Source organism: Neoroseomonas eburnea (genome assembly GCF_018129005.1).
Taxonomy (GTDB): domain Bacteria; phylum Pseudomonadota; class Alphaproteobacteria; order Acetobacterales; family Acetobacteraceae; genus Neoroseomonas; species Neoroseomonas eburnea.
This window is the reverse complement of record NZ_JAAEDL010000003.1, coordinates 110,801-164,950: the sequence shown is the minus strand read 5'-3', so window position 1 is coordinate 164,950 and position 54,150 is coordinate 110,801. Positions and strand designations below refer to the sequence as shown.

The 54,150-nt window shown below is 72.2% G+C and carries 56 protein-coding genes and 1 riboswitch (2 of these 57 only partly in view); of the genes, 30 read left to right on the top strand and 26 right to left on the bottom strand.

What is annotated here, in order from left to right; all coding sequences use genetic code 11:
* On the top strand, window positions 1-333 hold the 3' portion of the coding sequence (locus tag GXW74_RS04710; protein WP_211845123.1) for an RtcB family protein. 1,011 nt of this gene lie to the left of the window's left edge; 333 of the gene's 1,344 nt are visible here — the last part of the coding sequence; its start codon lies off the left edge, out of view; it ends in the stop codon at window positions 331-333.
* A gap of 262 nt (window positions 334-595) precedes the next feature.
* On the opposite strand, the gene GXW74_RS04705 is transcribed toward GXW74_RS04710, so the two are convergent.
* Both GXW74_RS04705 and GXW74_RS04700 read right to left on the bottom strand, forming a co-directional pair.
* Window positions 596-2,167 (bottom strand): hypothetical protein, encoded by a 1,572-nt coding sequence (locus GXW74_RS04705; protein WP_211845122.1) that lies wholly within the window; start codon window positions 2,165-2,167, stop codon window positions 596-598.
* Window positions 2,164-2,862 (bottom strand): cysteine hydrolase family protein, encoded by a 699-nt coding sequence (locus GXW74_RS04700; protein ID WP_211845121.1) that lies wholly within the window; start codon window positions 2,860-2,862, stop codon window positions 2,164-2,166. Before GXW74_RS04700 ends, GXW74_RS04705 begins: the two co-directional genes overlap by 4 nt.
* Window positions 2,863-3,136: 274 nt before the next feature.
* Between GXW74_RS04700 and GXW74_RS04695 the strand changes: the two genes are divergently transcribed.
* Window positions 3,137-4,072, top strand: coding sequence for a hypothetical protein (locus tag GXW74_RS04695; protein WP_211845120.1), 936 nt, complete (start codon window positions 3,137-3,139; stop codon window positions 4,070-4,072).
* A 147-nt stretch (window positions 4,073-4,219) separates the two neighbouring features.
* On the opposite strand, the gene GXW74_RS04690 is transcribed toward GXW74_RS04695, so the two are convergent.
* Both GXW74_RS04690 and cysQ read right to left on the bottom strand, forming a co-directional pair.
* Window positions 4,220-5,182, bottom strand: a complete 963-nt coding sequence (locus GXW74_RS04690) for an L-threonylcarbamoyladenylate synthase (RefSeq protein ID WP_211845298.1) — start codon at window positions 5,180-5,182, stop codon at window positions 4,220-4,222.
* Between the two features lie 5 nt (window positions 5,183-5,187).
* A complete protein-coding gene (gene cysQ, locus GXW74_RS04685) occupies window positions 5,188-5,958 on the bottom strand; it encodes a 3'(2'),5'-bisphosphate nucleotidase CysQ (protein WP_211845119.1) in 771 nt (256 codons plus the stop codon).
* A 131-nt stretch (window positions 5,959-6,089) separates the two neighbouring features.
* Between cysQ and GXW74_RS04680 the strand changes: the two genes are divergently transcribed.
* The 6 genes from GXW74_RS04680 to GXW74_RS04655 all read left to right on the top strand — a co-directional run bounded on the left by GXW74_RS04680 (window position 6,090) and on the right by GXW74_RS04655 (window position 10,343).
* Window positions 6,090-7,565, top strand: a complete 1,476-nt coding sequence (locus tag GXW74_RS04680) for a leucyl aminopeptidase (RefSeq protein ID WP_211845118.1) — start codon at window positions 6,090-6,092, stop codon at window positions 7,563-7,565.
* A gap of 10 nt (window positions 7,566-7,575) precedes the next feature.
* Window positions 7,576-9,012 carry a leucyl aminopeptidase family protein gene (locus GXW74_RS04675; protein WP_211845117.1) on the top strand — a complete coding sequence of 479 codons (1,437 nt, stop codon included), beginning with the start codon at window positions 7,576-7,578 and terminating at the stop codon, window positions 9,010-9,012.
* 2 nt (window positions 9,013-9,014) lie between these two features.
* A complete protein-coding gene (locus GXW74_RS04670; RefSeq protein ID WP_211845116.1) occupies window positions 9,015-9,431 on the top strand; it encodes a hypothetical protein in 417 nt (138 codons plus the stop codon).
* Window positions 9,432-9,435: 4 nt separating this feature from the next.
* The gene (locus GXW74_RS04665) at window positions 9,436-9,885 is read left to right on the top strand and encodes a DNA polymerase III subunit chi (protein WP_211845115.1); all 450 of its coding nucleotides are present in this window, start codon (window positions 9,436-9,438) and stop codon (window positions 9,883-9,885) included.
* 80 nt (window positions 9,886-9,965) lie between these two features.
* Window positions 9,966-10,103 (top strand): Hint domain-containing protein, encoded by a 138-nt coding sequence (locus tag GXW74_RS04660; protein ID WP_211845114.1) that lies wholly within the window; start codon window positions 9,966-9,968, stop codon window positions 10,101-10,103.
* 30 nt (window positions 10,104-10,133) lie between these two features.
* Entirely contained in the window at window positions 10,134-10,343 is a 210-nt protein-coding gene (locus tag GXW74_RS04655; RefSeq protein ID WP_211845113.1) for a hypothetical protein, read from the top strand.
* Between the two features lie 125 nt (window positions 10,344-10,468).
* Here GXW74_RS04655 and GXW74_RS04650 read toward each other — a convergent pair whose 3' ends face one another.
* Window positions 10,469-11,434 carry a Bug family tripartite tricarboxylate transporter substrate binding protein gene (locus GXW74_RS04650; RefSeq protein WP_211845112.1) on the bottom strand — a complete coding sequence of 322 codons (966 nt, stop codon included), beginning with the start codon at window positions 11,432-11,434 and terminating at the stop codon, window positions 10,469-10,471.
* A 163-nt stretch (window positions 11,435-11,597) separates the two neighbouring features.
* Here GXW74_RS04650 and GXW74_RS04645 point away from each other — a divergent pair, with 163 nt between their 5' ends.
* Entirely contained in the window at window positions 11,598-11,783 is a 186-nt protein-coding gene (locus GXW74_RS04645) for a hypothetical protein (RefSeq protein ID WP_211845111.1), read from the top strand.
* A 250-nt stretch (window positions 11,784-12,033) separates the two neighbouring features.
* Here GXW74_RS04645 and GXW74_RS04640 read toward each other — a convergent pair whose 3' ends face one another.
* Entirely contained in the window at window positions 12,034-13,899 is a 1,866-nt protein-coding gene (locus GXW74_RS04640) for an ABC-F family ATP-binding cassette domain-containing protein (protein WP_211845110.1), read from the bottom strand.
* Between the two features lie 243 nt (window positions 13,900-14,142).
* Here GXW74_RS04640 and ndk point away from each other — a divergent pair, with 243 nt between their 5' ends.
* Complete coding sequence (gene ndk / locus GXW74_RS04635; protein ID WP_211845109.1) at window positions 14,143-14,565, top strand: nucleoside-diphosphate kinase; 423 nt, start codon at window positions 14,143-14,145, stop codon at window positions 14,563-14,565.
* A 270-nt stretch (window positions 14,566-14,835) separates the two neighbouring features.
* Here ndk and GXW74_RS04630 read toward each other — a convergent pair whose 3' ends face one another.
* A complete protein-coding gene (locus tag GXW74_RS04630) occupies window positions 14,836-15,072 on the bottom strand; it encodes a phage baseplate assembly protein V (protein ID WP_211845108.1) in 237 nt (78 codons plus the stop codon).
* Between the two features lie 302 nt (window positions 15,073-15,374).
* Between GXW74_RS04630 and GXW74_RS04625 the strand changes: the two genes are divergently transcribed.
* Complete coding sequence (locus GXW74_RS04625) at window positions 15,375-16,160, top strand: EAL domain-containing protein (RefSeq protein WP_211845107.1); 786 nt, start codon at window positions 15,375-15,377, stop codon at window positions 16,158-16,160.
* A 65-nt stretch (window positions 16,161-16,225) separates the two neighbouring features.
* On the opposite strand, the gene GXW74_RS04620 is transcribed toward GXW74_RS04625, so the two are convergent.
* The 3 genes from GXW74_RS04620 to purM are packed head-to-tail and all read right to left on the bottom strand — an operon-like array spanning window position 16,226 to window position 18,169.
* Window positions 16,226-16,381, bottom strand: a complete 156-nt coding sequence (locus tag GXW74_RS04620; RefSeq protein ID WP_211845106.1) for an aa3-type cytochrome c oxidase subunit IV — start codon at window positions 16,379-16,381, stop codon at window positions 16,226-16,228.
* Between the two features lie 28 nt (window positions 16,382-16,409).
* Complete coding sequence (gene purN / locus GXW74_RS04615) at window positions 16,410-17,093, bottom strand: phosphoribosylglycinamide formyltransferase (protein ID WP_211845105.1); 684 nt, start codon at window positions 17,091-17,093, stop codon at window positions 16,410-16,412.
* Window positions 17,090-18,169 (bottom strand): phosphoribosylformylglycinamidine cyclo-ligase, encoded by a 1,080-nt coding sequence (gene purM / locus GXW74_RS04610; protein WP_211845296.1) that lies wholly within the window; start codon window positions 18,167-18,169, stop codon window positions 17,090-17,092. Before purM ends, purN begins: the two co-directional genes overlap by 4 nt.
* A gap of 97 nt (window positions 18,170-18,266) precedes the next feature.
* On the opposite strand from purM, the gene GXW74_RS27870 reads away from it, so the two are divergent.
* From GXW74_RS27870 to GXW74_RS04585, 6 genes are read left to right on the top strand one after another with little or no spacing between them, the layout of a single operon-like run.
* Window positions 18,267-19,016 (top strand): hypothetical protein, encoded by a 750-nt coding sequence (locus tag GXW74_RS27870; RefSeq protein WP_246522879.1) that lies wholly within the window; start codon window positions 18,267-18,269, stop codon window positions 19,014-19,016.
* On the top strand, window positions 19,000-19,608 hold the full coding sequence (locus tag GXW74_RS04605) for a CDP-alcohol phosphatidyltransferase family protein (RefSeq protein ID WP_246522878.1): 609 nt from the start codon (window positions 19,000-19,002) through the stop codon (window positions 19,606-19,608). The genes GXW74_RS27870 and GXW74_RS04605 overlap by 17 nt, the downstream gene beginning before the upstream one ends.
* Window positions 19,605-20,750: an AI-2E family transporter gene (locus GXW74_RS04600; protein WP_211845103.1), complete on the top strand. Its 1,146-nt coding sequence runs from the start codon at window positions 19,605-19,607 to the stop codon at window positions 20,748-20,750. Before GXW74_RS04605 ends, GXW74_RS04600 begins: the two co-directional genes overlap by 4 nt.
* Entirely contained in the window at window positions 20,750-21,511 is a 762-nt protein-coding gene (locus GXW74_RS04595; protein WP_211845102.1) for a P-loop NTPase family protein, read from the top strand. The genes GXW74_RS04600 and GXW74_RS04595 overlap by 1 nt, the downstream gene beginning before the upstream one ends.
* Window positions 21,512-21,544: 33 nt before the next feature.
* Window positions 21,545-23,704: an RNA degradosome polyphosphate kinase gene (locus GXW74_RS04590; RefSeq protein ID WP_211845101.1), complete on the top strand. Its 2,160-nt coding sequence runs from the start codon at window positions 21,545-21,547 to the stop codon at window positions 23,702-23,704.
* Between the two features lie 4 nt (window positions 23,705-23,708).
* Window positions 23,709-25,226, top strand: a complete 1,518-nt coding sequence (locus GXW74_RS04585) for a Ppx/GppA family phosphatase (RefSeq protein ID WP_246522876.1) — start codon at window positions 23,709-23,711, stop codon at window positions 25,224-25,226.
* Window positions 25,227-25,467: 241 nt separating this feature from the next.
* On the opposite strand, the gene rnd is transcribed toward GXW74_RS04585, so the two are convergent.
* Complete coding sequence (gene rnd / locus GXW74_RS04580) at window positions 25,468-26,655, bottom strand: ribonuclease D (protein WP_211845100.1); 1,188 nt, start codon at window positions 26,653-26,655, stop codon at window positions 25,468-25,470.
* Window positions 26,656-26,767: 112 nt separating this feature from the next.
* On the opposite strand from rnd, the gene GXW74_RS04575 reads away from it, so the two are divergent.
* The 4 genes from GXW74_RS04575 to GXW74_RS04560 all read left to right on the top strand — a co-directional run bounded on the left by GXW74_RS04575 (window position 26,768) and on the right by GXW74_RS04560 (window position 31,051).
* Entirely contained in the window at window positions 26,768-27,718 is a 951-nt protein-coding gene (locus tag GXW74_RS04575) for an aldo/keto reductase (protein WP_211845099.1), read from the top strand.
* Between the two features lie 292 nt (window positions 27,719-28,010).
* Window positions 28,011-29,813 carry an aspartate--tRNA ligase gene (gene aspS / locus GXW74_RS04570; protein ID WP_211845098.1) on the top strand — a complete coding sequence of 601 codons (1,803 nt, stop codon included), beginning with the start codon at window positions 28,011-28,013 and terminating at the stop codon, window positions 29,811-29,813.
* Window positions 29,814-29,847: 34 nt separating this feature from the next.
* On the top strand, window positions 29,848-30,711 hold the full coding sequence (locus GXW74_RS04565) for an EipB family protein (RefSeq protein WP_211845097.1): 864 nt from the start codon (window positions 29,848-29,850) through the stop codon (window positions 30,709-30,711).
* Window positions 30,712-30,721: 10 nt separating this feature from the next.
* Window positions 30,722-31,051, top strand: coding sequence for an SMR family transporter (locus GXW74_RS04560; protein WP_211845096.1), 330 nt, complete (start codon window positions 30,722-30,724; stop codon window positions 31,049-31,051).
* A gap of 218 nt (window positions 31,052-31,269) precedes the next feature.
* Here the strand turns inward: GXW74_RS04560 and GXW74_RS04555 are convergent, their stop codons facing one another.
* Window positions 31,270-32,841 carry an ABC transporter substrate-binding protein gene (locus GXW74_RS04555; RefSeq protein WP_211845095.1) on the bottom strand — a complete coding sequence of 524 codons (1,572 nt, stop codon included), beginning with the start codon at window positions 32,839-32,841 and terminating at the stop codon, window positions 31,270-31,272.
* A gap of 91 nt (window positions 32,842-32,932) precedes the next feature.
* Window positions 32,933-33,040: riboswitch (TPP riboswitch) on the bottom strand.
* 95 nt (window positions 33,041-33,135) lie between these two features.
* Between GXW74_RS04555 and GXW74_RS04550 the strand changes: the two genes are divergently transcribed.
* Genes GXW74_RS04550 through GXW74_RS04540 form a run of 3 tightly spaced genes read left to right on the top strand, consistent with a single transcriptional unit; the run spans window position 33,136 to window position 35,575 of the window.
* Window positions 33,136-34,671 carry a UxaA family hydrolase gene (locus GXW74_RS04550; RefSeq protein ID WP_211845094.1) on the top strand — a complete coding sequence of 512 codons (1,536 nt, stop codon included), beginning with the start codon at window positions 33,136-33,138 and terminating at the stop codon, window positions 34,669-34,671.
* Window positions 34,668-34,946: a hypothetical protein gene (locus GXW74_RS04545; protein ID WP_211845093.1), complete on the top strand. Its 279-nt coding sequence runs from the start codon at window positions 34,668-34,670 to the stop codon at window positions 34,944-34,946. The genes GXW74_RS04550 and GXW74_RS04545 overlap by 4 nt, the downstream gene beginning before the upstream one ends.
* Window positions 34,943-35,575 (top strand): class II aldolase/adducin family protein, encoded by a 633-nt coding sequence (locus GXW74_RS04540; protein ID WP_338148139.1) that lies wholly within the window; start codon window positions 34,943-34,945, stop codon window positions 35,573-35,575. The genes GXW74_RS04545 and GXW74_RS04540 overlap by 4 nt, the downstream gene beginning before the upstream one ends.
* Window positions 35,576-35,585: 10 nt before the next feature.
* Here GXW74_RS04540 and GXW74_RS04535 read toward each other — a convergent pair whose 3' ends face one another.
* The 8 genes from GXW74_RS04535 to GXW74_RS04500 form a co-directional block, all read right to left on the bottom strand.
* Window positions 35,586-36,170, bottom strand: coding sequence for a pyridoxamine 5'-phosphate oxidase family protein (locus GXW74_RS04535; protein ID WP_211845092.1), 585 nt, complete (start codon window positions 36,168-36,170; stop codon window positions 35,586-35,588).
* A gap of 64 nt (window positions 36,171-36,234) precedes the next feature.
* Window positions 36,235-36,549 carry a monooxygenase gene (locus GXW74_RS04530; protein WP_211845091.1) on the bottom strand — a complete coding sequence of 105 codons (315 nt, stop codon included), beginning with the start codon at window positions 36,547-36,549 and terminating at the stop codon, window positions 36,235-36,237.
* Window positions 36,546-37,004 carry a lysozyme inhibitor LprI family protein gene (locus GXW74_RS27865; protein ID WP_211845090.1) on the bottom strand — a complete coding sequence of 153 codons (459 nt, stop codon included), beginning with the start codon at window positions 37,002-37,004 and terminating at the stop codon, window positions 36,546-36,548. The genes GXW74_RS04530 and GXW74_RS27865 overlap by 4 nt, the downstream gene beginning before the upstream one ends.
* Window positions 37,001-37,849 carry a fumarylacetoacetate hydrolase family protein gene (locus GXW74_RS04520; protein ID WP_211845089.1) on the bottom strand — a complete coding sequence of 283 codons (849 nt, stop codon included), beginning with the start codon at window positions 37,847-37,849 and terminating at the stop codon, window positions 37,001-37,003. The genes GXW74_RS27865 and GXW74_RS04520 overlap by 4 nt, the downstream gene beginning before the upstream one ends.
* Window positions 37,850-37,932: 83 nt before the next feature.
* Window positions 37,933-38,682 (bottom strand): SDR family oxidoreductase, encoded by a 750-nt coding sequence (locus tag GXW74_RS04515; RefSeq protein ID WP_211845088.1) that lies wholly within the window; start codon window positions 38,680-38,682, stop codon window positions 37,933-37,935.
* A gap of 11 nt (window positions 38,683-38,693) precedes the next feature.
* On the bottom strand, window positions 38,694-40,484 hold the full coding sequence (locus GXW74_RS04510) for an IlvD/Edd family dehydratase (protein ID WP_211845087.1): 1,791 nt from the start codon (window positions 40,482-40,484) through the stop codon (window positions 38,694-38,696).
* A gap of 80 nt (window positions 40,485-40,564) precedes the next feature.
* Complete coding sequence (locus GXW74_RS04505) at window positions 40,565-40,897, bottom strand: hypothetical protein (RefSeq protein WP_211845086.1); 333 nt, start codon at window positions 40,895-40,897, stop codon at window positions 40,565-40,567.
* Between the two features lie 79 nt (window positions 40,898-40,976).
* Entirely contained in the window at window positions 40,977-42,023 is a 1,047-nt protein-coding gene (locus GXW74_RS04500) for an alpha/beta hydrolase (protein WP_211845085.1), read from the bottom strand.
* Between the two features lie 77 nt (window positions 42,024-42,100).
* On the opposite strand from GXW74_RS04500, the gene GXW74_RS04495 reads away from it, so the two are divergent.
* Entirely contained in the window at window positions 42,101-43,516 is a 1,416-nt protein-coding gene (locus GXW74_RS04495) for an MATE family efflux transporter (protein ID WP_211845084.1), read from the top strand.
* A 43-nt stretch (window positions 43,517-43,559) separates the two neighbouring features.
* Here GXW74_RS04495 and GXW74_RS04490 read toward each other — a convergent pair whose 3' ends face one another.
* The 3 genes from GXW74_RS04490 to GXW74_RS04480 form a co-directional block, all read right to left on the bottom strand.
* Complete coding sequence (locus tag GXW74_RS04490; RefSeq protein WP_211845083.1) at window positions 43,560-44,702, bottom strand: acyl-CoA dehydrogenase family protein; 1,143 nt, start codon at window positions 44,700-44,702, stop codon at window positions 43,560-43,562.
* 4 nt (window positions 44,703-44,706) lie between these two features.
* Window positions 44,707-45,717: a C-terminal binding protein gene (locus tag GXW74_RS04485; RefSeq protein WP_338148138.1), complete on the bottom strand. Its 1,011-nt coding sequence runs from the start codon at window positions 45,715-45,717 to the stop codon at window positions 44,707-44,709.
* Window positions 45,718-45,951: 234 nt separating this feature from the next.
* Window positions 45,952-47,292 carry a ferredoxin reductase family protein gene (locus tag GXW74_RS04480; RefSeq protein WP_211845082.1) on the bottom strand — a complete coding sequence of 447 codons (1,341 nt, stop codon included), beginning with the start codon at window positions 47,290-47,292 and terminating at the stop codon, window positions 45,952-45,954.
* A 233-nt stretch (window positions 47,293-47,525) separates the two neighbouring features.
* Between GXW74_RS04480 and GXW74_RS04475 the strand changes: the two genes are divergently transcribed.
* Window positions 47,526-48,275 carry an SDR family NAD(P)-dependent oxidoreductase gene (locus GXW74_RS04475; RefSeq protein ID WP_246522875.1) on the top strand — a complete coding sequence of 250 codons (750 nt, stop codon included), beginning with the start codon at window positions 47,526-47,528 and terminating at the stop codon, window positions 48,273-48,275.
* Entirely contained in the window at window positions 48,272-49,534 is a 1,263-nt protein-coding gene (locus GXW74_RS04470; protein ID WP_338148137.1) for a c-type cytochrome, read from the top strand. The genes GXW74_RS04475 and GXW74_RS04470 overlap by 4 nt, the downstream gene beginning before the upstream one ends.
* Window positions 49,535-49,540: 6 nt before the next feature.
* Here the strand turns inward: GXW74_RS04470 and GXW74_RS04465 are convergent, their stop codons facing one another.
* Genes GXW74_RS04465 through ubiA form a run of 3 tightly spaced genes read right to left on the bottom strand, consistent with a single transcriptional unit; the run spans window position 49,541 to window position 51,545 of the window.
* A complete protein-coding gene (locus GXW74_RS04465; RefSeq protein WP_211845080.1) occupies window positions 49,541-49,960 on the bottom strand; it encodes an RHS repeat protein in 420 nt (139 codons plus the stop codon).
* 47 nt (window positions 49,961-50,007) lie between these two features.
* A complete protein-coding gene (locus GXW74_RS04460; RefSeq protein WP_211845079.1) occupies window positions 50,008-50,649 on the bottom strand; it encodes a class I SAM-dependent methyltransferase in 642 nt (213 codons plus the stop codon).
* Window positions 50,646-51,545: a 4-hydroxybenzoate octaprenyltransferase gene (gene ubiA / locus GXW74_RS04455; RefSeq protein WP_211845078.1), complete on the bottom strand. Its 900-nt coding sequence runs from the start codon at window positions 51,543-51,545 to the stop codon at window positions 50,646-50,648. Before ubiA ends, GXW74_RS04460 begins: the two co-directional genes overlap by 4 nt.
* 29 nt (window positions 51,546-51,574) lie before the next feature.
* Between ubiA and GXW74_RS04450 the strand changes: the two genes are divergently transcribed.
* From GXW74_RS04450 to GXW74_RS04440, 3 genes are all read left to right on the top strand, one after another.
* Entirely contained in the window at window positions 51,575-52,300 is a 726-nt protein-coding gene (locus GXW74_RS04450) for a 16S rRNA (uracil(1498)-N(3))-methyltransferase (protein ID WP_211845077.1), read from the top strand.
* A gap of 36 nt (window positions 52,301-52,336) precedes the next feature.
* The gene (locus GXW74_RS04445) at window positions 52,337-53,683 is read left to right on the top strand and encodes a glutamate--cysteine ligase (protein ID WP_211845076.1); all 1,347 of its coding nucleotides are present in this window, start codon (window positions 52,337-52,339) and stop codon (window positions 53,681-53,683) included.
* A 223-nt stretch (window positions 53,684-53,906) separates the two neighbouring features.
* A protein-coding gene (locus GXW74_RS04440) for a cyclase family protein (protein ID WP_246522874.1) crosses the window boundary here: on the top strand, window positions 53,907-54,150 show its beginning. 785 nt of this gene lie beyond the right edge of the window; the window shows 244 of its 1,029 coding nt (coding positions 1-244); the start codon lies at window positions 53,907-53,909; its stop codon lies beyond the right edge, outside the window.

Here is a 54,150-nt window from a genome sequence, read left to right as displayed (position 1 = left end):
GTCGGCGGCTCGATGGGCGACGATGCGGTGATCCTGGAAGGGGTGGAGAGCGAGGCGTCGCGCGCCGCGCTCTTCTCCACCATCCATGGCGCCGGCCGCGTCACCAGCCGCAAGGAGGCGCATCGCCGCTTCACGCGCGAGCAGATGCGCGACTGGCTGCGCGATCGCGGCGTGCTGCTCTCCGGCGGCGACCTCGACGAGAGCCCGATGGCCTATCGCCGCCTGCCCGAGGTGCTGGACCACCACGCCGGCACGGTCCGCGTGCTGCATCGCCTGCGCCCCTTCGCGGTGGCGATGGCAGGACCCGGCGAGTTCGATCCCTTCAAGGATTGAGCGGACGGGGCGGAGGCCATCCGCCCCGTCCACCGGACGCCTCCATTCACCGCAGGGTCCGGGGGGCACGCATGCCCCCCGGCGGGGGCCCGGGGGCGGCGCCCCCGGCCTCATACCAGCGGCCGCTATTCGCGACCGCTGGTATGAAGCTCTTCCTGCCCTCAGACGCCGGGCGCAAACCTCCGGTTTGCCTGGCTTCGCCGGATCGCCGGCGGGCCGCAGTCGCGGCCTCGGCATGAGTCGGTGACTCATGCCGCGGGTATTATTCGGCCGCTGCCGGCTTTGGCTCGAGTCCTGCCGTCAGCACCGGCCACCGCGCGCAGGCGAACAGGAACCCCGCCATCATCGCATAGGCCAGCGCCACCCCCGGCGTGACCGCGAAGCCCACCGCCGGCCCGTGCATGAAACCGAAGAAGGTCAGCACCGCGCCGGCACCGGCGAAGCCCGCAGCGTGGATCCAGTCCTTCTCGATGACGAAGGCCGCGATGGCGGCGAGGATCAACCCCGACAGGATCGCGCCCTCGCCCAGCACTTCGAGCCCCGGATAGAGCACGCCGAGCCCCGCGAGCTTGTCCATGCCCACCGCATGCGCGTTGGTCCCCGCCGCGCCGAGCGCCCCGTCGATCAGCGTCTTCGCCCAGGCGGCAAGGTGCGGCACCAGCCCCAGCACCACGGCCGGCGCGTGCGATTTCGGCGTTTCCTGGAAGGCCTGCGCGCCGATCAGCATGCCGATGTAGAGCAGGATGGGCGAGATCGCGACGACCGGGATCAGGTCGAGCAGCAGCGAGACGACGCCGAGCCAGGTCACCACCAGCACGGCCAGCCCCGTCGCGGCGGAATATCCGATCCGCCCGCCCATCGCCTTCCAGCCCGGATGGCCGATGTAGACCGCGTTGATGAAGGGGTTGCCCATCAGGCAGCCGATCAGGCTGACGACGCCGTCCGCCGTCAGCACGCGCGTGGTCGGGAAGGCGTCGCCCGCGGCTTCCGCGCTCTCGACGTTGTCCATCGCCTCGACCAGGTCGTAGATGCCGAAGGGGATCGCGGTCACCAGGATGATACCGAGGAACTCGAAGCCGCCGAAGACATGCCCGACCGCCGGCAGCGGCACCGAGAAGCCGATATTCGCCAGGGCGGAGAACAGCGCATCCACGCTGCGCCCGCCTGTGCCGAGCCCGAACAGCGCCGCGAGCCAGCCCACCGCCATGCCGAAGGCGATCGCGACCAGCCCCGCTGGCGTGCCGCGCGGATAGCGCAAGCCCCCGAACCACGAGGCCAGCACGATGGCGAAGCAGGCGAGGCCGATCGCGGGCGTCATGAACATCTCGAGCGCCGGGCGCATGGAGATGAAGGTGATCGACACCCCCGCCAGCGTGCCGAGCAGCGCCGCGCGCGGCGTGATCTTCCGGATGTAGGGCGCGACGAAGCCGCCCGCCATCAGGATGAAGGACTGGATGAAGACCCAGGTGAGCCCGGCTTCCCACCCCTTGATCGGGTCGCCCGTGCGCTGCGCGATCGGCAGCATGATCACCAGCACGACGACGAACATGTGCGGCACCGAGATGCCGGAGGGCAGCGCGCAGACATCCTCGCGCCCCGTCCGCGCCGCCAGCCGGTACGCCAGGAACGCGTAGTACCAGGTCGACAGCGCCATCATCAGCCCGGCGGCCGGCAGGATGCGGCCGAAGACGATCTCGGGCGGGATGTTCAGCACGAAGCGCAACAGCCCGGTCAGCACCAGCAGGTTGACCAGGATGTTCGTGCCGAAGCCGAACAGCGCGTTCCAGTCGCCCGGCGTCCACAGCGCCGGGCGCGTCGTCGTGGCCGTCGTCATGCCCCAGTCCTTTCCAGCTCCGCGGTAGCGCCGCCCATGGCGGCCAGAAGGCGCGTGGTGTCCGACACCCAGCCGAAGATCCCGCCCTGCGCGCTGACCATGGCGAGGGCCGCGCGGTGGAACTCCGGGAAGTAGGAGGCGCAGGCATCGCCCATGACGAGGCAGCGGAAGCCGCGGTCATTGGCCTCGCGCAGGGTGGTGTGGACGCAGACCTCGGTGGTGACGCCGGCGAGGAGCAGCGCCTCGATGCCGCGATGGCGGAGCATCGGCTCGAGCTCGGTGGCGTAGAAGGCGCCCTTGCCGGGCTTGTCGATCACCGGCTCGCCGTCCAGCGGGACGAGGGCAGGGACGATGTCATGCCCCGGCTCGCCGCGGATCAGGATGCGCCCCATCGGCCCCGGGTCGCCGATGCGCCTGGACGGTGCGCCGCGGCCGACCTTGGCGGGCGGCGCATCGGAAAGATCCGGCCGATGCCCCTCCCGCGTGTGGATGACCAGCATTCCGGCGGCCCGCGCCGCCTCCAGCAGCATCCGGCACGGCGCGATGGCCGCGGCGAGCAGCGACACGTCGTTGCCCAGCGTCTCCCCGAAGCCGCCTGGCTCCAGGAAGTCGCGCTGCATGTCGATGACGATGACGGCCGTGCGCGCGGGATCGAGCGCGATCGCCGAAGGTTCCGCCTGGACGAGGATGGGCATGGCATGCCTCCGCGGCACCGAGGTCATGGGCGACGCAAGGGGCGTGCCAGGTGCCCGCAACGATGGATGAAGCGTTTCGCAGAGCCGCGGGCCGCCGCACTGCATCATTTCCGCGCAGCCCTGCGACTTCGCTCGCCAGCGACGGCCTTGCACGCGTGTGGCCGTGGTTTGTCTTTCATGCACGTGAAACGTGCGGAGCCAGCATAAATTTCCACATTCGCGCGAGTGCTGCTCCGGCTAGCCTCCGGCCGCTCTCCTCACGGGATCTCGACGCATGACCTACACGATCGGCCTCGGCCTCCTCGGCCACGCCAGGCAGTGGTACCTTCCGGGCACCGACACGGGGGCCCTGCCTCCGCCGCCCGCGGATGATGCGCCGCCTCTGCTGCACGCCATCGTCGAGACCAACACCTCGCCCGTTCCTTCCGATCCGCTCTTCGGCGGCCTCGTGCAGGTCATCGAGACGAGCGAGCGCATCACGGTGGACGTGCTCGGCGCCTGGAACAGCGTGAAGAACGGCACCTTCGTCTCCGAAGGGGCCGAGAGCCTCGTCATGTCCGGCTTCGTCCATGCCGACGTGATGCTGGGCGGGGAGGGCAATTCCTCCGTGCTGCTGCTGGGCGCGAAGCGCGGCAATGTCGTCACCGGCGCAGGCGATGACGTCGTGAACATCCAGGTCGCGACCAACGGCGCCGAGTGGGTGAACGAGTTCCGCCTCGCGACCGGCGAAGGCGGCGACACGGTCATCCTCGGCGCGCTCGACATCGCCGCCGCGGCCGCCTTCGACAGCACCTTCGCCGCCACGACCCACGGGGCGGGCGACTTCACCGGCAATGCCGCGGGAACGCTCGTCATCGCCGATCTGGGCGGTGGCGATGACCGGTTCGTGGCACGGGGCGAGAGCCGCGATCACGTCCTCGGCGGGGCCGGCGGGGACATCATCGATGCCGGCGGCGGCGCGGACACGCTCGCGGGCGGTGAGGAGGCGGACATCTTCTTCTTCGCCCGCGGCGACGGCCAGGATGTGATCGTCGACTTCGCGCCCGGCGAGGACAGGTTGCTGTTCCGGGATCTCGACCCCGGCGAGATCGAGGCGATCCTGGCCGGCGCCGTGGAGCAGGATGGCGGCACGCTGCTGGCGCGGGGCGCCGACAGTGTCCTCCTGCTCGACCTGCTGCCGTCGGCCCTGACCCCGGCGGATTTCCTTTAGGGTCCTGCCTCCGAACTCCGCCGGACCTCGTCCTCGGCCCCGGCGATCGGACCAAGTTCCGGTTTCCAAAGGCCTTTCGGCCCTTGGCGGGGGTGGAGGGGGCAGAGCCCCCTCCCGGCCGCAAACCCTGCAGGCCGAAGCCGCCCGTCACCTCGGTGCCGCAGCCCGTTCGAGCCGGTCGTTGATCGCTGCCCCCAGCCCCTCCATCGGCACCGGCATCACCGCGATCCGCGCAAGCCCGCGCCGCCCGCCCTCCGCGTCCAGCCAGCGCAGCCCGGCAAAGAGCCGCGCGGCGGCTTCCTTCAGGTCGCGCGCCTCGGACATCTGCCACACGGCGCCTGCCCCAGGCAGGGCGGGCCCGAAGGCGAGCAGCGCCTCCTCCGGTGCCGCCTCCGTCGCGTTGAGCCGCACCGGCAGGGACGGCGCGTAGTGCGACAGCATCATCCCCGGGGAGCGCAGCGTGCGCGTCTTCTCGGCGGCCGACAAAGGCAGCGGCCGCGCCACCGGGCCGATCACCGCCTCGATCGCCTCCGCCGGCACCCCGCCGGGCCGCAGCAGCGCCGCGCCGCCGGCGGCGAGGTGCAGCACGGTGCTTTCCACCCCGACCTCGCAGGGGCCGCCGTCCAGCACCGCCGCGATCCGGCCGCCGAGCCCGTCCAGCACGTGCTGCGCCGTGGTCGGGCTGACCTGGCCGGAGCGGTTGGCCGACGGCCCCACCACCGGCATGCCCGCCGCGCGCAGCAGCGCGAGCGCGAGCGGATGCCCCGGCACCCGCACCGCCAGCGTGTCGAGCCCCGCGCCCGCCAGCAGGTCGACGTCGCATTCCGGCCGGCGCGGCAGCACCAGGGTCAGCGGCCCCGGCCAGAAGCGTTCCGCCAGCGCCCGCGCACGGTCATCCGCCACCACCTCGGCGCAGGCCGCCTCGGCGTCGGGGAAGTGGCAGATCAGCGGGTTGAAATGCGGCCGGCCCTTGGCCTCGAAGACGGCGGCGACGGCCTTTCCGTTCCGTGCATCGGCGCCCAGGCCGTAGACCGTCTCGGTCGGGAAGGCGACGAGTTCGCCTGCGCGCAGCAATTCCGCCGCGCGGGCCACGTCGTCCGGCCCCAGCATCAGCGTCACGGGCGCAGCCCCTCGCAGACGAAGCCGGGGTTCGCCCAGCCGGGCTTGCCATAGCGCAGGGGATTGCCGCCTTCGAGCAGCCGCAGCGTGCCGCCGGCGGCTTCCAGCACGGCGTGCGGCGCCGCGGTGTCCCATTCCATGGTCCGCCCGAAGCGCGGATAGAGGTCGGCGCTGCCCTCGGCGACCCGGCAGAACTTCTCCGCCGAGCCGATGTTGACGATGCGCGCCACCTGCCGGCCCGCGAGGAAGCGGTCCATGCGGGGGTCGTCCCGGTAGTGGTGGCTGCCCATCACGGTCAGCCCCTCGGGCGGCACGGCGCGGGCGGAGATCGGCCGCTCCCCCGTGGCGTCGCGCTTCCAGGCGCCGGCGCCGAGGCGGCCCCAGAACACCTCGCCGGTGGCCGGGATGGCGACGGCGCCGAGTACCGGCCGCCCGTCCTCGACCAGCCCGATGTTGACGGTGAAATTGTCCCGTCCGGCGGCGAATTCCCGCGTGCCGTCCAGCGGGTCGACCAGCCAGAAGCGATGGCCGGGATCGGTGGGCGCGGTGCCGGCCTCGATCTCCTCCTCGGCGATAACCGGGATGGCGGGGGCGGCGGCGCGCAGGCCCTCGACGATCAGCGCCTCGGCGATGCGGTCCGCCTCGGTGACCGGGGATCGGTCGGTCTTGCGCTCCACCGCGAAGCCGGCGGCGCGCACCGCATTGATGGCGGCGGCGGCCTCCGCGGCCAGGCGGACGGCAAGGGCGAGCAGGGCATCGTGATCCATGCGCCCCGTGTGGCGTCAGGCGGCGCGGCCCGCAAGCCCCGCCCGGCCGGGCTCGCGGGCCGCGCCCCTGGCCGGCCCGGGGCGCGCTGCGTAAGGTGACCGTCACAAGACATCGCCGGTCCGGAGTCCCCATGCCAGACATCGCCTTCGTGAAGCCCGCCCTGCCGCGCAGCGGCGCCCTGGTGCTGCCGCTGACCGAGGAGGCGCCGCTCGCCGGTCTCGCGAAGCAGGCGGACGAGGCGGCGGGCGGGGCGATTGCGCGCGGGCTGGAGGCCGCGAAGTTCAAGGGCCGCAAGGGCCAGACCGCGACCCTCTGGGCACCGGGCGCCGGGCTGAGCAAGGTGGTGGCGATCGGGCTCGGCAAGGCGGCAGACCTTGCCGCCACCGGCGCCGAGGCGGGCGGCGGGGCCATCGCCGGCCCGCTCGCGCAGGAACGCGAGGCCGTGGTCGCGGCGGACGGGCTGGCGCCGGCGCTTGCCGCCTCGCTCGCATTGGGCGTGCTGCTGAAGTCCTACCGCTTCGACCGCTACCGCACGACGGAGAAGGAGGAGGACAAGCCGAAGCTCGAGCGCGTCGCCGTCGCGACCTCCGACGCGACCAAGGCGAAGGCCGCCTTCGCCCCGATGCAGGCAGTGGCGGACGGGGTGTTCGTGACGCGCGACCTGGTGTCCGAACCGCCCAACGTGCTGACGCCGGCCGAATGCGCCGAACGTTGCAAGGCGCTGACCAAGCTCGGCGTCGAGGTCGAGATCCTCGGCCCGAAGGAGATGCGGAAGCTCGGCTTCGGCGCGCTGCTCGGCGTCGCGCAGGGCAGCGCGAACGAACCGCGCATGGTGGTGATGAAGTGGAACGGCGCGGCCAAGGGCAAGAAGCCGGGCAAGCCGGTCGCCTTCATCGGCAAGGGCGTGACCTTCGACACCGGCGGCATCTCCATCAAGCCCGCCGGCGGCATGGAGGACATGAAGTGGGACATGGCCGGCGCCGGCACGGTGATCGGGCTGATGGCGGCGCTCGCCGGGCGCAAGGCGAAGGCGGACGTGGTCGGCCTCGTCGGGCTGGTGGAGAACATGCCCTCCGGCACCGCGCAGCGGCCGGGCGACGTGGTGACGACCGCCTCGGGCCAGACGGTGGAAGTGATCAATACCGACGCCGAGGGGCGGCTCGTCCTCGCCGACGTGATCCACTACTGCATCGAGAAGCACGACCCGCGCTTCATGGTCGATCTCGCCACGCTGACCGGCGCCATCATCATCGCTCTCGGCCATGAGCACGCCGGCCTGTTCTCGAACGACGACACGCTGGCCCAGCGCATCGAGGCCGCCGGCAAGGCGGTCGGCGAGGCAGCCTGGCGCATGCCGCTCGGCGAGGCCTATGACAAGCAGATCAAGTCCGACATCGCCGACATGAAGAATGTCGGCGGCCGGCCGGGCGGTTCGATCACCGCGGCGCAATTCATCCAGCGCTTCGTGCAGGGGCGGCCCTGGGCGCATCTCGACATCGCCGGGACGGCCTGGAGCAACAAGGACCTGCCGACCGCGCCGAAGGGGGCGACCGCCTACGGCGTGCGGATGCTCGACCGCCTGGTCGCGGAGTACTACGAGGGCTGAGCGTGACGCCATGATCGCCGTCCATTTCCGCCGCGGCGCGCCAGGGGCCGAACCGCCCTGTGTCGTGCCCGTCGCGGAGGGCGCGGCGGTCCCGTCCGGGCTGGCCGCGGCTGCCGCGGCGGCACGCTTCACCGGCCGGGCCGATGCGGTGCTGGACCTGACGGGACCGCCGCGCCGGCTGCTCGTCGGCCTCGGCACCGCGCCGACGCCGCTCGCGCACGAGACCGCCGGCGCCGCGGCCGCGCTGGCCGCGGGGGAGGCGACGGAGCTTTCCGTGGCGGCGGAAGGTGTCGCGCCGGAGGATGCGGCGTCGCTCGCTGCCGGCATCGCCCTCGGCGCCTGGCACTTCGATGCCCTGCGCACGAGGGACGTGCCGAAGCGGCTGCGGCGCCTGACAGTCCGCACCGGGCAGCCGGAGGCGGCGGAGGCGGCCTTCGCGCGGCTCGCCCCCGGTGTCGCCGGTTGCCTGCTCGCGCGCGAACTGACCGTGGAGCCCGCCAACCGGCTGACCACGCGCGCCTTCGCCGAACGGCTGGAGGGGCTCGCCGAGGAGGGTATCGACGTCGAGATCCACGGCCGCAAATGGCTGGAGCAGCATGGCTTCGGCGCGCTGCTCGCGGTGGGCGGCGGCAGCGACAGCCCGCCGCGCCTCGTCGTGCTGCGCTGGCGCGGCGTGCTGCCCGTGCCGCCCGTCGCCCTTGTCGGCAAGGGGATCGTCTTCGACACCGGCGGCGTCTCGATCAAGCCCGCGGCGGGGATGGAGGCGATGCGCGCCGACATGGCGGGCGCGGCCGCCTGCGCGGGCGCGATGCTGGCATTGGCGCGGCGGGGATCCCCCGCGCCCGCGGTCGCCGTGCTGGCGATCGCGGAGAACGCGACCGGTGCGCGATCCTATCGCCCCGGCGACGTGATCCGTACCGCCTCCCGCCGCACGGTGGAGGTGATCGACACCGATGCCGAAGGACGGCTGGTGCTCGCCGATGCGCTGCACCATGCCATCACGCGCTTCCGCCCGCGCGCGGTGATCGACCTGGCGACGCTGACCGGATCGGTCGTCACCGCGCTGGGCCACCATCGCGCCGGGCTGTTCGGTACCGAGGCGGCGCTGATGGCCGCGGCAGCAGCGGCCGGGGAGGCGGTGGGCGAGAGGCTCTGGCCGCTGCCGATCGGCGCGCGGCATCGCGAGGACCTGGCCTCCGGCATCGCCGACCTGCGGCAATGCGCGCCGGCGAGCAGCGGCGCCTTCGGCGGGCGGCTGGTGCCCGACGCCTGCCACGCCGCGGCCTTCCTGCGCGAGTTCGCCGGCGAGGTGCCCTGGGCGCATCTCGACATCGCCGGCGTGGACACGGCGGAGGCGCCGCATGCGCTCGGACCGGCCGGGCCCACCGGCTTCGGCGCGCGGCTGCTGGACCGTCTGGTGGCGATGCGCTTCGAGCAGGAGACATGAGCATGCGGATGCGAATTCTCTGGCCGGCCTTCGCGCTGCTCGCCCTGCCGGTGGCCGCGCAGGGCCAAGCGCTCGTCGCCTGCGAACCGCTGGAGGCGACGTCCCGCCCAGGCATCATGCCCACCAGGGCCTATGCCGTGGAGATCGAGGGCGGCACGCTGCGCCGGATGGTGCTGACGCTGGCGAACGGCCAGCGCTCGACCACCGAATTCATGCCGATGTCGGGCGGGGTGTCGGTCCGCCTCATCACCTTCCCCGATCCGCGCGATGCGACGCGCGTGACCGCCGTGTTCAACCGCGCGGTCGTCAGCCCGGACGGCACCGTGCTGGTCGAGACCTGGCTGCGCCAGGCCGGGGATGCGGCGCCGGCGCACAACTTCTACCGCCTGCGCTGCCCGTTGGGCGGCGCGACCAAGTAGCCGCATGGCGGAGATCGGCTTCTACCACCTGACGCGGACCAGGCTGGAGCAGGCGCTGCCGAAGCTGCTCGGCCGCGTGCTGCAATCCGGCGGCCGCGCCTTCGTGCTGTGCGGGGAAGGCGAGCGCGCCAAGGCGCTCGATGCCGCGCTGTGGACGGTGGCGGACCCGGATTGGCTGCCGCACGGCCTGGCGGGCGGGGAAAACGACCCGCTGCAGCCGATCCTGCTCGGCACCGCCGATGTCCCGCCGGGCAACGGGGCGCGCTTCCTCTTCCTGGTGGATGGGGCGGAGAGCGCGCGGCTCGGCGACTACGACCGGGTGTTCGACCTTTTCGACGGTGGGGACGAGGCAGCGGTCGCCGCCGCGCGTCGTCGCTGGGCCGCGGCCAAGGCGGGTGGGCATGCGCTCGCCTACTGGCAACAGGGCGCCGGCGGCTGGGAGAGGAAGACCTGAGGGACGGCTTGAGGATGCGCCGAAAGGCGCAGTCTCGATGCCGGCACCGGCCCGCGCCGCCGGCCGCCCGCCCATCCCGCATGCCGGCCGCAGGTGGCCGGCCGCTCGCGGTTTCGCCCGACCACGCGATGCTGGTGGACGAGGTGCTGGTGCCTGCCGAATTGCTGGTCGACGGCGTTCGCGTCATCCGCCAGCCGCCGCGCGGCTCCGTCACCTAGTTCCATGTCGAACTGGACCAGCACGACGTCATGGTGGCGAACGGCGCCCCCGCGGAATCCTGCCTCGACATGGGCAACCGCGCGGCATTCGCGAATGCCGGGGTGCTGCGGATGCTGCACGCCGATCTCCGTCCCGTGGCCGGCCACGCGGTCGACGGCTGCTGTCCGCGCGCGACCGAGGGCCCGACGCTCGAGAATGCGCGCCTGACCATTGCCGCGCGGAGCGTCATCGCGGCGTGACAGCCGCGCGGGGGGGGGCGGCGCGGCCGGACGGGGGCCTCGGCCCCTGCGCCTGCCCGGTCGGCGCGAGAGAGCATCGACCGCCCGGGCTGCCGCCCAGGCGGATGGCGCGCCTGCCGGTCCGGTCAGCCCTGCAGACGGATCCCGGTCAGCTCCACCAGGCGCCGCCAGCGGGCCACTTCGTCCCGCTGGAAGGCGGCGAAGGCGTCGGACGGCAGGGGAGCCGCCACGAAGCCCTGGCCGTTCAGCCTCTCCCGCATCGCCGGCGCCGCCAGGATGCCCATCAGCGCATCGGACAGGCGGGTGACGACCTCCGCCGGGGTGCGCGCCGGGGCCCAGAGGCCGAACCAGGCATCGACGGCGAGATCCTGCGCGTTCAGCTCGGCGAAGGTCGGCACGTCCGGCGTTTCCGGCAGGCGTGCGGGTGCCCCGATGCCGAGGGCGCGCAGCCGCCCGTCGCGCACCAGCGCGACCACCTGGGGCCAGGTGGAGACGAAGAAGTCCACAGTGCCTGAGACCGTGTCCGTCGTCGCCTGCGCGCCGCCGCGATAGGGCACGTGCGTCGCTTCCATCCGTTCGCGCCGGACGAAGGTCTCGGCGATCACGTGGCTGGCCGAGCCGGCGCCGGAGGAGGCATAGGTCACCCGCCCGCCGTCGCGTCCCTTCGCTGCCAGTTCCGCCAGGGTCCGCGCGCCGTTGGCCGGCACGACGATCGCGTGGTGCACGGCGGCGAGGCGCGCGATCGGTGCGAAATCGGCCACCGGGTCGAAGGGCAGGGAGGGCAGCATCGCGGCATTGGCCGCATGCGTCTGGTTGTTGCCGAGCGAGAGCGTGTAGCCGTCCGCCGCGGCCTGTGCGACGGCCTGGGTGCCGACCACCGCCGCACCGCCGGGGCGATTGTCCACCACGAAGGTGCTGCCCGGGATCGCTTCCTGCAGCGCGGCGGCGAGGCCACGCGCCAGCACGTCGGTCGATCCCCCCGGCGGATAGGCGACGACAATGCGCACCGGGCGGGACGGCCAAGCCTGGGCGCGCACGGCGGCGGGCAGGGCGAGCACAGGGGTGGCGAGCAGCGCGCGGCGGCGGATCATGGCGGTCTCCTCCCGACGGCGCGAACGCGCCGGTCTTCGCGGCCCTGTAAGCCGATCCCGCGCCGGCGGTCCAGACGCGCGCGCCGGCTGTCACGCATCCTTTCGTTGTTTTCCATCGCGCGCAGGGACTAGCCTCGAAGCTCGGTACGAAGGGAGGGACGTGATGGACGTCATCGACTCGCTTCGGACGGGTGAAGCTGCCAAGAAGCCTCGCCCGCAGGTTGCGAAACTGCAGGAGCCGCCGACCGGGCGCGCCCTCTGGCCCACCTTCATGCGACGCACCCTGGATGAGGAAGACCTCCGGCGCTGCCAGCCGCCGTCGCCGCCGCGGGTGGCGAAGGCCGGTTGAGCTGCCGCGGCGCCGCGCCATGCGGGCGGGGCTCTCCGCCGGCCCGGCATGGGGGTTCGCGGAACGGCTGGCGTTCGCATCGGGTCGCGGCAACCGGCCAGGCCGCCCGTCGTCGTGAGCATTTTCGGCCGACCGGGTGAATCCGCCTGGGCGGGATCTGATGCGATTTCCCGCGCGACTGCCGCACCAACCCGGCGCGGGGGTGACGTTCGCCCTGCCGATGACCCGCCATCGGCAGGATCCGTTGGCATCAGGCGGCGTCGAGCCGGGCCGAGAGGTCGAGCCATTCCTCCTCGAGCGTCGCGATCTCCTTCGCGATCGCGGCGCGGCGGGTATTGGCCCAGGCGATATCCTCCGGCTTGAAGCGGGCATAGGTCGCGGGATCGGAAAGGCGCTTCTCGATCAGCGCGTCCTCGCGGGCGAGCTTGTCGAGCGCTGCTTCGACCTCCTTCAGCCGGGCGCGCAGGGGGGCGGTGGCAACGCGCGTGCCGGCACGTTCACGGCGGGCCTCGGCGCGGGCATCGCCATTCTCAGTCCTCGCGCCGCCGCGCGCGCGTTCGGCGAGCAGCGCGCGGTAGTCGTCGAGGTCGCCGTCGAAGTCGGTAACCGCCCCGTTCGCCACCAGCCAGAGCCGGTCGGCGGCGAGTTCGACCAGATGCGGGTCGTGGGTGATCAGCACCACGGCGCCGGCGTAGTCGGCCAGCGCCTTCACCAGCGCCTCGCGCGCATCGATGTCGAGGTGGTTGGTTGGTTCGTCGAGGATCAGCAGTTGCGGCGCGTCGCGGGTCGTCAGGGCGAGCAGCAGGCGGGCCTTCTCGCCGCCGGACAATGCGGTGATGCGATTGTCGGCGCGGTCGGCATCGAGGCCGAAGCGGGCCAGTTGCGATCGGCACTGCGTCTCGGTCGCCTTGGGCAGGGCTGCCTGCATGTGGGTCAGCGGCGTCCCGGCGAGGTCGAGTTCTTCCGCCTGGTGCTGCGCGAAATACCCGACGCGCAGGCGCGCATTGCGGAAATGCGTACCGCCTTCGGGCTGCAACCGCCCGGCGAGCAACTTGGCGAGCGTCGACTTGCCGTTTCCATTGGCCCCCAGCAGCGCGATGCGATCGTCCTGATCGAGGCGCAGGTGGAGGTTGCGCAGGATGGGCGTGCCACCATAGCCGACCGAACAGCCGTTGAGGGAGAGGATCGGCGGCGGCAGCTCGTCCGGCGAAGGGAAGGCGAAGCGGACGGGGGTGTCCTCGACCACCGCCTCGATCGGCGGCATGCGTTCCAGCGCCTTGATGCGGGACTGCGCCTGGCGAGCCTTGGAGGCCTTGTAGCGAAAGCGGTCGATGAAGGACTGGATATGGGCGCGCTCGGCGGCGATGCGTTCGTTGGCGGCGGCCTGCTGGGCCTGGCGTTCGGCGCGCATCCGCACGAAATCGGCGAAGTTGCCCTGGTAGAGGGTGATCTTCTGCTGATCGAGATGCGCGATGGAATCGACGCAGCGTTCCAGCAGGCCGCGATCGTGGCTGACCACGATGGCCGCGCCGGAAAAGCGCTGCAGCCAGGATTCCAGCCACATCGTCGCTTCGAGGTCGAGGTGGTTGGTCGGTTCGTCGAGCAGCAGCAACTCGGGTTCGAGGAAGAGTGCGCGGGCGAGGGCGACGCGCATGCGCCAGCCACCGGAGAATTCGCGCGAGGGTCGCGCCTGCGCCGTCGCGTCGAAACCGAGTCCGGAGAGGATCGCGCCCGCGCGGGCCGGGGCGCTGTCGGCGCGGATGGCGATCAGCCGGTCATGGATCTCGGCGAGGCGCGCCGGGTCGGGATGGCTGTCGGCCTCGGCGAGCAGGGCGGCGCGTTCGGTGTCGGCGGCGAGGACGACGTCGAGCAGGGCCTCGTCGCCGCCCGGAGCTTCCTGCGCCACATGCGCCATGCGGGCGCGGGCGGCGAGGCGGATCTCCCCGCCATCGGGCTGGAGGTCGCCGGTGACCGCCTTCAGCAGGGTGGACTTGCCGGCGCCGTTACGGCCGACGAGGCCAACCTTGCGGCCATCGTCGATCTGCAGGTTCGCACCCTCCAGCAGCGGCCGGCCGGCGATGCGGATGGTCAGGTCGCGGATGGTCAGGACGGTCATGGGGTCGCGGTTCTAGCGGGCCTGGGCGCCGCTGTCATACCGGCAGGCCCTTCCGATGGTCAGGACGCCGGAAGGCCCGGCGGCATGGCGCGCAGGGCTGGCGCGGCGGCTGCGCAGGAGACGGGGAGGCCGGGACGGCGTCAGCCGAAAGGCGGGCCGGCATCGGTCATGCCGCGGGGGTTGCGCGGCAGCCGCATCCCGCCTATCGGGCGCCCCGACTCTGAAAAGACCGAGGACAGCCCCATGGCCATCGAACGCACCTTTTCCATCATCAAGCCGGACGCGACCCGCCGCAACCTGACGGGCGCCATCAACGCCATCTTCGAGAAGAACGGCCTCGCCATCGTCGCGCAGAAGCGCATCTGGATGTCCCGCGCGCACGCCAAGAAGTTCTACGAAGTGCACGCCGAGCGCCCCTTCTACAACGACCTGGTGGACTTCATGGTCTCCGGCCCGGTGGTGGTGCAGGTGCTGGAAGGCGAGAACGCCGTGGCGAAGAACCGCGAGCTGATGGGCGCGACCAACCCGGCCAATGCCGCCGAGGGTACCATCCGCAAGCTGTTCGCCGAGAGCATCGAGGCGAATTCCGTGCACGGGTCCGACAGCGTCGAGAATGCGGCGATCGAAATCGCCTACTTCTTTGCCGGCTACGAGATCGTCGGCTGACACCGAGGCGCCTCGGCGCCGGCTGAATCTCAGGGGCGGGCGCCGATGCGCCCCGGCGCCGGCCCGCACCGCGCGGAACGGCGCAGGGCCGCCGCCGGCGGATCAGATGCGGCCGGGATGTTCATCCCGCCGCGCCCGGTTCGAGGGATCGCTGGAGAATGTGCCGTACGGCGCATTCCGGGGTCCGGCCCGCACCCCCCCCATGCGGCGACCCAGAGACGGTCTCGCCGATGGGTGGCCGGGCCGGTGCCCGCATTCCCGAACGGTTTCTCAGCGGCTGAGGCCCAGCACCACCGGATGATCGGCGTCGCCGTGCTCGAAGGCGACCCAGACCTCGGACCCGAGGCCGACAGCGGTGCCGGGGGTTGCGCCGAAGGGCGTGCAGACCGCGGCCCAGATCCCGCCCGAGCCCGCCAGGGCCGGCAACTGGATGCGGACCCGGCCCGCGCCCGAGGGATCCGCGGTGTCGGTGACGATCCCGCGCGCCAAACCGTTGATCGCGGCCATGTGGCCCTCCTTCGCTTCGCTCCACGGCAGCCTTGCGCAGATCGCGGCGGCCGTGCGAGCCGCCTCCCCGAATGCTACGCCTCATGCCGAACCGGGCGCAGCATGGCCGACGCGTGCGCGGGCGCGATGACCGTGGTCACGGCGCGGTCCGGCATCCGTCCCGATGGCCACCGCCTTTGCGTGCGGCGCGGCGCACCGGGGCAGGGGCGCGGTTCCTCGGCAGGCCGATCGCGGCCGACGCTGACGCCACGTTAAGGCCGCGCGGTGCCTCATGACCGCTCCGGTCGAGGAGGCTTGGTCGCATGGATCGCACGGTGACGCGCGCCGCGCAGATGGAAGGGCAGGTGGATCCGGCGGCGGACCTCGCGGCGGCGCTCGCCGCCGGCGGCGTCGGCCTGCGGCTCGATCTGCAGCCGATCTGCGCGGCGAGCAGCCTGACGCCCGTCGGCTACGAGGCGCTGCTGCGCTGGGAGCACCCGGTCCTCGGCGCCGTATCGGCGCTCGATACCCTGGCCGCCGCGGAGGCCGGGGGGCGGATCGTCGCTCTCGAAGCCTGGACCCTGGTCACCGCTTTCCGGCTGCGCGCGAGCTGGCCGTCAGGCGGGCCCTACCTGGCGGTGAACGTCTCGGCCGCCGGCATCCTCGAGGGGCATGCGGCACCGATGATCCGGGCGGCGCTGGGCGCTACTGGCGTCGAGCCGCGCGGGATTCTCGTGGAACTGCCCGAGGCCGCGGTGGCACGGGATATCCCGGCGGCGCTGGACCTGACGGGTGCGATCCGGCGGCTCGGCATCGCGGCGGCGCTCGATGATTTCGGCGGCACCCACGGCTCGGCGCGCATCCTGCGCGACATCGCCTTCGCGGCGGTCAAGATCGATCCCGAACTGACCGGGGGGCTCGAAGGCGGCGGCCCGGCGGCAGGCCGCGCCCGCGCGATGGTCACCGCAGTGGTGGAAATGGCGCACGCCATGGGCGCCACCGCCATCGCCGAGGCGGTGGAAACCGCCGGGCAGATGAGCGCGTTGCGCGATGCGGGCTGCGATGCCCTGCAGGGCTGGCTGCTCGGACGCCCGGGTCCGGCGACCTGAGCGCCCGCGGCGGCCTCGGGGGACCACTTGAGAATGCGCCGCTCGGCGCATTCTCAAGCGGCCTCTCAACCCCAGAAGACGTAGATGCCCACCAGAAGCACGGCGATGGCGACGACCGAGTAGGTCACGAAACTCGTGAATCCGGCCCAGCTCTGCTGGCGCTCGGCGAGGATGTCGCCGGCCTTCACTTCCACGAATTCGTAGGTCTGCTGTTCGGCCACGATACGCCCCCAACCTCGCTTGCTGGCCTCAGCCTTTAGAAAGCCCGGACGGGATCGGCAAGGGGTTGGCGAGAACGCCCTCCGCCGGCGCGCAATCCCTCAGCCTGGCGCAGCCGTCCTGCACGCTCACCCGGCCGGCGGCGAGCCAGGCGAGCGCGGCCGGATACAGCCGGTGCTCCTGCGCCAGCACGCGCGCGGCGAGGCTCGCCTCGGTGTCGCCCGGCAGCACCGGGACGGCGGCCTGGGCGAGGATCGGCCCCTCATCCACCCCGGCATTGACCAGGTGCACGGTGCAGCCATGCAGCCGCACCCCGGCGGCGAGCGCGCGGGCATGGGTGTCGAGTCCCGGGAAGGCCGGCAGCAGGGAGGGGTGGACGTTGATCATCCGTCCTTCCCATCGCGAGACGAAGCCTTCCGTCAGCACGCGCATGAAGCCGGCGAGGGCGATGATCTCGGCGCCGTGGCGGGCGAGCTCGGCTTCCATCGCCGCCTCGAATCCGGGGCGGTCGCCCCGGAAGGCGCGGCTTTCCACCACCGCCGTCGGCACGCCGCGCGCGGCGGCATGCGCGAGCCCGGCGGCATCGGCGCGGTTCGACAGCACCAGCGCGATCTCGGCCGGATAGGCTGGATCGGACGCGGCGGCGAGCAGCGCCGCCATGTTCGATCCGCGCCCCGAGATCAGCACCGCGACGCGGCGGCGCGCCGGGCTCATGCCCCGCGCGGCCAGGCGGCGGGGAGGGCGTCGATGCGGATGGCGGCCGCGCCTTCGGAGGCTTCCAGCGCGCCGATGCGGAAAACGCGCTCGCCGGCGGCTTCGAGCATGGAGGCGGCCTCGCCGGCGCGTGCCGCCGGGACGGCGATCACCATGCCGAGGCCGCAGTTGAAGACGCGCAGCATCTCCTCCGCCGTGACGTTCCCGGCCTCGGCGAGGAAGGCGAAGACCGGCGGCACCGGCCAGGACGTCCCGTCGAGCACGGCGGTGAGGCCCGCCGGCAGCACGCGCGGCAGGTTGCCGGGCAGGCCGCCGCCGGTGATGTGCGCCGCCGCCTTGAGCAGCCCGGCGCGGTGCAGCGCCAGCAGCGGCTTCACATAGACGCGGGTCGGCTCCAGCAGCGCCTCGCCCAGCGTCCTGCCGGGGGCGAAGGGCGCGGCGTCGGCGAGCGTCAGGCCGCGCGCCTCCAGCACCCGCCGTACCAGGGAGAAGCCGTTGGAATGCACGCCGGAGGAGGCGAGTCCGAGCAGCACGTCCCCCGCCGCGACGCCTGCCGGCAGCAATGCGGTGCGTTCCGCCGCGCCGACCGAGAATCCGGCAAGGTCGTAGTCGCCCTTGGCGTACATGCCGGGCATCTCGGCCGTCTCGCCGCCCACCAGGGCGCAGCCGGCCTGCCGGCAGCCTTCGGCGATGCCCGCGATGACATCCTTCGCGGCCGCGACCTCAAGCTTCCCGGTGGCGAAATAATCGAGGAAGAAGAGCGGCTCGGCGCCCTGCACCACCAGGTCGTTCACGCACATGGCGACGAGGTCGATGCCGACGGTGGCGTGGATCCCGGCCTCGATGGCGACGCGCAGCTTGGTGCCGACGCCGTCGGTGGAGGAGACGAGCACCGGGTCCTTGAACCCCGCCGCCTTGAGGTCGAACAGCGCGCCGAAGCCGCCCAATCCGCCCATGGTGCCGGCGCGGTCGGTGGCGCGGGCGAGCGGCTTGATCGCCTCGACCAGCGCATCGCCGGCCTCGATGTCCACGCCCGCCGCGCGATAGGTGAGGGAGGGAGACGGGGAACTGGTCAGGGCGGCCTCCGATCGGCTATGGGCTAGGGCTGAGGCGGCACGGATCCGGCGCCGCGGGGCGGCCGCTCTCGGCCGCTGTCAGGAAATGGGGAAGGCTATGCCGCTCAAGGGTCGTCTCGCGCCGGCGCGCGGAAAGAACCATGCGGCGGCGCTCATCGCAACCGCCCTGCTTTCCCTGGCCGTGCCCGGCATCGCTCGGGCCCAGGAGGCACCGGCCGCACCGGCCGCGCCGGCCGCGCCGGCCGCCCTGTCCTTCACCCAGCGCGGCGTCCCGGCCGAGGCGACGGCGGAGAACGGCGTGATCGCGCGCGAACGCGCCTTCGTGGCGGGCCGCCGCGCGGCCTGGGAACGGATCGCGGGCGCCGCCGGCGTGACGCGCCAGCTCTCCGACGCGCAGATCGAGGCGATGGTGAGCTCCATCATCATCGAGGAGGAACGCACCTCCCCTACGCGCTACGCCGGGCGGATCACGGTCAACTTCAACCCGGCGCGCGCCCGCAGCTATCTTGGCAGCGCCGGCACGGCGGAGGGCGGCACGGTATCCTCCGGCGCCACGGAGGGCGACGCGGTGCCGCGGCCAGGCCCCCCCGTGGCGGTGGCGTCGACGGTCGATGCGGTCGCGCTCTACGGCTCGCTCAACGAATGGCTCGAACTGCGGCGGCGCCTGCGCGGCGCGGCACGGGTCGAGGTGGTGGCGATCTCCACCGACCGGGCGCGGCTGCGCCTCGGCCTGCGCACCGCGCCGGCCCTGGCGGCGGAAGAACTCGGACGGCAGGGCATCATCCTCGCCCCGGGTTCGGGGGCGCCCGGCGACGCCTGGCGCGTGGGCCTTGGCGGACGCTCCTGACCGCGTGCGGCGGCCGGGGCAGCCGGCCTCGGCGGATGTGGAGGCGGGGCTCTTCACCCTGCCGAACCTCATCACCCTGGGGCGCCTGTTCGCCGTGCCGGCGGCGGTGTGGCTGATGCTGCAGCACAGGCTCGACATCGCCTTCATGGTCTTCGTCGGCGCCGGCATCTCGGATGCGATCGACGGCTGGCTGGCACGGGTGCGCAACGCGCGCTCGGCGCTCGGCGCGCTGCTCGACCCGATCGCGGACAAGGCGCTGCTGGTTTCGGTCTATGTCACGCTGGCGGCGATCGGGGTGCTGCCGGACTGGCTCGCCATCCTGGTGGTGTTCCGCGACCTGCTGATCGTCGGCGGCGTCATCTTCCTCTGGGTGCTCGGCGTGCCGGCGCGGATCAAGCCGCTGATGATCTCCAAGGCGAACACCTTCGCGCAGATCGCGCTGGCGGCGCTGGCCCTGCTGCTGGCGGGCTTCGGCCTGTCCGCGCCGCTGCTGCTGGAGGCGGCGATCTGGCTCGTCGCCGTCACCACCTTCGCCTCGGGCGCGGCCTATGTGCGGCAGGCGGCGCGGCTCACCGGCGACGGCCGGCCATGAGCGAGGCGCCGGCCCGTCCGCCCGCGCCGGCAGGCGGGCGCTTTCCGCCGCCCGCCGCGCCACGCACCGCGACGCCGCGGCAGCGGCTGGGGCTGCTCATCGGCTTCGGCGGTACGCTGCTGTTCAGCCTCTGGCTGTTCCAGGGGATCCTGACGCCCTTCGTGCTCGCCGCCGTGATCGCCTATTTCCTCGATCCGGTCGCGACGCGTCTGACGCGCATCGGCGTGCGGCGGAGCCTCGCCGCCGTCCTGCTGATCTTCCTGCTGATGGCGCTCGCGCTGGTCGCGGGGCTGCTGCTGTACCCGATCATCCTCTCGCAGATCGGCATCCTGGTGCAGCGGCTGCCGGCCTATGTCGCCGGCGTCGCCGCCCTGCTCCAGGAAGGGCTGTTGCGGCTCGAGGAAGCGCTGGGCCCGGAGATGATGGACCAGCGCCTGCGCGACCTTGCGATCAACCAGGCGGGCACCATGCTCTCCTGGCTCGGCACGGCGGCGACGCGGCTGATCGGCGGCGGCTTCGCGCTGTTCCAGGTCTTCACGCTGCTGGTGGTGGTGCCGGTCGTCGCCTTCTACCTGCTGCGCGACTGGCCGGGGATGCTGGCACGCATCGAATCCTGGCTGCCGCGGCGCAATGCCGCGGTGCTGCGGCAACTGGCGCGGGACACCGACCGCGTGCTCTCGGCCTGGCTGCGGGGGCAGTTGCTGTGCTGCGCGGCGCTCGGCGTGTTCTACGCCGTGGCGCTGCAACTGGTGGGGCTCGAGCTCGGCATCACCATCGGGCTGATGGCCGGCATCCTGACCTTCATTCCCTATGTCGGCTCGCTGACCGGCTTCGTCGCGGCGGTGCTGCTGGCGATGGGCCAGTTCGGCACCTGGAACGAGGTGCTGATGGTGGTCGGCATCTTCTTCGTCGGCCAGACCATCGAGGGCTACGTCATCTACCCCTACCTGCTCGGCGACCGCGTCGAGCTTCATGCGGTGTGGGTGATCTTCGCGCTCTTCGCCGGCGGCGTGGCCTTCGGCTTCCTCGGCGTGCTGCTGGCGGTGCCGATGGCGGCCGCGCTCGGCGTGGTCGCGCGGTACTGGCTGCGGCGCTATCTGGAAAGCCCACTCTACCTCGACCCGCCGCGGACGGGGATGTGATGACCGGCCCGCGGACCTCCGCGCCCGGCAGGGCGCGGCAATTCGCGCTGCCGCTGCCGCTTGCCGTGTCCTCCGCGCGGGCAGACCTGCTGGAGGATGCCTCCAACGCCGAGGCCCTGGCCTGGCTTGACCGTCCCGAGACCTGGCCCGGCGGACGGCTCGCGCTGTTCGGGCCGGAGGGGGTGGGCAAGTCCCACATGGCGCGCGCCTTCGCCGCGGAACAGAGCTGGCGCCTGCTGGAGGGTCCCTGCCTGCGCGGCCTGCCGCCGCCGGCGGCCGGCGGCACGGTGCTGGACGATGCCGACGCCGTCGCCGAGGAAACGGCCCTGCTGCACCTGGTCAACCTCTGTGCCGAGCGCCGGGAAGGGCTGCTGCTGGTCGGGCGAGAGGCGCCGGCGCGCTGGCGCGTGGCGCTGCCGGACCTCGCCAGCCGGCTGCGGGCGACGGCCGCGGTCGGGATCGGCCGGCCCGGGGATGCGCTGCTCGCGGCGCTGCTCGCCAAGCTGTTTGCCGACCGGCAGTTGCGCGTGGCGGCTGAGGTGCGGGCCTGGCTGCTCGCCCGCCTGCCGCGGGAAGCGGCGGCGCTGGCCGAGGCGGTGGCGCGGCTCGACCGCGCCGCCCTCGTCGCCGCGGCGCCGGTCACCCGTGCCCTCGCGCGCGCGACGCTGGCCGGCTGGGAAGGGTTCGGAGAAGCGCCGGACGATGATGCTTCCGAGACATCCGCGAACCCGGCCTCGCCCGCCGCCCCCGCGCTGCTGTAGGGTTCCGTTCATGATTGTCGCAGGCACGCCCACATGAACGACGCGCCGACCCTGGCGCCGGAAGAGGCGCTCCTCACCAGCCCCGCGCGCTTCATCAACCGCGAATTGTCCTGGCTCGCCTTCAACCAGCGCGTGCTGGAGGAAGCGGCGAATCCGCGCCATCCGCTGCTGGAGCGGCTGCGTTTCGTCGCCATCTCCGCCTCCAACCTCGACGAGTTCTATTCCGTGCGCGTCGCGGGGCTGGTGGGGCAGGAGAGGGCCGGGATCGGCAAGCTCTCCCACGACGGCAAGACGCCGGCGCAGCAGCTCGCGGCGATCCACGCCCGCGCCCAGGCGCTGATCGGCGGCCAGCAGGAAGCCTGGCAGGAGCTCCGCGGTCTGCTGCGGGCAGCCGGGGTGACGCTCTGCGAGCCGGCCGAGCTCGATGCCGCCGACCGGGATTGGCTGCAGGACTGGTTCATGGACCGGGTCTTCCCGGTGCTGACGCCGCTCGCGGTCGATCCGGCGCATCCCTTCCCGTTCATCGCCAACCTCGCGCTCTGCATGGTGCTGAAGCTGGTGCGGGAGGAGGATGGCGGCACGATGCGCGCGCTGCTGCCGCTCTCCCCGCAAGTGCAGCGCTTCATCCGCCTGCCGGCGCGGGACGGGGCGCAGGACATCCGCTTCGTCCTGCTCGAGGACCTGATCCTGCTCTTCCTCGACCGGCTCTTCCCCGGCTTCATCCCGGCCGAGACGGGCCTGTTCCGCGTGATCCGCGATACCGACGTGGAGTTCGAGGAGGAGGCCGAGGATCTCGTGCGCTCCTACGAGAGCGCGCTGAAGCGCCGCCGGCGCGGCCGCCCCATCCGCCTGTCGGTGACCGCCGCGACGCCGCCCGATATGGTCGATTTCGTCGCCGAGGAGCTGGAGGCGCCGCGGTCGGAGCTGTTCACCGTCGAGGGGCTGCTCGGCCTGTCGGATCTCACGCAGCTCATCGTCGACGACCGGCCGGACCTGCTGTTCACGCCCTACACGCCGCGCTTCCCGGAACGCATCCTCGACTATGCCGGGGATTGCTTCGCGGCGATCAAGGCGAAGGACATCGTCGTCCACCACCCCTACGAATCCTTCGACGTGGTGGTGCAGTTCCTGCGCCAGGCGGCGCGCGACCCCAACGTCGTCGCCATCAAGCAGACGCTGTACCGCACCACGCGCGACAGCCCGATCGCCAAGGCGCTGATCGAGGCGGCGGAAGCCGGCAAGTCCGTCACCGGCATCGTCGAGCTCAAGGCGCGCTTCGACGAGGAGCGCAACATCGCCCTCGCACGCGAGCTGGAAGCCGCCGGCGTGCAGGTGGTGTACGGCTTCGTCGAGCTGAAGACCCACGCGAAGGTCTCGCTGGTGGTGCGGCGGGAAGGGGCGCAACTCCGGTCCTACGCGCATTTCGGGACCGGCAACTACCACCCGGTCACGGCGCGCATCTACACCGACCTGTCCTACTTCACCGCCGATCCGGCGCTGACGCGCGATGCCGCCAAGCTGTTCAACTTCATGACCGGCTATGCGCGGCCGGAGACGATGGAGAAGCTCGCCTTCTCGCCGCTGACGATACGCCCGACGCTGCTCGCGCTGATCGAGCAGGAGATCGCCTTCGCCCGCGAAGGCAAGCCGGCGGCGATCTGGATCAAGATGAACTCGCTGGTCGACGAGACGCTGATCGATGCGCTCTACGCCGCCTCCCGCGCCGGAGTGAAGGTGGATGCCGTGGTGCGCGGCATCTGCTGCCTGCGCCCGGGCGTGAAGGGGCTGTCCGAGAACATCCGGGTGAAGTCGATCGTCGGGCGTTTCCTCGAACATTCCCGCGTCTGCGTCTTCGGCAACGGGCACCGGCTGCCGTCGCGCCGCGCGCGCGTCTTCATCAGCAGCGCGGACTGGATGGCGCGCAACATGGACTGGCGGGTCGAGACCATGGTGCCGGTGGAGAACCCGACCGTGCACGCCCAGGTGCTCGACCAGATCATGGTGGTGAACCTGAAGGACACCATGCAGTCCTGGCAACTCGGCGCGGACGGCGAATGGATCCGCCTGGCGGCGGGCGAGAAGGGCGTCTCGGCCCACGAATACTTCATGACCAACCCTTCCCTGTCCGGCCGGGGCAGCGCGCTGAAGGGCGCGCCGCGCCGCCAGCGGCAGGACCGGGTGATGCAGGACTAGGACATTGGATACGCTTCTGCGCGACGGCCCGCCCTGGACGGGCGGGCCGGGCCGGGCCCGTTCGGCCGTGGTCGATCTCGGCTCGAATTCCGTCCGCCTCGTGGTGTTCGAGGGGCGGGGCCGCAACCCTCTCACCATCTTCAACGAGAAGGCGGTGCTCGGCCTCGGCCGCGGGCTGGTCACGACCGGCCGGCTGAACGAGGAAGCGGTCGAGCAGGCGATCACGGTGATGGTGCGCTACCACACCGTCGCCCGCGCCATGGGCGCCGACCCGGTCGAGGTGCTGGCCACCGCGGCGGTGCGCGATGCGACCAACGGCGCGGCCTTCGTCGCGACACTGGCCGAACGCCTGCCCGACATGCGCATCCGCGTCCTGACGGGGCAGGAGGAAGGCCTGCTCTCGGCCGATGGCGTGCTGCTGGGCTTCCCGGGCGCGGACGGCGTGCTGGGCGACATCGGCGGGGGCTCGCTCGAACTCGTGGAACTCGCGCATGGCAGGTCGGGCAGGGCGGTCAGCCTGCCGCTCGGCGCCATCCGCCTGGCGGAACGCTCGAGCGGCGAGATTCAGCGTGGCCGCGCCTTCGCGACCGAGGAGTTCGGCCGCGTCACCTGGCTCGACGAAGGGGCGGGGCGCGACCTGTACCTGGTCGGCGGCGCCTGGCGCGCGCTGGCGCGGATGCACATCGCGCAGACCGCCTATCCGCTGTCGATCGTGCATCACTATGTGCTGTCGCGGGAGGAGGCGCGCGACCTTTCCGGCGTGGTGATGGCGGCGACGCGGCGCACGCTGGAACGCATGCCCGGCGCGCCGACCAAGCGGCTGCAGGACCTGCCCTGGGCGGCGATGGTGATGCGGCGGCTGCTGCGCGCCTCCGGCGCGCGCCGCGTCGTCTTCAGCGCCAACGGGTTGCGGGAGGGCTGGTACGCCCGCCACCTCGAGGGCGAGGAACGCCGCCGCGACCCGCTGATCGCCGCGGCGCAGGACCTCGCCGAGCGCTTCGGGCGCGATCCGCGCCTGCCGCCGGCGCTGGCGCAATGGACCGCCGGGCTCTTCGAGCGCGAATCCCTGGGCGATGCCGCGCTGCGCGTCGCGGCCTGCTGGGCCAGCGACGTCGGCAGCCACGACCACCCGGATTACCGCGCGGAGCACGCCTATTTCCGGGTGCTGCGCCAGCCGGGGGTGGGGCTCGACCACCATGCGCGCGCCTTCCTCGCCCTCGCGGTGGCGCTGCGCTACGAGGCCCTGCCCGACGCCGCCTTCCTGCAGGCGGCACGCGTGCTGCTCGACGTCGCGGCGGTGCGGCGGGCGGAAGTGCTTGGGGCGGCCCTGCGGCTTGCCTACACGCTGTCGGGCGGCACGCCGGAACTGCTGGCCGGGACCTCGCTCGAACGCAGCGGCGGGCGGCTGGTGCTGCGGCTGGTGGAAGGCAGCGGTGTCTTCGCCGGGGAGAGCGTGATGCGGCGCGTGGAGGCGCTTGCGGCCGTGATGGGGATGGAAGCGTCGGTGGAAGTCGCGGGATGATGGGGGCGCCGGGGAGGGGCTTTGCTCTTCCCCGGGCCTCGGCGTCAGCGCCGCCAAGCCCACCAAAGGCCGCAAGGCCTTTGATAACCGTTTGATCCAGCGGGGATTTCGGGAGGCATCGTGAACGCGCCCGGCACTGCGCGCGTGCCATGCTCCTCCCTGATCAAGTCCTGGTGTCCAGAGGCCTTTCGGCCTCTGGCGGGCGGGGTTCGGGGAGGGCGGGGCCCTCCCCGTCGCCGCGTCACCCGGCCGGGATCAGCTTCACCCGCTTGCCGTCCACCCCCAGCGCCAGCCGCCCCGTCTTCAACGCCAGCGCCGCCTCGCCGAACACGTCGCGCCGCCAGCCGTGCATCGCCGGCACCTCGGCGCCGTCGCCCGCCGCCAGCCGGTCGAGATCGTCGCTGCTGGCAAGCAGGCGCGGGGCGACGTGGTGTTCCTCGCTCTTGGCAGCGAGCAGCACCTTGAGCAGCGCCACCAGCGCGGGGGAGGCCGGCGGGCCGGCGCGGTCCTTCGGCGCCTCGGGCAATGCCTCGTCCGGCAGGTCCTTGCCGGCCTTCACCGCCGCGAGCAGCCCAGTGCCGGAACGCCCCTTGGCGAAGCCTTCCGAGATGCCGCGGGCGCGCGAGAGGTCGGCGATCGTCTCCGGCATGGTGGCGGCGATCTCCAGCAGCGTCTCGTCCTTCACCAGGCGCTGGCGGGGGATGTTGATGCGCTGTGCCTCGCGCTCGCGCCATGCCGCGAGGCATTTCAGCACGCCGAGGAAGCGCCGGTTGCCGGTGCGCGGGCGCAGGCGTTCCCAGGCGCTTTCGGGGTCGAGGCGGTAGGTCGCCGGCTCGGCCAGCGCCGCCATCTCCTCGGCCACCCAGGCGAGGCGGCCCTCGCGCCGCAGCTTGGCGTCGAGGGCGCGGTAGATCTTGCGCAGATGCGTCACGTCCGCCGCGGCATAGGCCATCTGGGCGGCGGAGAGCGGGCGGGCCGACCAGTCGCTGAAGCGGTGCGCCTTGTCGATCTGCGTGCCGGCGAGCGAGCGGCAGAGCCCGTCATAGGAGACCTGGTCGCCGTAGCCCGCGACCATCGCCGCGACCTGGGTGTCGAAGAGCGGCGTCGGCACCGCGTCGAACTTCAGCAGGAAGATCTCCACATCCTGGCGGGCGGCGTGGAAGACCTTGGTCACGGCCGGGTCGGCGAGCAGCTCGCCAAGGGGGGCCAGGTCGAGGCCCGGCGCCAGCGTATCCACCAGGGCGACCTCGGTGTCGCTGGCGAGTTGCACCAGGCAGAGCTCGGGCCAATAGGTGCGTTCCCGCATGAATTCGGTGTCCACCGTGACGAAGGTCTCGGTCCGGAGCCGCGCGCAAAGGGCGGCAAGGGCCTCGGTCTCGGTGATCAGGACGGGGGCGGACTCGGCGGCAACGGCGGGACGGCGGCTCATCGCCGGCGCTTCTAGACCCCGTGGCGGGCCAGGGAAAGGCAAAGCCGGCCGGGGCTGGCCGAGGGGGACGGCCGGGGGCATGCTCCCGGGCCTGGACAGGAGTGTTCCCCACATGCAGATGCGCGCGCTCGGCCGGTCCGGCCTCTCGGTCCCGCCGGTGGTCTTCGGCGGCAACGTCTTCGGCTGGACGGCGGACAGGGCGGCGTCCTTCCGGTTGCTCGATGCCTGCCTGGACCATGGCCTGGTCGCCATCGACACGGCCGACGTCTATTCGGCCTGGGCGGAGGGCCACCGCGGCGGCGAATCCGAGACCGTCATCGGCGAATGGCTGAAGGCGCGCCCCGGCGCGCGGGAGAAGGTGCTGATCCTGACCAAGTGCGGCATGGAGATGCCGGGGCAGGGGAAGGGGCTCTCGCCGGCCTGGATCGCGACGGCCTGCGAGGCCTCCCTCACGCGGCTCGGGATAGAACGGATCGACCTCTACCAGGCGCACAAGGACGACGAGACCGTGCCGCTGGCGGACACGCTGGGCGCCTTCCAGACGCTGATCCGGGCCGGGAAGGTGCGGGCGATCGGGTCGTCCAACTACACGGCGGCGCGGCTGAAGGCGGCGCTCGACCTGAGCGCGGCGCAAGGATTGCCGCGCTTCGAGAGCCACCAGCCGGTCTACAACCTGATGGACCGGGGGATCGAGGCGGACCTGCTGCCGCTGTGCCGGACGGAAGAGGTGGGGGTGATCACCTATTCCGCGCTGGCATCGGGGTTCCTGACCGGCAAGTACCGGGCGGAAGCGGATCTTTCCAAATCCGTGCGCGGGCCGCGCAGCGTGGCGAAGCACATGGGCGCGCGGGGCGACCGGGTGCTGGCAATGCTCGATGCGGTCGCGAAGGCGCGGGGGGTGACCCCTGCAGCGGTGGCGCTCGCCTGGCAGATCGCGCGGCCGGGCATCACGGCGCCGATCGCCAGCGCCACGAGCCCGGAACAATTGGCCGAGTTGGTCAAGGCGGCGACGCTGGCGCTCAGCGCGGCGGAGATGGCCGAACTCGACGCTGCCAGCGCGTGATGGCGGCGGGGGAGGGCGCCGGCCTCCCCCCAGGCCCCCACCCCCAAAGGCCGAAGGGCCTTCGGAAACCAGGAGTCTTAGGGGAATTCGGGCTGCGCGGTGGCATGGGCAACCGGTGTCCCGACTCCGAGGTTCCGCAGCGGGCGACAGCCCTTGGTGCAGCGATCCTCGCGGGCGGGACACCCGCGCCGCAGTCGGCACTGCCCCTCTCCGGCTCCGCCCGCCGCTTGACAGCGCCCGGCCGGTCGGTCCCTTTGCGCGGCTTCCCTTCGCATCGAGCACGGTTTCCGACATGCACGCCTACCGCACCCATACCTGCGCCGCGCTGCGCGCCTCCGATGCCGGCACGACCGTCCGCCTGTCCGGCTGGGTGCACCGCAAGCGCGACCATGGCGGGCTGCTGTTCGTCGACCTGCGCGACCACTACGGCATGACGCAATGCGTGGTCGCGGCCGGCTCGCCGATGCTCGAGACGCTCGAGCATGTGCGCCCCGAGAGCGTCATCACCGTCACCGGCGAGGTGGTGCTGCGCGAGCCCGGCACGGTGAACGCCAAGTTGCCCACCGGCGAGGTCGAGATCCGCGTGCGCGAGGTGGCGATCCAGTCCGCCGCCGAGATGCTGCCGATCCAGGTCGCGGGCGAACAGGAATTCCCCGAGGATCTGCGCCTGCGCTACCGCTTCCTCGACCTGCGGCGGGAGCGCCAGCACCGCAACATCATGCTGCGCGCGGGCGTCATCGCCTCGATCCGCCGCCGCATGATCGAGCAGGGCTTCACCGAGTTCCAGACGCCGATCCTCACCGCGTCCTCCCCGGAAGGCGCGCGTGACTTCCTGGTGCCGGCGCGCAACCACCCCGGCAAGTTCTACGCCCTGCCGCAGGCGCCGCAGCAGTTCAAGCAGCTCGCCATGGTCGCGGGCTTCGACCGCTACTTCCAGATCGCGCCCTGCTTCCGCGACGAGGCGTCGCGCGCCGATCGTTCCCCCGGCGAGTTCTACCAGCTCGACTTCGAAATGAGCTTCGTCACGCAGGAGGACGTCTTCGCCGCGATCGAGCCGGTGATCGCCGGCGTGTTCGAGGAATTCGCCGGCGAACGGAAGGTGTTCGGCGCGCCCTTTCCGCGCATCGCCTACGACACGGCGATGCTGGACTACGGCTCGGACAAGCCGGACCTGCGCAACCCGCTGAAGATCACCGACGTGACGGCGCAGTTCGCCGGGTCGGGCTTCGGGCTGTTCGCCAAGATCGCGGCCTCGGGCGGCGTGGTGCGCGCGGTGCCCGCGCCGGGGGCGGCCGACAGGCCGCGCGGCTTCTTCGACAAGCTGAACGAATGGGCGCGGGCGGAAGGCGCGGGCGGGCTCGGCTACATCCAGTTCGCCGCCGACGGGCCGAAGGGCCCGATCGCCAAGAACCTGGAGGCCGATCGCGTCGAGGCGATCCGCGTCGCCTGCGGGCTGAACCCCGGCGACGCCGTCTTCTTCGCCGCCGGCAAGAAGGACGAGGCGCCGAAATTCTCCGGCAAGGTGCGCACGCGGCTCGGCGAGGAGCTCGACCTGATCGCCAGGGACGAGTTCCGCTTCTGCTGGATCGTCGATTTCCCGATGTACGAGCTGAACGAGGAAACCGGGCAGATCGACTTCAGCCACAACCCCTTCTCGATGCCGCAGGGGGGGCTGGACGCGCTGAACTCGATGAACCCGCTCGATATCAAGGCGTTCCAGTACGACATCGTGTGCAACGGCGTGGAGCTGTCGTCGGGCGCGATCCGCAACCATCGCCCGGACATCATGATCCGCGCCTTCGAGATCGCCGGCTACACGGCGGACGAGGTCGAGGCGCGCTTCGGCGGCATGCTGAACGCCTTCCGATACGGCGCGCCGCCGCATGGCGGCTCGGCGCCGGGCATCGACCGCATCGTCATGCTGCTGGCCGATGAGCCCAACATCCGCGAGGTCATCCTCTTCCCGCTGAACCAGCAGGGCGAGGACCTGATGATGCAGGCGCCGGCCCGGGTGCCGCCCGAGCGGCTCAAGGAACTGCACATCAAGCTCGATCTGCCGCCGGCGAAGGGTGCGGCCGCGCCCAAGACACCCTAAGTTGCAGGTCTGGTCCTCGACTCGGGAGCCCCTGATGCGGCTGAGCCACCTTTCCGTCCTGGTCGTCGCCGGCCTGCTGGCCGCTCCCGCCGGCCAGGCCCAGGCGCCCGCTCCGGTCGCGCCCGTGGCCTCCGTGCCGCTCGGCCAGGCGCTGGAGGCGCGCCACCTCGCCGCGCATCGCGCGGCCTATCGGCTGAGCCTGTCCCGCGCGCGGGATCCGGGCAACATCGCCAACGCCCAGGGCGCGATGCTGTACGAGGTGGTGGACGCCTGCGACGGCTGGGCTTCCCGCCAGCGGTTTTCGCTGACCCTGACCGACCGCGACGGCACCGAGATCGAGACCGCCTCCGACTACTCGACCTTCGAGACCAAGGACGGGCGGCGCCTGCGCTTCACCCTGACGCAGATGACCCAGGGTGCGGTGACCAGCCGCATCGCCGGGGAGGCGGAACTCACCGCCGACGGCACCGGCGTCGTGCGCTACTCCGAGCCGGAGACGAAGGAGGAGCGGCTGCCGCCCGGCACGCTGCTGCCCAACATCCACACCATCGTCACCCTGAACGCGGCGCGCGGCGGGCAGCGGCTGGTGGTCGCGCCGCTGTTCGACGGGACCTCGCCCGACGGGGCGCAGGACACCACCACCGTGCTCTCCGCCTGGGACGCGCCGCGCGAGGTGGCCGGCTTCCCGAGCCTTTCGCCGCTCGGTTCGGTGCGCATGCGCATCGCCTTCTTCGATCGCGACGCGCAGCAGCAGGGCGGTGGAGCGACGACGCCGTCCTACGAGGTTTCCCTGCGCTACTGGGAGAACGGCGTCGCCGACCAGATGCTGATGGACTTCCGCGAATTCGTCGTGGAAGGGCAGATGGTGAAGCTCGAGGATGTGCCCGGCGGGTGCTGATGCGCCGGCCATGGCCTATCTTCACCTCGCCATAGCGATCGTCGCCGAGATCGTCGCCACCTCGGCGCTGAAGGCCTCGGACGGCTTCTCGCGGCTCTGGCCGAGCGTCGTGACCGTGATCGGCTACGGCATTGCCTTCTATTTCCTGTCCCTGACGCTGCGGACGATCCCGACCGGCATCGCCTATGCGATCTGGTCGGGGGTCGGCATCGTGCTGATCTCGGTGGTGGGCTGGATCTGGTTCCGCCAGGAACTTGACCTGCCGGCGATCATCGGGATGGGGCTGATCGTGGTGGGCGTGATCGTGTTGAATGCCTTCTCGAAGTCGGCGGCTCACTGATGCGCCCGGCCTGGGCCGGGCGCGCGGATGCACCCGCCGAGGTCTGATGCCGGCCAGCCCTTCGGGTGACTTGGCATCGGGGTCCCGGTTTCGCGCCCAGCCTCCCCACCGGCCCCGCGCGCCAGACCGCTGGGCCCCGACGATGAGATCATCGGCAAGGCTCAACGGTATGGGGCACAACACACACATCAGCGGTCGCTGAACGCGACCTCCGCCAATCAGCCCCGCCTGAGGTTCCACACGAAGGGGTTCGGCCCCTGCAGCACGCCGGTCAGGTCGCTGCGGAAGGCCGTGCGCAGGCGGAACAGGCCGGTCGGGGCGAAAGGCACGGCATCCCAGGCCAGTTCCTGCACGCGGCGCATGGCGGTGGCCTGCGCTTCGGCGTTCGGGGCCTCGATCCAGGCCTGCACCTGTTCCTCGACGCCCGCATCGGTCGGCCAGCCGAACCAGGCGCGCTCCCCGTGCATGCGGATGATGGGGGAGAAGGCGGGGTTGGCGATGCCGGCGGCCGGGAAGTTGGTGTTGTGCAGGTTCCAGCCGCCCTGCGCCGGCGGGTTGCGGTTGGCGCGGCGGGCGATGGTGGTGGCCCAGTCGCTTTCGATGAGCTGGATGTTCACGCCGAGGCGCCGCATCAGGTCCGCGGTGACGCGGCCCTGCTGCGTCACGGCGGCGAAGTCGGTCGGGTTCACATGGACGATCGGCTCGCCGTTGTAGCCGGCCTCCCGCAGGGCGGCGCGGGCGCGGTCCATCGCTGCCGCCCCGCGCGGGGCGGGCGGGAATTCCATCACGCCGGGCAGGCCGCAAGGGAACATGGCGTGGCATTCCTGCCAGTCGCCTTCCAGCGCGACCGCCGACATGAAGTCGGGCTGCACCAGCACGTCGCGGATGGCACGGCGCACCCGCACGTCGTTGAACGGCGGATGCAGGTGGTTGAAGCGCAGGAAGCCGAGGAAGCCGTTCGGATCGTAGACCTGCGTGGTGATGCCGCGTTCCCGCTGCAGCACCGGCACCAGGTCGGGCAGCGGGTATTCGATCCAGTCGATCTCCCCGGTGCGCAGGGCGGCGACGGCGGTGCCGCCATCCGGGATCCACACCAGCTCCAGCCGGTCGAAATGCACGCGCTTGCCCCCCGAGGCGGCCTCCGCGGGCTCGTCGCGCGGGACGTAGCGTTCGTTGCGGGCATAGGCGGCGCGGCTGCCCTGGACGAACTCGTCCGCCAGGAAGCGCCAGGGGCCGGAGCCGATCATCTCGGTGATCGGGCGGTCGGCCGGGGTGGCGGCGATGCGCTCCGGCATCATGAAGCAGGGGGAGGAAGCCGGCTTCGCCAGCGCGTCGAGCAGCGCGGGGAAGGGGCGGCGCAGGCGGATGGTGAGGGTGCGGTCGTCGGTCGCGGCGATCCCGGCGACGGCGCCCATCATCACCTGGCCGAAGCCGTCGCGTACCGCCCAGCGGCGGATGGAGGCGACGCAGTCCCTGGCGCGCACGGGTTCGCCATCGTGGAACATCAGCCCGTCGCGCAGGCGGATGGTCCAGGTCAGGCCGTCGGCCGAGACGTCATGCCCCTGCGCCATCTGCGGCCGCGGCCGCAGCGCGCGGTCGGCGCCATAGAGCGTGTCGAAGACGCAGAAGCCGTGCGTGGTGACGATGGTGGTCGGATTGAACACCGGATCGAGCGCGGCCAGCGCGGCCTGCGGCATGAAGCGCAGGGTGCGGGCGCGGGATGGCTGCGCCCCGGCCGGGCGCGCGAAGGGCGCGGCGATGGCGGTGGCGAGCAGCGTGCGGCGATGCATTCTTCGTCCCTCCATGGCGGCATGAGGGACGGGACCCGGGCGTGACCGCGCCGCGGCCAGGCGCATGGCGGCGCATGGACTCCGGGCGCGGACGAACGGGTGGCACCGTTCCCTTCGCCGGTCCGAACCGGATCAGGTTCCATGGGTCGCGGGTGAAGCCCGCCTCTCAGCCCCCGATGGGGCTCCCCAAGGTGTCCAGCGCCTTCATGCGCCCGGCCGGCGCGGCGCGCAAGGGCGGGGTCGCGCAGGGGCGGGGTTTCGCTAGGATGGCCGCGACCGAGGGAGGAACCACGCATGGACACCACGACGCTGCCGCCCGTGATCCGCCTGCACCCCGAGGACGGGGTGGTGATCGCCCGCACCGTGCTGCTGCCGGGCACCGCCGTCGCGCCGGGCGTCACGGTGGGCGCGCGGCGCATCCCCGCCGGGCACAAGGTGGCCGTGCGCCCGCATGCGAAGGGGGAACCGATCCGCCGCTACGGCCAGATCATCGGCTTCGCGACCGACGCGATCGAGCCCGGCGCCTGGGTCCACACCCATAATTGCGAGATGGGCGACTTCGCCCGCGACTACGCCTGGGGCGTGGACGCGAAGCCGACGGCCTATGTCGAGGCGCCGGCCACCTTCATGGGCATCCGCCGCGCGGACGGGCGCACAGCGACGCGCAACTACATCGGCATCGTCACCAGCGTGAACTGCTCGGCGCATGTGGCGGAACTCATCGCGCGGCAGTTCGAGCGCAACCCGATCACCGGGCATGACCCGCTCGAAGCCTGGGGCAATGTCGATGGCGTGGTGGCGCTGACGCACAAGACCGGCTGCGGCATGACGATGGACGAACCCCTGCGCGTGCTCCGCCGCACGCTTGCCGGCTTCGCGCGGCATGCGAACTTCTCTCACGTCATCGCCATCGGCCTGGGCTGCGAGGTGAACCAGCTTGGCCCGATGCTGGAGGAGCAGAAGCTGACCGGGCGGCTGCGCTCGATGGACATCCAGGACAGCGGCGGGTCACGCGCCACCGTCATCAAGGGCATGGAGTTCGTGAAGGAGGTGCTGGCCGAGGCCAACGCCGTCACGCGCGTGCCCGTGCCTGCTTCCGAGCTGTGCGTCGCGCTGCAATGCGGCGGGTCGGACGGGTATTCGGGCATCACGGCGAACCCGGCGCTGGGCGCGGCTTCCGACCTGGTGGTGCGGCATGGCGGCACGGTGATCCTGTCCGAGAGCCCGGAAACCTACGGCGCGGAACACCTGTTGACCCGCCGCGCGGTGTCGCGCGAGGTCGGGCAGAAGCTGGTCGACGTGATGACGTGGTGGGAGGGCTACACCGCCCGCGAAGGAGCGGAGATGAACGCCAACCCCTCCCCCGGCAACAAGGCGGGCGGGCTGACCACCATTCTCGAGAAGTCGCTCGGCGCCATGGCGAAGGCCGGCACGACCAACCTCGTCGAGGTCTATCGCTACGCCGAGCCCGTCGCCGCCAAGGGCTTCGTCTTCATGGACACGCCCGGCTACGACCCGGTCGGCGCGACAGGCCAGGTGGCGGGCGGGGCGAACCTGGTCTGCTTCACCACAGGCCGCGGCAGCGTGTTCGGAATGAAGCCGGCGCCGTCGATCAAGCTCGCGACCAATTCCGCGATGTACGAGCGGCTGAGCGAGGACATGGACATCAACTGCGGCACCATCGTCAGCGGCGAGGAGGGCGTGGAGCAGTGCGGCCAGCGCATCTTCGAACTGATGCTGCGCACTGCCTCGGGCGAGCGCACGAAGAGCGAGGCGATGGGCTTCGGCGCGCAGGAATTCGCGCCCTGGGTGCTCGGGGCGACGATGTGAGCGGGCTGCTCGCGGCGGCATTGCAGGGGGTGGCGGCGGCGCTCGGCGTCGCGGTCGTGGCGCTCGCCGTCTCGGCGCTGGCGGCCGGGGCGAGGGCCGTGCGCATCGGCGGCGCGCGGCTCTTGTTCAACGGCATCGACTGGTTCCTGCCCTCCGCGCGGGTGCCGGAGGCCGCCCGGCCGCACATGCGGACGGCGCTGCGGCGCTGGTTGCTTGCGATGGGAACGATGGTGCTGGCGGGCATCGCCGCGATCCTGTCGGAGGTGGCGTCGTGAGCGCCGCCGCGCTCGTCGCCGCCGCGCAGCGGCTCGATGCCGCGGGGTTCATGCCGTCGAAATCGGGCAATCTCTCGCTGCGCGACGGGGATGGCTTCGTCGTCACGCCCGCCGCCCTGCCTTACGCGGGCATGACCGGGGGCGACCTCGTGCGCGTCGGCCCGGATGGTTCGGCAGCGCCCGGCGCACGGCACCGGCCGTCCTCCGAATGGCGGCTGCATGCCGCCATCTACGCGGCGCGGCCCGAGGCGGGCGCCGTGGTGCATACGCACAGCCCGCGCGCGACCGCGCTGTCCTGCGCGCGCCGCGGCATCCCGCCCTTCCACTACATGGTGCTGCTGGCCGGCGGGCCGGTGCGCTGCGCCGAGCACGCGACCTTCGGCACCCAGGCGCTGGCCGCGAACTGCGTCGCCGCGCTCGCCGGCCGCCGCGCCGTGCTGCTGGCGAATCACGGCGTGGTCACGATCGGCGCGACGCTCGCCGCCGCGGTCACGCTGGCGATGGAGATCGAGAACCTGGCGGGGCAGTACCTCGATCTGCTCGCCGCCGGGCTGAAGCCGGTGCTGCTGAGGAAGCGCGACCTCGCCGAGGCCGCGGCGCAGTTCGCCGGCTACGGGCGCGGCGGCTGAGAAGCGCCCGTCACGCGCGCCGAGGCGGCACCACGTCGGCGAAGATCTCATAGGTCTTCCAGGCCGGCTCCACCCGTGGCTCGCCGCAGCGCGGCACATGGGGGGAGGCGTCGAGCATCTGGAAGCGCGGGATGTTGCGCGGGCAATTGGGGAAGATGTCCTCCGGCGTCACCCGCACCAACGCCTGGGCACCTTCGAATTCCGCCATCAGCGGATCCTCCAGCATGACGCGCGCGGTGCCGTTCACGCGCAGCCGGCGGGGTGCGCCCTCCATGGCGATGAAGAGCAGCCCGACATGCGGGTTGGCGCGGATGTTCCCAAGGCTCTTGAACATCCCGTTGCCGTCATAGTCGGGGAAGGCGAGCAGATCGGGCGCGACCACCCGCACGAAGCCGGGATCGCCGCCCTTGAAGGAGCAGTCAGGGCGGCCCTCCGCATCCGCGGTCGCCAGGAAGAAGAAGCGGACCGAGGCGATATAGGCCGCGTCCTCCTCGGTGAAGGCAGGACGGCGGATGCGCTCCTCCATCCGGTCGGCGAGGCGGCGCGTGCCGAAGGCATCCTGCAGTTCCCGGCTGCCCTGATGGTACATGACCATGGACGAACCTCCGCGCTGGAAGCGGCGGAACCTTACGCTGTCAGACCCGCGGCCGGGTGGGAAATCAGCGGACCGGGCCGCGGGTGATCTCGGTGAGAGGACCCATGATCTCGCGGTAGCTGGCCTCGATGCCGGTGACGCCCATCGCGCCCAGCCGCGCGGCGTGCTTCTGGCGGTAGGCCTCGGCCGATGCACGGTCGGCGAAGAGATACACGCCGCCGGCGCGCTTTTCCTCCGCGCTGGCGGTCCAGATCTTCCACAGCAGGCCGGTCTCCTGCGCGATGTCCTCCGCGAGGGCGCGCAACGCGGCCTCCTGCTCCGGCCCGCCGGGCGGGCGGGCCGGGAAGTCGAAGGTCAGCAGGATGGGGCCGTCGGTCATCGGCGCTGTTGCTGGCGTGCCGGTGGGGGCGGCGGCGGCTCGAGCAGGCGCTCGATCTCCACCGTCCGGCCGAGGTCGAACTGCAGCAGGCATGCCGCGCGGTCCGCAGCCGCGTCCGCACCGCGCTCCGGGTTGGTGCCGGCGAAGTCGCAGCGCCTGTCGCGATAGGTGACCCAGGCCGCCTGCACCTCCGCCAGCGCGGCGCGGCGCGCCGGGTCCTGCTGGGTCGCCAACAGGCGTTCCACGGCATGTTCGAGCCGCGGCGCGACGACCGCGCGCTGCCCATCCATGCAGCGGGCGGCGAGGGCGGTATCCTGCGCGTTGCCCATGCAGGTGCGCATGTTGCGCTCCACCTGCTGCGCCAGGTCGTCCTGGCGCGGCGGCTGCTGGCGCTGCTGGGCCATGGCGGCGCCCGGCGCGAGCAGCGCCAGGGCTAGCGCAGCCGCGCGCTTCACGGCGATGCCAGCAGCTTCTGCTGCTGCTCCCCGAGGCCGGCGATGCCGAGCTTCATCACCTGCCCCGCCTTCAGGAACACCGGCGACGGCTTCTTGCCGAGCCCGACGCCAGGCGGCGTGCCGGTGAAGATGACGTCGCCGGGGTTCAGCGTGATGCACTGGCTGACATAGGCGATGAGCTGCTTCACGCCGAAGATCATGGTGCGCGTGGAGCCGTCCTGCTGGCGCACGCCGTCCACGTCGCAGAACATCGCGAGGTTCTGCGGATCGGGGATCTCGTCCTTGGTGACCAGCCAGGGGCCGAGGGGGCCGAAGGTGTCGAAGCCCTTGCCCTTGTCCCAGGTACCGCCGCGCTCGGCCTGCCATTCGCGCTCCGAGACGTCGTTGCCGACGGCATAGCCGGCGACGTGGTCGAGGGCGTTCTCCTCGCTGACGTATTTCGCGCGCGTGCCGATGATGACGGCGAGCTCGACTTCCCAATCCGTCTTCACGCTGTTGCGCGGGATGACGACGTCATCGTTCGGCCCGTTCAGCGCGTTGAGCGACTTGAGGAAGACGATCGGCTCCTTGGGGATGGGAGAGCCGGTCTCGGCCGCGTGGTCGGCGTAGTTCAGGCCGATGCAGACGAGGTTCTTCATCCCCGTCACCGGCGGACCGAGGCGCGGATTGCCATCGACCTTGGGCAGCGAGGCCATATCCATGGCGGCGATCTTCGACAGCACGGCCGGCGAGAGCGCATCGCCCGCAAGGTCCGGGATCACGCCGGACAGGTCGCGGATGGCACCGTCCGAATCCAGCAGGCCAGGCTTTTCCTGCCCGGCGGGTCCGTAGCGCAGAAGCTTCATCGGCGTGTTCCTGACCTGTTCGTTGGTGCCGGCAGAATGCCAGGGAATGGCCGGGGCCGGAAGCGGCGCGGGCCGGGGGCGGCCTACAGCGTCCAGCCGCCGTCGATGACGATCGCCTGGCCGGTGACGAACGCACTCTCATCTCCGGCGAGATAGACGACGAGCGCGGCGATCTCCTCCGCCGTGGCGAGCCGCCCCATCGCCTGGCGCGCGACGAAGGCAGCCTGCGCGGCCTCCACCGAACCCGCCGCGGCCGCATTGGCCGCGATGCGCTCGTGCAGGGAGGGTGTCTCGACCGTGCCCGGGCACAGGCAGTTGCAGCGGATGCCCCGCGCCACGTACTCCGTCGCGATCGACTTGGTCAGCCCGATCACCGCCGCCTTGGTGGTGCCGTAGAGGAAGCGGTTCGGCGCGCCCTTCACCGATGAGCACGCGCTCGACATGTTGACGACGGATCCGCGTCCACGGTCCAGCATGCCCGGCAGGACGGCGCGCGCCACCTTCCACATCGCCCGGACATTCAGCGCGAAGCCGAAATCCCACTCCTCGTCCGTGCAAGTGAGGATGGTGTTCTGATGGACGAAGCCCGCGCAGTTGAACAGCACGTCGATCGGGCCGGCTTCCTTCGCCGCGCGCTCGACCGCCGCATCGTCCAGCACGTCGAGCGGCAGGTGGGTGATGCCGCGGGCACCAAGGCCACCGACCTTGTGCGCGTCGCGGTCGGTGGCGATCACGGTCGCACCTTCCGCCGCCATGGCCAGCGCGGCGGCGCGGCCGATGCCCTGGCCCGCGGCGGTGACGAAGCAGCGTTTGCCGGCGAGGCGTCCTGTCATGGGCGCGTCCTTCAGTGGTTGTGGCGCGATTCGCCGCGCGTCTCGAGGATGTTGAGGAAGAGCGTCGCCGGTTCCAGGCAGCCGCCGGTGCCGAGGCTGCCGACCATGCTCCGGTAGATCTCCTCCCAGGGCGTCCTGTTCGGCAGGTCCGGCGCCTTCCAGGCGGCACGCCGGGCGGCGAGCTCCTCCGCGGGGATCAGCACATCGACCTTGCGCGTGTTGAGGTCGATGCGAATCGGGTCGCCATCCTTCAGCAACGCGAGCCCGCCGCCGACAGCGGCCTCCGGGGAGACATTGAGGATGGACGGAGAACCCGAGGTGCCCGACTGCCGGCCGTCGCCCATGGTCGGCAGCGCGCCGATGCCGCGTCTGATCAGTGCGGCCGGCGGCTGCATGTTCACCACCTCCGCCGCGCCGGGATAGCCGACCGGGCCGCAATTGCGGATCACCAGCACCGTCTTCTCGTCGATGCCGAGCGTGGGGTCTTCGATGCGCGCATGGTAGTCCTCCGGCCCCTCGAAGACGGCGACCCTGCCCTCGAAGACGTCGGGCGGGTCGGAGAGGAAGCGCTCGCGGAAGGCCTTGTCGATGACGCTGATCTTCATCACCGCATTGTCGAAGAGATTGCCGGACAGCACGACGAAGCCCGCGCGTTCCTTCATCGGTTTCGACAGCGGGCGGATCACCTCGGGATCGGGGGCGGGGACGGCGGCGAGGTTCTCGGCCACGGTCCTGCCCGTGACGGTCATCACCTCGCCATGGATCAGCCCGGCGTCCAGAAGCTGCTTCATCACCGCCGGGATGCCGCCGGCTCGGTAGAAGGCCTCGCCCAGGAAGCGGCCGGCGGGCTGGCAATCCACCAGCAGCGGGATGTCGGCGCCGACCCGCTGCCAGTCCTCGACGGTGTGATCGACGCCCATGTGCCGCGCGATGGCGACCATGTGGACCGGGCAGTTGCTCGACGCGCCGATGGCCGAGGCCACGGCGACGGCGTTCTCGAACGCCTTCTTCGTCATGATGTCGGAGGGGCGGAGATTCTCCTCCACCATGCGCACGATGCGCCGGCCGGTCTCGTAGGCGATCTGCGCCCGCTGCCGATAGGGCCCGGGAATGGCGGCGCAGCCGGTGAGCGACATGCCCACCGCCTCGGCCAGCGAGTTCATCGACAGTGCGGTGCCCATGGTGGAGCAATGGCCGACCGAGGTCGAACTCGCCGCCACCATCTCGATGAAGGTGTCGTTGTCGATCTCGCCGGCGGCGAGCTTCTTGCGCGCCTCCCACACGATGGTGCCGGAACCGGCGAGCCGCCCCTGCCAGTAGCCGTCCAGCATCGGTCCGCCGGACAGGGCGATGGCCGGAATGTTCACCGTGGCGGCGCCCATGAGCTGCGCCGGTGTCGTCTTGTCGCAGCCCGTGGTCAGCACGACGCCGTCGATCGGATAGCCGTGCAGCACCTCGACCAGGCTGAGGTATTGCAGGTTGCGATCGAGCGCCGCGGTCGGCCGCTTCAGCGTTTCCTGGATGGGGTGGACGGGGAATTCCAGCGGCACGCCGCCGGCATCGCGGATGCCGGCCTTCACCCGCTCGGCCAGCGCGATGTGGTGGCGGTTGCACGGCGCGATGTCCGAGCCGGTCTGGGCGATGCCGATGATCGGCCGGCCCGACTGCAGCTCTCCGCGCGTCATGCCGAAGTTCAGTTGCCGCTCGATGTAGAGCGAAGTCATGCCCGGGTCGGACGGGTCGTCGAACCAGCGTTGGCTGCGCAGCCGGAAGGGCCGTTTGGTCTGGTCGTTCTCCGCCATCGCGCTTCCCCCTGGTCGGTTCGGGGGAAGCGTGGGTCGGTGCCGCCGGGACTGTCAATCATCCCGGCGGGAGGGGCTGTTCAGGGGTAGTTGATGTCGGTCAGGGTGCAGGTGTTGATCTGCATGCGTTCGATGGCGCGGCCGCCTTCCACCACGATGCGGATGTCGTTCACGCACTGGCCGTCGGGCAGGCGGACGATGAAGCTCTGGCCCGGGGCAAGCACATTGGCGCCAAGCCGGTCCTGTCCCCAGTTGCTGACCGAGGAGGAAGACACATAGACCTCCATGATCGTCTGGTTCGACCGGTTGTTCAGCCGGAAGGACGGGTCGGTCGTCTGGGCCTGCACGGCGCCCGCGAAGCCAAGGGCGAGGGCAGCGGCGGCGAACGCGGGAAGGGCGCGGCGAGATGTCATGTGATGTGTCCGTGATCCGTCGCCTGATTGGCGACGGTGTCATTCTCCGTCACGCGCGGTTGATTGGCGATGAAGGCGTTCAGGCGGGCGGCGCTTCCTCCAGGAAGGCCTGGACCGTCGCGAAGAGGACGCCACGGTTGCGCTCCAGCGGCATGGTATGGGTGCCTTCGCCGAGCACCACCAGGCGCTTGCCGGAACTGTTGACCAGCAATGGGAAGATCGCCGCGGCCATGGCGGGCGGCGTCTCGCGGTCCCATTCCGCCACCACCAGCAAGGTCGGGGCGCGGAGCTTCGCCGGGTCCCAGCTCGCGCGGCCGGCCTGTTCGTTCTCGCGCAGGTCATGCAGGCCGCCGTTCGGCACCCGCAGGACCTGCGGGTTGCGGCGCAGCCCTTCGGGGTCGGTGGCCCAGGTGACGCCGGCCCAATGCTCGAACCAGCCGGGCGGGATCAGCGCGGCGCGGCGTGGTTCCGGCACGCCGGCGATCCATTGCCGGCGCGCTTCCGCCTGCGTCACCAACCGGTAGGCGCCGAGCGGCCCCTCCGTGCCGGCCACGGGGGCGGCGACGCCGGCCGGAGTCCAGGGCGGCGCCACCAGCACCAGGCGGTCCACCAGATTGGGGCTGTCCGCGGCGAAGCGCGCCATCAGCGTGCTGCCCCAGGACCAGCCCATCATCACCAGGCGCGGGATGTTGCGGTGCTGGCGGACGAAGCCCGCCGCTGCCGCGATGTCGGCCAGCGCCGTGTCGCCGCGCACCAGGGGCGGGTTGGCCTCCGGCGGCTGGCTCATCTCCTGCGGGCGCGTGCTGCGGCCGTAGCCGCGGATGTCCATGCACCACACGTCGAAGCCGCGCGCGGCCATGTAGTCCATCCAGGACAGGCCGCCGAGCGGCAGGTCGAAGGTGGTGTGCGCCGGAAAGGTCGCGCCGTGCACGAACAGCACCGTCCGCGCCGGGGAGTGGGATGTCATCCCCTGCGGCCGCTTGTTGCGCACGAAGATCTCGATCCCCGGGTCGCCGGAGGGGACCATGTATTCCTCGGTCACCAGATCGACGCCCTGGGCGGCGGCCGGCCGCGCCAGCAGGAGGGGGGCGGCGAGGGAAGTGGCGATCAGCGCGCGTCGGTGCATGACGTCCTCGGAGCGGGTTTGCGTTGTTGATAGCCTGCCCGGTGGCGGCGCGCACCGTCCCGGGATAGACGGGCGCGATGGACGCCGGAAACATGGCGGTGACGGGAAGGCCCGCATCGTCCGATTGGGGCATGGAGGCTCGGGCGACGCTCGCCCTCTCCGCGCCGATCGTGCTGACCAACCTGTCGCAGATGGCGCTCGCGCTGACAGAGACGGCGCTGCTCGGGCATCTGGGGACGGAGGCGCTCGCCGCCGGCATGCTGGCGGTCAGCCTGCATTTCGCCCTGCTCGCGCCGGGCCTCGGCCTGGCGCTGGCGGCCGCACCCCTGCAGGCGCAGGCGCGCGGGGCGGGACGGCTGGCCGGCGGTGCCGGGCGCGGCTGGGTGCGGGCGGTGCGGCGGGCCACGCGCGCGGCGCTCTGGGCCGTGGCGCTGGTGCTGCTGCCATCCTGGGCGCTGCTGTGGGAGGCCGCCGCGGTGCTGCGCGCCCTGGGGCAGGCGCCCGAGCTTGCGGAACTCGCGCAGGACTACACCAGGGCGGCGATGTTCGGCATGCCGGCCTTCAGCGGCTTCATCGTGCTGCGCGGCTTCCTCGCGGCGATGGAGCGGCCGGGCGCGGCGATGTGGGTCTCGCTCTGCGTCGTCGTGCTCAACCTGCCGGTGGCCTGGGCGCTGATCTTCCCGGCGGGCCTCGGCGTGTTCGGTGCGGGGCTGTCGATCACGCTGGCCAACATGGCGATGCTGCTGGCGACGCTGGTGCTGATCCGGCGCGACCGGGTGTTCCGACGCTTCCGGCTGCTTGGCCGCGTCTGGCGCCCGGATGGGGCGCGGCTGCGGGAGGTCTTCTTCGTCGGCATGCCGATCGCGGCGGCGATGCTGCTCGAGATCGGGGTGTTCAGCGCGGCGGCGCTCGCCATGGGGTGGTTCGGCGCGGCGGCCGTGGCCGCGCATGCGATCGCCATCCAGACGGCCTCGGCCACCTTCATGGTGCCGATGGGCATCGGGCAGGCGGCGACGGCGCGGGTCGGGCTCGCGGCCGGCGCCGGCGATGCGGCCGCCGCGGCGCGGGCGGGCTGGGTGGCGGTGGCGCTCGGCACCGCCTTCATGTCCGCCATGGCGGTGCTGCTCGTCAGCATGTCGCCGGAGATCGCTTGGCTGTTCCTCGACCGCGCCGCACCGGGTGCGGCGGAGGTCGCGGCGCTGGGCGCGACCCTGCTGGTCGTGGCGGGCTTCTTCCAGCTCGGCGACGGCATCCAGGTGGTGGCCGCGGGTGCGCTGCGGGGGGTGAAGGATACGCGCGTGCCGATGCTGTTCGCAGCATTGGGCTACTGGGGGATCGGGCTGCCCTTCGGCCTGTTCATGGCCCGGTTTGGCGGGTTCGGGCCCACGGGCATCTGGATGGGGCTCGGCGTCGGGCTCGCCATCGTGGCGGCGCTGATGCTGCGCCGCTGGCAGCGGCTGTCCCGGCGCGGGTCAGCCAGAAAGCAGGTTTGAGAATGCCGGTGCCGCCCCAGGGAATGCGCCGAACGGCGCATGCTCAAACGGTCCCTGAGAACAGGCCGCGCGCCACCACCAGGCGCTGGATCTCCGAGGTGCCGTCGAGGATGCGCAGCAGCCGCACGTCGCGATAGAGCCGTTCTGCCGCGCTGCCGGTCATGTAGCCCTCGCCGCCATGGACCTGCAGCACGCGGTCGGCGACGCGGCCGGCCGCTTCGGTGGCGAACAGCTTGGCCGCGGCGGCATCGGCCGGACGCAGCGTGCCGGCATCGCGCGCGCGGGCGAGTTCCAGCGCCATGCAGCGCGCGGCGAGCGCCTCCGCCGCGCTGTCGGCGAGCAGGGCGGCGACGGCGGGCTGCTCGGCGATCGGCTTGCCGAACTGCTGGCGCGCCAGGGCGTGGCGGCGGCCCTCATCGACCAGCCGCTCCATCAGCCCGGCGCAGAGCGCGGCGAGATGCAGCCGCACCTTGTCGAGCCCGGCCAAGGCCAGCTTCAGCCCTTCGCCCTCGGCGCCGATGAGGGCATCGGCGGGCACGCGGCAATCCTCGAAGACGATGTCGGCGACCTGCGCGCCGCGCATGCCCATCTTGGCCTGCGCGGGCTGGATCCGGACCCCGCGGGTGGCGGGATCGATGGCGAAGGCGGAGATGCCGCGCGCACCTTCGCCACCCGTGCGGGCCATCACCATCAGCATCCCTGCCTCGGGCGCGTTGGTCACCCAGCGCTTGCGGCCGTCGATGCGCCAGCCGTCGCCGTCCCGCCGCGCCGTGGTGCGCAGGGAGGCGGCGTCGCTGCCGGCCTCGGGCTCGGAGAGGCAGAAGCAGGCGATGAGGTCGCCGCGCGCGAGGCCCGGCAGCCAACGCGCCTTCTGCGGCTCCGTCCCCGCGCGCAGCAGGATCTGCGCCGCGCCGCCGCTGTTGAGCGCGAAGACGGCGCGATAGGCCGGCGCCGCGCGGCCGAGGATGAGCATCAGCTCGGCCTCCTCCTCCATCGTCAGGCCGAGGCCGCCATGCGCCTCGGGGATGGAGATGCCGAACAGGCCATGGGCGCGGATCGCGGCGCGCGCGGCCTCGGGCATGCGATCCTCGGCGTCCATGCGCGCCTCGGCCGGGATCAGGATGTCCTGCACCAGGGCGCGCGCGGCGGCGAGCCGCGCCCCCTGCGCCGCGGTGTCGCGGATCATCGGCTCAGTCGCTCCCGGGCGGGACGACGTTGGTGTCCAGCCCCTCGACCAGCACGTCGCGCATGGTCTCGGCGCCCTTGAGGCGGATGTCGTCCCACGCCTCGGGCGTGTGGAAGGCGATGTGGGGGCAGATGATGAGGCGTCCGGTCAGCCATTCCTCCCGGTCGCGATAGGCGCGCAGCAGGGCGGGGATGGGTTCCGCCGGCGGCTCCACCGGGATGACGTCGAGGCCGGCGGCGGCGACGTGGCCATCGCGCAGCACGCGTTCCAGCGCATCGATGTCGAGGATCGGGCCGCGTGCGGTGTTGATGACGACGGCGTTCTTCGGCAGCAGGCGCAGCTCGCGCTCGCCGACCAGGCCGCGGGTGTTGCGCGTCAGCGGGCAATGGATGGAGAGCACGTCGGCCTGGGCCAGCATCTCATCCATCGTGCGGCAGCGGGTGACGCCGATCGCGCGGTCCGCGCCGTTGGGCAGGCCCGGATCGTAGAACACCACGCGATAGCCGAGCGCCTTGGCCCGCAGCGCCGCCGCCGTGCCGATGCGCCCCAGGCCGAGGATGCCGAAGGTCTGCACTTCCTGCCGCCGCACCGCCGGGTGGCGCAGCACCGCCCAGGGCGCCGGGTTCGGGCCGCGCTGGGTGTCGTGGTACAGGGTCAGCCCTCGCCGCAGCGCCAGCGCCATCAGCACCGCGAATTCCGCCACTTCCTGCGTGCCGTAGTCGGGTACGTTGCACACCTTGATGCCGCGCGCGGCGCAGGCGGCGCGGTCCACCCGGTCGTAGCCGACGCCCATGCGCACCACGACCTTGAGCTTCGGGAAGCGCGCGATCTGCTCCGCCGGCACGGCCATGCGCAGCGTCATCAGCCCTTCCGCCTGCTGGCACAGCTCGTCGGGCAATTCGGCGAGGGAGGCCTTGCAGGCGCCCTGAAGGATGCGGACCGAGGGGCCCATGATCCGCTGCTCGAGCGAGGTGTCGGGATAGAGCCCCTCGGGCTCGAGCACGGTCAGCGTCACCTGGATCTTTCCTTCGGCGGTTCCTCGGCGCCAAGGATGCGAGCGGATCTCCCCCGGCACAAGGCGCCGTGGCCGAAGCCGGTTCCGGCGGGGTCCGGGGTGACCCGGTCACCCCGGCGGAAAGGGGTCCGGGGAGGGGCGGCGCCTCTCCCCGTCACGCGCGTCCCGGCGGCCGCGCCATGGCCGCCCCGGGGACGCGGGGCCGGGGAAAGCTGGAAGCCTTCGCCTGGCGCCTCAGCGCATGGCGAAGAGTTCCTGGTGGAACTGCCTGCCCACCGGCAGGCCGTGGGCGGCGAAATCCCGGCGAAGCGCCTGGCCGAAGGCGGCCGGACCGCAGAACCAGATCCCGGCATCGCGCCAGCCCGGCACCTCGGCGCGGATGCGGTCGCCGCTCAGGCGGCCGTCGCGCGCATCGTGCAGCACATGCAGGCGGACCCCCGCGCGCTGCGCATCTGCGGTCAGCCTGGCGATGGCCTCGGCGCTGAGCTCGGCGGTCGGGTGGAACAGGTCGATCTCCTGCCGGGTGGCGGGCGGTTCCAGCGCGATCTGCTTCATCCGCGCGATGAAGGGTGTGATGCCGATGCCGGCGCCGATCCAGATCTGGCGCGGGCGGTCGTCGTCGAAGGTGAAGCAGCCATACGGGCCTTCGATCTTCACCGCCTGGCCGACCCGCAGCTTCTGCCGCAGCGTGCGCGTGTGGTCGCCGAGTTCCTTGGCGATGAAGGTGACGCGCCGATCGGCATCGCTCCAGGCCGAGGCGATGGTGTAGGGATGGGCGCCTTCGGCGGGATCCGAGGTCACGAAGGCGAACTGCCCGGCGCGGTGGCCGGGCCAGCCCTCCGGCACGGCGACCTCGCCTTCCAGCACGCGGAGTTCCGGATAGTAGCCGAGGCCGGAGATCGTGCCCCGGACCTGCCGGCCCGCGCCGACGCGCCGCAGCAGCACGACGACCGCGGCGAACGAGCCGTAGGTTAGCAGCGCCGCCATCACCACGCCGAGGGGCGTGGTCCAGTAGCCGAAGTTCGTCAGCACCAGCGAGTGGAACACCAGCACCAGATAGGCCGCCGCCAGCCAGCGGTGCGTCTTGTAGAACAGCCGGTACGGGATGAGCTGGATCAGCGCGACGGCGATCAGCGCCACGGCGGCGTAGAAGGCCCATTCGCCGAGACCCTCCGCGGCGCCGCGCTGCGTCAGGAGGAACGCCTCCACCGCAGTCTCCGGCATCGGCCGGGGGCCGCGCGCCGGCCGCGCGAGCCAGCCCTGGCCGACCGCCCATTTGGGGCCCTGCGACCACAGCCAATGCGCGACGGCGAACGCCAGCCCGCCGATGCCGAGCCACTTGTGCAGCCGGTACATCTTGTCGAGCCCGCCGAACCACCGCTCGGGCCAGCGCGACCGCAGCGCGAGGATCATCGCGGCGCTCATGCAGCCCATGGCGAGGATGCCGGTGCCCTGCACCATTCCGCCGCGGAAGGCGAAGAAGCCGGCGGGCGCGAGCGCGAAGGGATCGGCCGCGGCCCACAATGCAGCGAGCACGAGCAGCAGGCCCCAGAAGCCCAGCTTGACCTTCGTCATCGGGTCCCTCGGTCCGGTGTGCTTCCGTTCCGACCATCCGGCGCGGAGCAGGCGATCCCTCGGGGATCGCGTGCCGTCCTACACCGCCATGCCCCGGCGGCGTTGATCTGCATCAGCCGGGCACGCGGCCAGCGTCGCGGCAGCGTCTTCAAGCGCACCCTCCCATCGCTATAGTGCGGCGCGGCGACGTCCGTCGCCGGGACATGCTGGCGCGCGGCGCGGAGTGGATGGCGATGACGAAGCGGAGAATTCTCGTGACCGGCGCGGCGAGCGGCATCGGCGCCGCGGCATGCCGGGCGCTGGCCGCACCCGGCGTCGCGATCGCCGTGCACACGCGCGGCAACCGCGAAGGTTCCGCCCGAACGGCGGAGGCGGTGCGCGCCCGCGGCGGCGAGGCCTTCGAGATCTTCTGCGACCTCTCCGAAGCCGGCGCGCCGGAGCATGCGGTGGAGGAGGCGGCGGGGCTGCTCGGCGGCCTCGATGTCGTCGTCTCCAATGCCGGCTTCGCCGACCGCACGCCGGTCGCGGCGCTGAGCGACGCCGCCTTCGCGAAGAGCCACGATGCCATCGCGCTCGCCTTCCTGCGCCTCGCGCGCGCGGCGGGGCCGATCCTGCAGCAAGGGACGGATCCGCGCCTGATCGCCGTCTCCTCCTTCGTCGCGCATCTGTTCCGCAACGACGTGACCGCGTTCCCGGCCTCGGCCGCGGCGAAGGCGGCGGTGGAGGCGCTGGTGAAGGCGCTGGCGCTGGAATGGTCGCCGGCGGTGACGGTGAATGCGGTGGTGCCGGGCTACACGCGCAAGGATCCGGGCGCGCATGCGGCGCTGACCCAGGCGCAGTGGGACGAGATCGCCGCGCGCATTCCGCTGAGGCGGCTCGGCACGCCGGAGGACGTGGCGGCGGCGATCGCGTTCCTGGCCTCGCCGGCGGCCGGCTATGTCACCGGCCAGGTCATCCATGTGAGCGGCGGGGTCGTGATGTGATCCGGCGGCTCGCCATCCTGCTTGCCCTGGTCGCGCTGCCGGCGGTGGCGCAGGACCAGGCCGCGGTGCATGGCGGGCCGGTGCGGGCGCTCGCGGTGGCGCCGGAGGGCGGGGCGCTGGCCTCGGCCGGCTTCGACCAGTCGGTGATCTTCTGGGATCTGGCGGCGGGGCGGGCGCGGGCGGTGGTGCGCTGGCATGCCGGGGCGGTGAATGCGCTCACACCCCTGCCGGGCGGCGGCGTGGCCTCGGGCGGGGAGGACGGGCGCATCGCGGTCTGGGGCGCCGATCCGCGCGGCGGGGCGCCGCTGCGCGTGCTCGAAGGGCACGAGGGACCTGTCGCGTCGCTGGCCTGGCGCGACGGGGTGCTGGCCTCCGCGGCCTGGGACGGGACGGTGCGGCTGTGGCCCGAGGCCGGCGCGCCGCGCGTCCTGGCGGGACAGCAGGGCAATGTGAATGCCGTGGCGTTCCGTGCGGATGGCGTGCCGGTCAGCGCCGGCTTCGACGGCACTGTGCGCGCCTGGGGTGCGGATGGCACGTCGGAGGTGCTCGCAGCCTTCGGCCTGCCGCAGAATGCCCTCGCGCCCCTGCCGGACGGCGGGCTGGCGGTGGCGGGGGTGGATGGCGCCGTGCGGCTGGTGGCGCGCAACGGCGAGGTGCGTGACCTGCTTGCCGGCAGCCGGCCGGTGGTGGCGCTGGCCGCCAATGCCGATGGGACACTGCTGGCCGCGGCATCCCTGGGCGGCAGCATCGCCATCCTCCGCCTGCCGGAGGGACGGCTGCTGCACACCTTGGATGGGCCGGGTACGCCGGTCTGGTCGGCGGCCTTCGCGACGGATGGGCGGACACTGTGGACCGGCGGCGCGGATCGGCGCGTGCGGCGGTGGGACGCGGTGGCGGGGCGGGCGATCGGTCCGGTGGGGGAAGCGGCGGAGGCGGCGCCGCGCGCCGGCCTCGATGCGCAGGGCGCGAGGGTGTTCCGCGCCTGCTCGGCCTGCCATGCCCTGACGGCCGAGGCCGGCAACATGGCCGGGCCGCACCTCGCCGGCCTGTTCGGCCGGCGCATGGGGAGCGTCGCCGGCTATGCCTATTCGGAACGCCTGGCGCGCGGGGACATCGTCTGGACGCGGGAGACGGTGGCGGACCTCTTCACCCGCGGGCCGGACGTGGTGACGCCGGGGACGAAGATGCCGGTGCAGCGCCTGGAGAACGCCGAGGACATGGCGGCGCTGCTGCGCTTCCTGGAGCAGGCGACGCGGTAGCGACGGTCAGCGCGTCGCGCTGCCGGTCAGCCGACCCTTGTCGTCGTAGGAACGGGTGGTGCTGCCGCTGCGCTCGCTGCTGCCGGTGATCCGCCCCTGCGCGTCATAGCGCCGCGTCACGATGCCGTTCCGCTCGGTGCGGCCGGTGATGCGGCCCTGCGCGTCATAGTGCTGCGTCGCGCCGCCGAGCCCGCGCTCGCTCGACCCGCGGATGCGTCCCTGCGCGTCGTAGTGGCGCACCGTGCCGCCGCTGCGCTCGCTGTGGCCGGTGATGCGCCCCTCGGCGTCGTAGCGTGTGACGCGGTCGCCGCTGCGGTCCGAATAGCCCATGTAGCGGCCCTGGGCGTCGTAGTGGTTCTGGCGCTGCGCCGAGGCGGGCGCGGCGAGCAGCATCAGAGGCAGGAGCAGCAGGACGGGGCGGCGCATGGCGGCGGTCCTCTGGCACGCGTGGATATTCGCATGCCGGGGGCCGCTCAGGGAAGCAGGCGGTGGATCGTCACCTCGCGCAGTGTGCGGTCTTCCAGTTCCAGCGTCGTCGGCACGGCGTGGCGTGCCAGCGGCTCCAGCCCTTCCCGTGGCAGGTAGGCGCGGCCGGGATCGGCCAGCAGCACTTCCACCCCCGCGGCGGCCAGGCGGCGCAGCCAGGGCAGGATATGCGCCGTCATCGGCGCCTCGTAGCAGACGTCGCCGGCGAGCACGACATCCCAGCGGTTCGGTGCGCCGACGATGTCGCCCTCGGGGGTCGCCACCTCGACGCCGTTCAGCACCGCATTGGCGCGCACGGCGGCGAGGGCGAGAGGGTCGATCTCGGCGGCTTCGACGAGGGTCGCTCCGGCGCGCGCGGCGGCGATGGCAGCGATGCCGCAGCCGGCGGCGAAGTCCAGTACGCGCTTGCCGGCGACGCGGGCTGGTTCATCCAGCAGCAACCGCGCGGTGGCCTGGCCGCCCGGCCAGGCGAAGGCCCAGAAGGGTGGTTCGATGTTGCGCTCGGCGAGCCAGGTCTCGGTCGCCTGCCAGATCGGCGTGATCTCGCTGGCGAGGTGCAGCGCGATCTCCGGTACCAGCGGAGCGCGGCCGATGGCGGTGTGGGCGCGGACGAACTCCTCCGGCGTCACAGCCGGCCGATCAGGAAGGCGAGGGCGATGGCGAGGCCGACCTCGCGGTTCGCCTTGAACAGGCGCAGGCAGAGCGCCGGGTCGCGGATGTCGAGGGCGACGACCTGCCGCGCCAGCAGCGCCGCCGGCAGCAGCAGCGCGGGCAGGAACCAAGCCGACAGCCCGGCAAGCCAGCCCGACGACGCCAGCAGCGCGATCGTCGCGGCGTAGCAGGCGACCAGGAAGGGCCGTGTCCTCTCGCCGAAATGCAGCGCGGTGGAGCGGATGCCGACCAGCGCGTCGTCTTCGCGGTCCTGGTGCGCGTAGATCGTGTCGTAGCCGAGGATCCAGAAGAACCCCGCCGCCCAGAGCGCCAAGGCCGCCGCATCCAGCCCGCCCGTCGCGGCGGCATAGCCGGTCGGCGCCGCCCAGGAGAAGACCAGCCCCAGTACCGCCTGCGGGAAATCCGTCACGCGCTTGGCCAGCGGATACAGCGCGATCGGCACCAGCGACAGCACGCCGAGCAGGATCGCCGCCGGCGGCAGCATCAGCAGAATGACGCAGGAGACCACCAGCAGCGCGGCCAGGAAGGCCAGCGCCTGCCTCGGCCGCACCGCGCCGGAGGCGAGCGGCCGCCCGGCCGTGCGTTCCACCTGGCGGTCCAGGTCGCGGTCCCAGAGGTCGTTCACCACGCAGCCCGCGCCGCGCATCAACACCGCGCCGAGGCCGAACAGCACCGTCAGCCACAGCCCCCGGCCCCAGGAGGGTGCGACCAGGGCGAAGGCCCAGAGCCCCGGCAGGAACAGCAGCCAGGACCCGATCGGCCGGTCGAGCCGCATCAGCAGCGCATAGGGGCGCCAGGCTTCGGGCAGGTGCGCGACCCAGCCGCCGGCGCGGATGTCGGTGTATCCACTCACGGGCCGTATAAGGGGTGGGGAGCCCCCGCATGTCCACCCCGCGACTCTTCATCGACGACAGTCTTTCCGAAGGTGCCGAGATCCCCGGCACGCCGGCCCAGGCGCATCACCTTGGCACCGTGCTGCGGCGCGGGGCGGGCGATGCGGTGGCGGTGTTCAACGCGCGGGACGGGGAATTCGCCGCGCGCATCGTCGCGCTGCGCAAGGATCGTTGCGCCTACGTGCTCGGCACCCGCACCCGCCCGCCGGCGGCGGAGCCCGATCTGCGCCTGGTGGTCGCCGCGCTGAAGCGGGATGCGCTCGACTGGGTGGTGGAAAAGGCGACGGAGCTCGGCGTCAGCGTGATCCAGCCGGTGACCACGCGGCGGACGGTGGTGGACCGGGTGAACGGGGAACGCCTGGCCGCCATCGCGCGCGGCGCGGCCGAACAATGCGAGCGGCTCTCCGTGCCGGAGGTCCGCCCGGCCCTGCCGCTGCATGCGGCGCTCGACGCCTGGGACGGCGCGCCGCTGCTGGTCGCGGCCGAAAGGCGGGGGGCGGCACCGATCGGCCAGGCCGCGGCCGGGCTGCGCCTGCCCTGTGGCTGGCTGGTCGGACCGGAGGGGGGGTTCGAGGGGGGTGAGCTTGACGATGCGGGCAGGCGTCCCTTTGTTACTGCCGTCGCCCTCGGCCCCCGCATCCTGCGGGCGGAGACGGCGGCGGTTGCAGGCCTTGCAGTGCTCCAGGCACTGGCGGGGGACTGGACCGCGACTTGAACGTGCCGCGTCCTGCGGCGCCGTCGGAAGGGCTGCATGTCGAATCCTGGCGAGTCGGATCCCACGCCGATCACCTCGGCGCGTCAGCTTGCCGGGTGGTTCGCCGCCGGGTCCAAGCCGCGCGACGCCTGGCGCATCGGCACCGAGCACGAGAAGTTCGGCTTCCGGCGCGACGACCTCTCCCCGCCGCCCTACGAGCCGGGCGGCATCCGCGCCATGCTGGAAGGGCTGACGGCATTCGGCTGGGAGCCGATCCTCGACCGCGGCAACCCGATCGGGCTGAAGCGCGGGGAGGCCTCGGTCAGCCTCGAGCCGGGCGGGCAGTTCGAGCTGTCGGGCGCGCCGCTGGTGTCCCTGCATGAGACGCGCGACGAGATCGCCGACCATCTGGAGGAGGTGCGCAAGGTCGCCGGGCCGCTCGGCCTGGGCTTCGCGCCGCTCGGCTTCCACCCGCTGGCGACGCGGGACCAGATGCCGTGGATGCCGAAGGGCCGCTATGCGATCATGCGGCAATACATGCCGCGCGTCGGCTCGATGGGCCTCGACATGATGCTGCGCACCTGCACGGTGCAGGTGAATCTCGACTTCGGCGAGGAAGCCGACATGGTGGAGAAGCTGCGCGTCTCGCTCGCGCTGCAGCCGCTCGCCACCGCGCTGTTCGCCAATTCGCCCTTCGCCGAGGGCAAGCCGAACGGCTACCGCACGCTGCGCGGCAAGGTGTGGACCGACACCGACCCCGACCGCACCGGCATCCCTTCCGTGGTGTTCGAGGATGGCTTCGGCTTCGAGCGCTTCGCCGACTGGGTGCTCGACGTGCCGATGTACTTCATCATGCGCGAAGGGCGCTGGATCGACGCGGCAGGGATTCCCTTCCGCGATTTCCTGTCCGGCAAGGCGGCGGATCGCCTGGACGGCGAGACGGCGACGATGGGCGACTGGGCGGATCACGTCACCACCGTCTTCACCGATGTGCGGCTGAAGCGCTTCCTCGAGATGCGCGGGGCGGACGCCGGCGCGCCGGTCTACCTCACCGCGCTGCCCGCCTTCTGGGTCGGGTTGCTGTACGACGATGCGGCGCAGAAGGCCGCGCGCGCCCTGACGAAGGGCTGGTCGGTGCAGGAGATCCGTGCCCTGCGCGAAGCGGTGCCGGCGCAGGCCCTGGATGCGACGATCGGCGGGCGCAGGCTGCGGGAGGTGGCGCGCGACGTGCTCGCCATTGCGCGGGACGGGCTCAGGGCGCGCGGGCTGGGCGAGGAGATGCACCTCGATCCGCTCGATGCCATCGTCGCTGCCGGGCAGACCCAGGCCGACCGCTGGCTCGAACGCTGCGCCACAGTGTGGGGTGGGGATGTCGCGCGCATCTTCCCGGAAGCGGCCGTCTGACGCCGGCCAACCCTTAGGCCGGCTCGGTCCCTGAATCCCTGTTTCGCGCGTGGCCACCCCGCCTGCGCCGCGCGCCATGCCGCTGAGCATGGCCGATCAGGTCATCGCCAGGGCTCAACGGTGCGATTCGCCACCCGCGGTGATTGTATAACACCGCCGCTTTTCGCCACTCTCCGGCCCGCCGGCGCAACGACCGGTGGGCAGGGAGTGGAACGACATGCAGATGATGCGGCGTTTGCAGGGCGGCGCGCGGCCGGCGGAGCCGGGGCTCTCGCGGCGCGGCCTGTTCGGGGCGGCCTGCGCGGGCTGTGTCGCGGTGCAGCAGGGATTCGGCGTGACGCTCGCCCAGGCCCAGGCGCCTGCCGCGGGTGGCGCGGCGGCGAACTGGTTTCCCTCCCGCTGGGGCCCCAATGACGAGATCGGCGCCGCCAACCTGCTGACGCCGCAGAAGGTGCAGGAGGCAACGC

What these genes read in the sequence shown, in the direction of transcription:
- rnd (WP_211845100.1), bottom strand. Translation starts at nt 26,655, where the DNA reads ATGAGCCGCCGTCCCGCCGTTGCCGCCGAGTCCGCCCCCGTCCTGATC.
- GXW74_RS04520 (WP_211845089.1), bottom strand. Translation starts at nt 37,849, where the DNA reads ATGAAGCTTCTGCGCTACGGACCCGCCGGGCAGGAAAAGCCTGGCCTG.
- GXW74_RS04680 (WP_211845118.1), top strand. Translation starts at nt 6,090, where the DNA reads ATGCCAGACATCGCCTTCGTGAAGCCCGCCCTGCCGCGCAGCGGCGCC.
- cysQ (WP_211845119.1), bottom strand. Translation starts at nt 5,958, where the DNA reads ATGGATCACGATGCCCTGCTCGCCCTTGCCGTCCGCCTGGCCGCGGAG.
- GXW74_RS04515 (WP_211845088.1), bottom strand. Translation starts at nt 38,682, where the DNA reads ATGACAGGACGCCTCGCCGGCAAACGCTGCTTCGTCACCGCCGCGGGC.
- GXW74_RS04625 (WP_211845107.1), top strand. Translation starts at nt 15,375, where the DNA reads ATGGATCGCACGGTGACGCGCGCCGCGCAGATGGAAGGGCAGGTGGAT.
- GXW74_RS04500 (WP_211845085.1), bottom strand. Translation starts at nt 42,023, where the DNA reads ATGCACCGACGCGCGCTGATCGCCACTTCCCTCGCCGCCCCCCTCCTG.
- GXW74_RS04495 (WP_211845084.1), top strand. Translation starts at nt 42,101, where the DNA reads ATGGACGCCGGAAACATGGCGGTGACGGGAAGGCCCGCATCGTCCGAT.
- GXW74_RS04650 (WP_211845112.1), bottom strand. Translation starts at nt 11,434, where the DNA reads ATGATCCGCCGCCGCGCGCTGCTCGCCACCCCTGTGCTCGCCCTGCCC.
- GXW74_RS04660 (WP_211845114.1), top strand. Translation starts at nt 9,966, where the DNA reads ATGCCGGCCGCAGGTGGCCGGCCGCTCGCGGTTTCGCCCGACCACGCG.
- GXW74_RS04510 (WP_211845087.1), bottom strand. Translation starts at nt 40,484, where the DNA reads ATGGCGGAGAACGACCAGACCAAACGGCCCTTCCGGCTGCGCAGCCAA.
- GXW74_RS04600 (WP_211845103.1), top strand. Translation starts at nt 19,605, where the DNA reads ATGAGCGAGGCGCCGGCCCGTCCGCCCGCGCCGGCAGGCGGGCGCTTT.
- GXW74_RS04555 (WP_211845095.1), bottom strand. Translation starts at nt 32,841, where the DNA reads ATGCATCGCCGCACGCTGCTCGCCACCGCCATCGCCGCGCCCTTCGCG.
- GXW74_RS04505 (WP_211845086.1), bottom strand. Translation starts at nt 40,897, where the DNA reads ATGACATCTCGCCGCGCCCTTCCCGCGTTCGCCGCCGCTGCCCTCGCC.
- GXW74_RS04550 (WP_211845094.1), top strand. Translation starts at nt 33,136, where the DNA reads ATGGACACCACGACGCTGCCGCCCGTGATCCGCCTGCACCCCGAGGAC.
- aspS (WP_211845098.1), top strand. Translation starts at nt 28,011, where the DNA reads ATGCACGCCTACCGCACCCATACCTGCGCCGCGCTGCGCGCCTCCGAT.
- GXW74_RS04640 (WP_211845110.1), bottom strand. Translation starts at nt 13,899, where the DNA reads ATGACCGTCCTGACCATCCGCGACCTGACCATCCGCATCGCCGGCCGG.
- GXW74_RS04595 (WP_211845102.1), top strand. Translation starts at nt 20,750, where the DNA reads ATGACCGGCCCGCGGACCTCCGCGCCCGGCAGGGCGCGGCAATTCGCG.
- GXW74_RS04630 (WP_211845108.1), bottom strand. Translation starts at nt 15,072, where the DNA reads ATGGCCGCGATCAACGGTTTGGCGCGCGGGATCGTCACCGACACCGCG.
- GXW74_RS04450 (WP_211845077.1), top strand. Translation starts at nt 51,575, where the DNA reads ATGTCCACCCCGCGACTCTTCATCGACGACAGTCTTTCCGAAGGTGCC.
- GXW74_RS04445 (WP_211845076.1), top strand. Translation starts at nt 52,337, where the DNA reads ATGTCGAATCCTGGCGAGTCGGATCCCACGCCGATCACCTCGGCGCGT.
- GXW74_RS04475 (WP_246522875.1), top strand. Translation starts at nt 47,526, where the DNA reads ATGACGAAGCGGAGAATTCTCGTGACCGGCGCGGCGAGCGGCATCGGC.
- GXW74_RS04700 (WP_211845121.1), bottom strand. Translation starts at nt 2,862, where the DNA reads ATGCCCATCCTCGTCCAGGCGGAACCTTCGGCGATCGCGCTCGATCCC.
- GXW74_RS04675 (WP_211845117.1), top strand. Translation starts at nt 7,576, where the DNA reads ATGATCGCCGTCCATTTCCGCCGCGGCGCGCCAGGGGCCGAACCGCCC.
- GXW74_RS04565 (WP_211845097.1), top strand. Translation starts at nt 29,848, where the DNA reads ATGCGGCTGAGCCACCTTTCCGTCCTGGTCGTCGCCGGCCTGCTGGCC.
- purN (WP_211845105.1), bottom strand. Translation starts at nt 17,093, where the DNA reads ATGAGCCCGGCGCGCCGCCGCGTCGCGGTGCTGATCTCGGGGCGCGGA.
- GXW74_RS04480 (WP_211845082.1), bottom strand. Translation starts at nt 47,292, where the DNA reads ATGACGAAGGTCAAGCTGGGCTTCTGGGGCCTGCTGCTCGTGCTCGCT.
- GXW74_RS04490 (WP_211845083.1), bottom strand. Translation starts at nt 44,702, where the DNA reads ATGATCCGCGACACCGCGGCGCAGGGGGCGCGGCTCGCCGCCGCGCGC.
- GXW74_RS04530 (WP_211845091.1), bottom strand. Translation starts at nt 36,549, where the DNA reads ATGACCGACGGCCCCATCCTGCTGACCTTCGACTTCCCGGCCCGCCCG.
- GXW74_RS27870 (WP_246522879.1), top strand. Translation starts at nt 18,267, where the DNA reads ATGCCGCTCAAGGGTCGTCTCGCGCCGGCGCGCGGAAAGAACCATGCG.
- GXW74_RS04705 (WP_211845122.1), bottom strand. Translation starts at nt 2,167, where the DNA reads ATGACGACGGCCACGACGACGCGCCCGGCGCTGTGGACGCCGGGCGAC.
- GXW74_RS04695 (WP_211845120.1), top strand. Translation starts at nt 3,137, where the DNA reads ATGACCTACACGATCGGCCTCGGCCTCCTCGGCCACGCCAGGCAGTGG.
- GXW74_RS04575 (WP_211845099.1), top strand. Translation starts at nt 26,768, where the DNA reads ATGCAGATGCGCGCGCTCGGCCGGTCCGGCCTCTCGGTCCCGCCGGTG.
- GXW74_RS04560 (WP_211845096.1), top strand. Translation starts at nt 30,722, where the DNA reads ATGGCCTATCTTCACCTCGCCATAGCGATCGTCGCCGAGATCGTCGCC.
- GXW74_RS04535 (WP_211845092.1), bottom strand. Translation starts at nt 36,170, where the DNA reads ATGGTCATGTACCATCAGGGCAGCCGGGAACTGCAGGATGCCTTCGGC.
- GXW74_RS04690 (WP_211845298.1), bottom strand. Translation starts at nt 5,182, where the DNA reads ATGCTGGGGCCGGACGACGTGGCCCGCGCGGCGGAATTGCTGCGCGCA.
- GXW74_RS04590 (WP_211845101.1), top strand. Translation starts at nt 21,545, where the DNA reads ATGAACGACGCGCCGACCCTGGCGCCGGAAGAGGCGCTCCTCACCAGC.
- ndk (WP_211845109.1), top strand. Translation starts at nt 14,143, where the DNA reads ATGGCCATCGAACGCACCTTTTCCATCATCAAGCCGGACGCGACCCGC.
- GXW74_RS04645 (WP_211845111.1), top strand. Translation starts at nt 11,598, where the DNA reads ATGGACGTCATCGACTCGCTTCGGACGGGTGAAGCTGCCAAGAAGCCT.
- GXW74_RS04655 (WP_211845113.1), top strand. Translation starts at nt 10,134, where the DNA reads ATGGTGGCGAACGGCGCCCCCGCGGAATCCTGCCTCGACATGGGCAAC.
- GXW74_RS04465 (WP_211845080.1), bottom strand. Translation starts at nt 49,960, where the DNA reads ATGCGCCGCCCCGTCCTGCTGCTCCTGCCTCTGATGCTGCTCGCCGCG.
- GXW74_RS04670 (WP_211845116.1), top strand. Translation starts at nt 9,015, where the DNA reads ATGCGGATGCGAATTCTCTGGCCGGCCTTCGCGCTGCTCGCCCTGCCG.
- GXW74_RS04665 (WP_211845115.1), top strand. Translation starts at nt 9,436, where the DNA reads ATGGCGGAGATCGGCTTCTACCACCTGACGCGGACCAGGCTGGAGCAG.